Source organism: Streptomyces sp. NPDC097619 (genome assembly GCF_040302735.1).
Taxonomy (GTDB): domain Bacteria; phylum Actinomycetota; class Actinomycetes; order Streptomycetales; family Streptomycetaceae; genus Streptomyces.
In genome coordinates this window covers 1-46,072 of sequence record NZ_JBEOSD010000054.1, presented here as the reverse complement: position 1 = coordinate 46,072, position 46,072 = coordinate 1, and the positions used below count along the sequence as shown (strand labels likewise).

Below are 46,072 nucleotides of genomic sequence, written 5' to 3'. Positions count from 1 at the left end.
GGCGCCGTGCGGCTGGGGGGCGCCCTGGCGGTGGCGCTGCCGGTGCTGAACTGCGGGTGCCGCCCCGGCCTCCGGTCGTTCCGGTCCTCCAGGTCGTTCCGGGCCTCCGGTCCGACCCCGACCCCGCCCGCCCCGCTCAGTCCACGGCGGGGCGCAGCACCAGGACCGTCTCCCGTGCGGTCCGGTGGGCGGGTTCCGGTCGACGGGCCCAGTGGGCGGGCACGTACAGCACCTCTCCGGCGCGGAGCCGGTAGCGGAGGCGATCGGCCCCGGTGGGGCCCGGCCCGGTCAGGTCCCAGGTCCGGGAGCCCCGCGACTGGTAGACCAACAGGTGTCCGTGTTCGCGGACTGCGGGGCCCTCGCAGGGCGCCGCGGCGAGGCCGGTGAGCAGGGCGAGCCGGCGGGTCAGCTCCGAGGTCCCGTCGGGGCCCGGCCCGGGGGCGGGGGGCTCGTGTTCGGGCCAGAGCACTCCGGGGGCCCGGTCGTAGTGGACGGCCAGGAAGAGGGCGAGTTCGCGGACGTGGTCCGGCTCGCCCCGGTCGTCCGGGGGGCGGGCCCCCTGCCCCGCGCCCGCGGGCGGCGGCGCCTCCGCCGTGAGGTCCGTCAAAGGATCGAGTACCGGCCAGTCCATGGATCGCCCCCGTACGCAGAAGAGCCCGCCGGGCCGTGCGCGGGCACGGGCGACGGGATCGGGACGGGCGAGTTCCCGCCCCGTGATCGCAGCATCACCCACGGCGCGGGGCGGACGGAAGACACGTGAACGCGGGACCGGAAGCCCGGGACGGGCGGGCGCCCCCCACCGACGGGCGGGGGGCGTCCCCGACGCACGGGGGTCGGGGCCGTGCGGGCCCGGAGGTCAGGGCGCCGGCGGGCCGTCCTCGGCGGCGCCGGTGTCCAGCAGACCGCGGGCGGCGGCGGCCGCTCCGGCCTGGAAGCGGCTGCCCGCGCCGAGTTCCTCCATGATGTCGGCGATGTGCCGGCGGGCGGTACGGAGGGACATGCCGAGGCGGCGGGCGATGGCCTCGTCCTTCAGGCCGGCGGCGAGCAGGCGGATGATCGTCTCGTGGATCTCGCGGGCCACCTCGGCGAGGTCCTGGCCGGCGGCGCTGCTGAAGGGGGTGGCCCGGTCCCAGGTCTGCTCGAAGATGTCCACGAGGTACGCCACCGTGGAGGGTTCCCTGATCACGACGGCTCCCCAACTGCCGTCCTGGACGGGGATGAAGGCCAGTTCGCGGTCGAAGATGATGATGCGGCCGAAGAGTTCGTGGGCGGTGCGGTACTCGGCGCCCAACTCCGAGGCGGCCATGGCGTACGCCTGGCTGGGCCCGTTGAAGCGGGCGGTGTGGTGGTACAGGCAGCGCATGGATATCCCGCGGCGGAGCATGACCTCGTCCCGGCGGATGGCCTCCTGCATGGCGGCCGGGTACCGGCTGCCACCGCCGGGCTGGCTGCTGAGCACCTCGGAGGTGCAGTTCTCGGAGGCCCGGTTGAGGGCGCTGCGCACGTCCTCGATGTGCTGGAGGACTTCCAGCGCCTCGCCGGTGGAGCGGCGGCTCAGGTAGTGCGGGACGAACTTGTCGAGCTCGTCGCGGATGCGGTCGATCTCGCGGCGGTGCTCGCGGATGTGCTCTTCGAGCGGCGCCGCGCGCCGGGCCGCCGCGGTGTCGGGCGCGACGGCGAAGGCCAGGGCCGGGTCGGAGGGGCTGCGGCGCAGGAGCTGGGCCGCGAGGAGCCGCTCCACACTGTCGGCGGCCTCCTGGGGCTGGATTCCCGTACCGGCCGCTACCACGTCCGGATCGACCGTCCGGTGTTCGAGGACCCATCCGTAGACATCGACGTCCACGCCCTGAAGATCAGACACTCTTGCCCCATTTTGCACTTTTTCGCCCCGGGTCGCCTTGCTGCCAGGCACTTTGGTGAGGTGCCCGCCCCCTGGCATCAGCATACGCAGGGCGAAAGGCTGATCGAGACGCGTTCGAACGGCATGTCGCGCCTCCCCCCGGCCGCCCCCGCGGCGACCGGCCGGCCGCGACCGCCCCCTCGGAGCGCCCCGCACCCACCGACCCCTCGGAGCCCGCGATGCACGAGACCGACCTCCCCCACCTCTTCCCCGCCGCCGAGCCGGGCGCCAGCCTCACCCCCCGCGAGGAGGAGGTGCTGGCGCACCTGGCCCAGGGCGACACGTACCGGATGATCGCCCACCGGTTGGGGTTGAGCCCCCACACCGTGGACACCTACCTCCGGCGCCTCCGCAGCAAGACGGGGGCGGTGAACCGGACCCAGCTCACGCACGTGGCCTTCCGGCTGGGCTACGGACCCTCGGGATCCGAGGTGTTCGTCCCGAAGCCCCGCATCCGGCGCAGCGGGGAGCACAGCAGTACCAACGGGGCCGCGGACAGCGCCCCGGTGAGGATCCACAGGGCGCCGCGGACCCCGTACAGCTGACCCAGCGCGCCCGCGAGCAGACCGCTCAGCGGGAGCACCCCCCAGACCAGGAACCGCATGGTGGCGGTCATGCGACCCAGCAGCCGGGGCGGGCACACGCTCTGCCGGTAGGTGACCTGGCCGATGTTGTAGACGGTGACGCCGGCGGACTGCACCAGGGCGCCGAGCACGAACAGGCCGAGCCGCCAGCCCTCGCCGGCGAGCGGCAGGAGCAGCCCGAAGGGCATCGTCACCAGCAGCGCCAGCCAGGTCAGCCGGGCCTCGCCGACCACCCGGGACAGTCGCTCCGTGGCCAGGGCCCCCAACAGCGAGCCCACGGTGGCCGCGGTCAGCACCCAGCCGACGGCCGCCGGCGGCAGCCCGACCGTACGGGTCAGGAACAGCACCTCCAGGGCCCCGATGCCGCTCAGGAACAGGTTCACGGAGGCGGTGCCCAGCGCGATCACCCGCAGGACCCGGTGGCGCAGCACGAAGCGGAGCCCCTCGCGTATCTCCGCGACCAGGCGGGGCCTCGGGGCCCCGGCCCCGAGGGCGCCCTCGCCGTGCTGCCGCACCGCCGGGTCCTGCTCCCGGGTCCGGATCCGTCCCAGCAGCAGCGCCGACAGCAGCGAGGTGACGGCCTGCCCGGCGAGGGTACCGGCCGCGCCGACCAGCTGCACCAGGAAGCCGGCCACGCCGGGCCCGGCGAACTCGGCCGTGGAACGCACCGTCTCCAGACGGGAGTTGCCGGCCACCAGACCGGATCCGCCGACCAGGGACGGCAGGTAGCTCTGGTCGGCGACGTCCCCGAACAGCCGGGCGCAGCCCAGCAGCAGCGCCACCCCGTAGAGCAACGGCATCGAGTGCAGGTCGAGCAACCAGGCCACCGGCACCGCCGTCAGCAGCACCGCGCGCGCGAGGTCGGCCGCGATCATCACGGTGCGGCGGCGCATCCGGTCCACCCAGGCCCCGGCGGGCAGTCCGAGCAGCAGGAAGGCGGCCTGTTCGGCGGCCGCGAGCAGGCCCGCCTCCCAGGCGGAGGCGTGCAGGGTGAGGACCGCCATCAGGGGCAGGGCGACGTATGTGATGCTGTTGCCCAGCTCGTTGCAGACGTGGGAGGCCATGAAGAGCCTGAAGTCACGGCTGCGCCGACGCTGTCCGGCGTCGGTGCCGGTCTCCGGTGCGGTGGTGGGCACGGTGCTGTCCTTGTCTGGATTCGATCGTGGTCCGGCCCCGGATCCGGGTCACGGGTCCGGGAGCGCGGGCCGGTTGCGGGGTCGGGGCCCGGCCGGTGCGGCCCGGGCCCGGGGCGACGGTCCGGGTCAGGCGGCGCGTTCCGCCGCGGGCGCCGGGGCGGGCAGGGCGCGGGCGTCGAGCTTGCCGCCCGGGGTCCGCGGCAGCTCCGCCATGATCACCACATCGGCGGGCACCAGGTAGGACGGGATCCGGCCGAGCAGGGACCGGCGCAGTTCCGGCCCGTCCGCGGCACCGGCCCCGGGGGCGAGCACCACCCAGGCCGCCAGCCGCGGTTCGCCCGTGCCCCGGAGGGCCCGCACCACCGCGTCCGCCACGTCGGGGTGGGCGGCGACCGCCGCCTCCGCCTCCCGCAGCTCCACCCGGTGGCCCCGGATCTTGACCTGGTCGTCGGTCCGGCCGAGGAAGCCCAGGGTGCCGTCGGCCCCCCGCCGGACCCGGTCGCCGGTGCGATACATCCGCTCCCCCGGCTCCGCCGCGAAGGGGTCCGCCACGAACCGTTCGGCGGTGAGGGCGGCACGGCCGTGGTAGCCGCGGGCCAGGCAGGCCCCCGCCAGGTACAGCTCGCCGGCGGCCCCCGCCGGGACCTCCCGCAGTTCCTCGTCCAGCACGTACGCCCGGACTCCGGGCAGCGGAACGCCCAGCGGGATCAGGCCGGTCGGATCCCCCGCGCGCGCACCCGTTCCGGGGACGTCCGCCGCGAGCCCGTCCGCCCCGGCCGGGGCCGGCTCGTACGAGGTGGCCGTGATGGTGGACTCGGTGAGCCCGTAGCAGCTCACGGTCCGCGGCCCGCCGGCCGCCCGCCAGCGGTCCAGGTCGGCCGTGCGACCGGCGTCGCTGCCGATCACGGTGAGCCGCAGGTCCGCGGGCAGCGGGCGCGGGGCGCGGACCAGGTCGGCGGTCCACTGCGCCCAGTAGGGGGTGGGGAGGTTGACCACGGTGACCCCGCGGGCGGTGAGGACGGCCTCCAGTTCGGCGGGGGCCAGGACGTTGTCGGCGAGGAAGACGGCGGTGCCGCCGGCGCACCAGGTGGGGACGGCCTCCTCCAGGGCCACGTCGAAGGCGGGCGCGGCGAACTGCAACACCCGGTCGGCGGGCGTGAGCGCGTACCGACCGGCGAGCGCGCGGGCCTGCCGGGCCAGTCCGGCGTGGCCCACCGCGACCGGCTTGGGGGCCCCGGTGGATCCGGAGGTGAACAGCACGTAGGCCAGCCCCTGGGCGGGGATGCCGCCGGGCACCGTTCCCGGGGCGTCGCGGTCGCCGACCGGCGGGCCGGTGTGGGTGCCCCCGGTCCGGGCCCACAGCAGCGGGGCCCCGCACCGCTCGTGGAGCCGGGCGGCCGCCGCGTGTCCGGTGGTGACGGCGTGGCGGGCGCCGGAGGCGGCGGTCAGGGCCCGCAGTCGCTCGTCGGGGGCGTCGAGGTCCACGAGGAGCGGGGCGGCCCCGGCGTACCAGATGCCGAGCACGGCCACCGCCCAGGCGGTGTCCCGGCGGACGCCGACCAGCACCGGGTCCTCCGGGCCGGCTCCGGCCGCCCGGAGCTCCGCGGCCACCGCGCGCGCCCGCAGGTCGAGTTCCCGGTAGGTGAGGTCCCCGCCGGGGGCCCGGACGGCGATCGCGTCGGGGGTGCGGGCGGCCTGGCGGGCGATGAGCAGCGGCACGGGCTCCCCGACCGGCCACGGCGGACCCTCCGGCGCCGGCCGGGCGACGCCGGGGGCGGGCGGCGCGGGGGCCGCGGCGGGGGCGGGGGACGGTACGGGGGTCACGGAGGTGCTCCTGACGGTCGGGAGGGGCGAACGGGAGGGCGGGGGCGGGAAGGCGCGGGGCCGCACGGGCAGGGGTGGCCGGGGCGGGAAGGGGCGCGGGCCGGTGGGCGGCCCCGGTCCGGGCGGTGGGCCGGGGTCGGGGCCGCCCTCGGGCGCTCAGGCGCGGGCGCGGGTGCTCAGGCGCGGGCGCGGGGGCGCAGTGCGGGGCGGGGCGGCTCGGGCCGGTCCGCTCCCCCGGCGGCAGCGGCGGCGACGCGGGTGGCGATGCCCGCCGGGGTGGGGGTCTCGTAGAGGTCCCGCAGGGTGAGTTCGGCGCCGAGGGCCGTGCGGAGCCGGCCGACGAGGCGGGTGGCGAGCAGCGAGTGCCCGCCGAGGGTGAAGAAGTCCTCGTCCGGTCCGGCCGCGGCCAGGCCCAGCACCTCGGCGAACACGGCGCAGACCGCCGTCTCTCCGGGTCCGGCCGGGGCCCGGCCCGCGGGCGCGGCCAGGAGCGCCGGATCCGGCAGGGCCTTGCGGTCGAGCTTGCCGTTGACGGTGAGCGGCAGCGCGGGGAGGACCAGCAGCACGGAGGGGACCATGTAGCCGGGCAGGGCGCGGGCCAGCGCGGTGCGGGCCGTGTCCGCGTCCGTGTCCCCGGTGAGGTAGCCGACCAGCCGCAGGCCGCCCGCCGGGTCGGGGCGGGCCACGACCACGGCCTCGGTGACCCCGGGCACGGCGCGCAGGGCGCTCTCGACCTCGCCGGGTTCCACGCGGTTGCCGCGGACCTTGACCTGGTGGTCCTGGCGGCCGAGGAAGTCCAGTTGGCCGTCGGCGCGGAGCCGGGCGAGGTCTCCGGTGCGGTACATGCGGGAGCCGGGGGCCTCCGCGAACGGGTCGGGTACGTAGCGTTCGCTGGAGCGCCGGGGCTCGCCGAGGTAGCCGGGGCCGACGCCGGTGCCCGCGATGAAGAGTTCCCCGGGGACGCCGGGCGGGACGGGGGCCAGTCCGGGGTCGAGGAGGTAGAGCCGGTTGTTGCGGAGGGGGCGGCCGACGGGCAGGCGGCCCTGGTCGAGTTCGGCGGCGGGGTCGGGGCCGATGAAGGCGTGGGTGTTGTCGTCGGAGCACTCGGTGAGGCCGTAGGCGTTGATGATCGCGGCGTCCGGGTGGCGGTCGTACCAGCGCGCGCACAGTTCGGGCGGCAGCACCTCCCCGTTGACCACGAACCAGCGCAGCGCGGGGAGTTCGGGCGGGGTGACGCCGCTGTCCCAGAGGTCCACGGCGGCGCGGACGAAGGACGGCACGGTCTCCATGACGGTGATGCCGTGCCGGGCGACGTCCGCGAACAGGGCGGCGGGGTCGCGGGCGGTGTCCCGGGAGACCAGGTGGACGCGGCCGCCGGTGAGGAGCGGGGCGAGCATCTGCCAGACGGAGATGTCGAAGGTCAGGGGCGCGTTCATGACCACGCTGTCGGCGGGGGTCGGCCGGAGGTCGTCGAGTTTGGCGAGGAGGTGGTTGTTCATGCCGCGGCGGTGGACCATGGCGCCCTTGGGGCGGCCGGTGGAACCGGAGGTGAAGCAGACGTAGGCGAGGGCGTCGGGGCCGCCCGCGTCGGCCCGGGAGGGGCCGGCGGGCGCGGGGGTGTCGTCCAGCGGGAGGATCCGCGGGCCGGCGCCGGGTACGGCGGCGGCGATCTCCCGGGCGCGGGCGAGCCGGTCGGGGGCGGCGAGGACGCGGCCGATGCCGGCTCCGGCGAGCAGGGCGGCGGTCCGGGTCACCGGTCCGTCCGGGTCCAGCGGGACGTAGGCGGCTCCGGAGTCGAGGATGCCGAGGACGGCCGCGGGCACGACGGCGGTGGGTTCGCTGAGGACGGCGACCAGGTCGCCGGGGCGGACCCCGTCGGCGAGGAGGCGGGCGCCGATGGTGTCGGCGCGCGCGAGCAGTTCGGCGTAGTCCCACACGGTGCCGTGCTCGTCGGTGACGGCGACGGCGCCGGGGGTGCGGGCGGCCGTGCGGCGGACCCGGTCCGGGACCTCGGCGTAGTCCTCGTCGCGGGCGGTGTCGTTGAACTCCTCCAGCACCAGGCGGCGTTCGTCGGCCGAGAGGAGGTCCACGGAGCCGGCGGGGCGCAGCGGGTCCTCCGCGATGGCGTGCAGGACGCGCACCAGGCGGTCGAGGAGGGCGCGGGCCGCGTCCGCAGTGAACACGTCGGGCCGGTGGTCGATCTGGAGCCGCAGGCCCTCGCCGGGGATGGCGGTGAGGCTGAGCGGGTAGTGGGCGGCGTCGTACGGTTCGAGGCCGGTGACGCGGAGGGCGCCGGAGGAGAGGGCGGCGAGCCCTTCGGGGTCCACGGGGTAGTTCTGGTAGGTGACGCAGGAGTCGAAGAGCTCCCCCGCCCCGGCGGTGCGCTGGATCTCGGTGAGTCCGAGGTGGTGGTGGTCGATGAGGCGGGCCTGTTCCTCCTGGACCCGGCCGAGGAGGGCGGCGAGGGGTTCGGCGCGGTCGAGGCGGACCCGGACCGGCACGGTGTTGATGCACAGGCCGACGATGTCCGCGACGCCGGGCAGGTCGGTGGCGCGGCCGCTGACCACGGTGCCGAACACGACGTCCTCGGACCGGATCTGGGCGGCGATCAGCAGGGCCCAGGCGGTCTGGACGACGGTGCTCGGGGTGAGCCGGTGCTCGCGGGCCAGGGCGGTGAGGCGGTCCGCGGTGTCGGCCGGCAGGACGGTCTCCACCCGGGCCGGCAGGACCGCGCCGGGCGGCACGGAGACGGGGGCGGTGCGGCAGCCGGACTCCAGTCCGGCGAGGGCCTCGGACCAGGCGGTGCGGGCGGCCCCGGCGTCGCGGCCGGCGAGGTGGCGCAGGAAGTCGGCGTAGGGGGTGACCGGGCCGAGGAGGGCCGCCGGGTCGGCGTCCGGGCCGGCCGCGTGGAGGGCGAGGAGTTCGCGCACCAGCACCGGCCAGGACCAGCCGTCGAAGAGGATGTGGTGGTACGTCAGCAGCAGGCGGTGCCGGTCGGGGCCGGTGCGCAGCAGGGTCAGGCGCAGCAGCGGGGGCCGGGCCGGGTCGAAGCGGCGGGCCCGGTCCTCGGCGAGCAGCCGGTCCAGGGCGGGGCGCAGCGCTTCGGGGCCGAGGGCGGTGAGGTCGTGTTCCTCCCAGGGGACGGACACGGAGCGGCGGACGACCTGGGCCGGTTCTCCGGAGGCGCGGCGCAGGAATCCGGCGCGGAGGTTCGCGTGCCGGGCGAGGACGGTGTCGGCGGCGGCCCGCAGGCGGGCGGGGTCGAGGGGACCGGTGAGGTCCAGCAGCAGCTGGGCGGTGTACACGTCGGGGCCGGTGTCGTCGAACTGGGCGTGGAAGAGGACGCCCTCCTGGAGGGGCGAGAGCGGCAGGACGTCCTCGACCTGGGGTGCCGCGGGCGCGGAGTCGGGTGCGGGCTGGTTCATGCGGTGCTTCCTCGGCGGGTCGGCGGGCCCGAAGGCCGGCGGGATGGCGGCGGGGCGGTGGAGCGCGGGCGGTCGGGGCGGCGGGGTCAGGTGCGGGCGGCGCCCCGGCGGCGCCGGACGACCGGCGGGGCCGTGTCGCGGGCGCCTTCGGCGGCGGCCTCCTCGACCGCCGCGGCGAGTCCGGCGGCCGTGGGCGCGAGGAGGAAGCGGCGGGCGGGCACGGGCGTGCCGAGGGCGGCGCGCACCCCGGCGAGGACGCGGGAGGCGAGCAGGGAGTGCCCGCCGAGGTCGAAGAAGTTGTCGTGGAGTCCGACCGGGGCGGTACCGAGGACCTCTTCGAGGACGGCGCAGACGGCCCGCTCGGTGGCGGTGCGCGGGCCTTCGGCGGGGCCTCCGGCGGGGGCGGGCGCGCTCGGGTCGGGGAGCGCGGCGTGGTCCGTCTTGCCGTTGGCGGTGACGGGCATCCGGTCCAGCACGGTGACGGTGGCGGGCACGGTCCAGGGCGGCAGCAGGTCGCGCAGGTGCGCGCGGAGGTCGGGCGGCGCGCAGTCGGCGCCGTCGACGGGGACGGCGTAGGCGGCGAGCGCCGGTCCGGTCGGGCCGGTGACGAGGGTGACGGCGGCCTGGCCCACGGCGGGGTGCCGGAGCAGGGCCTCCTCGACCTCGCCGGGTTCCACGCGCATGCCGCGGAGCTTGAGCTGCCGGTCGGCGCGGCCCAGGTACTCGACCTCGCCGCCGGGGAGCCGGCGGGCCAGGTCCCCGGTGCGGTACATGCGGGTGCCGGGGGGTCCGTCGGGGCAGGGCAGGAAGCGTTCGGCGGTGGCTCCGGGGCGCCCCAGGTAGCCCTGGGCGAGGCCGCGGCCGGAGACGTACAGCTCGCCGGTGACGCCGGGCGGTACGGGGGCCAGGGCGGCGTCGAGGACGTGCAGCCCGGTGCCGTCGAGGGGGCGGCCGATCGGCACCTGGCCGGCGGGGCCGGGGGTGCCGGGGCGGAGCGGGTGGAGCGCGGCGAAGGTGGTGGTCTCGGTGGGCCCGTAGGCGTTGGTGACGGTGGTGCCGGGGCAGTGTTCGCGGACCCGGCGGACGGCGGCCGGGGAGGCGGCCTCTCCGCCGGTCATCGCCTCGTGGAGGCCGGTCAGGCGTTCGGGGTGGCGGTCGGCGAGCTCGTTGAAGAGGGTGGCGGTCAGGAAGGTGCCGGTGACGCGCTCCTCCTCGACGAACCGGGCGAGGTCGTCGAGGTCGAGGTCCCCGGGCGGAGCCACCACGACGAGTCCGCCGGTGAGCAGGGGGACCCACAGTTCGTAGGTGGAGGCGTCGAAGGCGTGCGGGGAGCGGAACAGGACGCGGCGGTGGGCGCCGCCCCGCCAGTGGCCGTCGCGCGCGAGGGCGACGACCGCGCGGTGCGGGACGGCGACGCCCTTCGGGGTGCCGGTGGAGCCGGAGGTGAACATGAGGCAGGCGAGGGAGTCGGGGTGCACGGGGGGCCGGGGGGCCGGCGCGGGGGCCGTCGCGGCCGTCGTGGTGGGGTCCTCGGGGCGGAGGGTGACCGGAATCCCGAAGTCGGCGGCCTCGGTGGCGGGGGCCTCACCGGTGGTCGCGGCTTCACCGGTGGCCGCGGGGGTGTCCGTGACGAGCACCCCGACGCTGGCCGACGCGGCGAGTCCGGCGGTACGGGACCGGGGCGCGCGGGCGTCGAGGGGCAGGTAGGCGGCGCCGGCCCGGAGGATGCCGAGGCAGGCGGCGACGAGTTCGGTGGAGCGGTCCATGAGCACGGCGACGTTCTCGCCGGGGCGGACGCCCGCGGCGGCCAGTCGGTCGGCCCAGCGGGCGGCGCGCGCGTCGAGCTGTCCGTAGGTGGTCTCCTGTCCGGCGCAGCGGACGGCGGGGCGGTGCGGGTGCGCGGCGGCGGCCTCGGCGAACAGCTCGTGGACGGTGGCCTCGTCGGAGGCGGCGGGGGCGCCCCGCCAGTCGCCGCGCAGGGCCTCCTCCTCGTCCTCGGTGAGGACGGGCAGGGCGGACAGCGGGCGGTCGGGGGCCGCGGCGGCGGCCGCGGCGAGCCGGACCAGGCGGTGCAGGAGACGGCGGGCGGTGTCCTCGTCGAAGAGGTCCAGGGCGTGTTCGAGGGTGAGCCCGATGCCGACCGGGGTGCCGTCCGGGGCGTGGTGTTCGGTGACCTCCAGGGTGAGGTCGAACTTGGCGGTGCCGGTGCGGACGGGCTCGGGGGCTCCGGTGCGCAGGCCGGCGAACGCGGCGGGCGGGCCGTCCTCGCGCTGGGCGGCCACGGCGACCTGGAACAGCGGGTGGCGGCCGGGGGCGCGCGGCGGGGCGAGGTGCCCGACGAGCACGTCGAAGGGCAGGCCGGCGTCGGCCCGGGCGTCGAGGACCGCTCCGTGGACGCGGTCGAGGAGTGCCGCGAAGCCGGGGTCGCCGGAGGTGTCGGCGCGGACGACGACGGTGTCCACGAACAGGCCGATGAGGTGCTGCAGTTCCTCCTCCTCGCGGGCGTCGACGGGGCAGCCGAGCGGGATGTCGGTGCCGGCGCCGAGCCGGGTGAGGAGGGCCGCGAAGGCGGCCTGCACCACGGTGAAGGGGGTGGTGCGGCGGTCCCGGGCCAGGCCGGCCAGCAGCGCGTGCGCGGCGGGGTCCAGGGCGGCGGACACGGTGCCGCCGCGGTGGGTGGGGGCGGCGGGGTGGGGCCGGTCGGCGGGCAGGGCGAGTTCGGCGGGGAGTCCGGTGAGGGCGGCGGCCCGCCGGGCGAGGGCGCGGGCCTGTCGCGAGTCGGGGTCGGCGGGGTCGCCGAGGAGTTCGCGCTGCCAGAGGGCGTAGTCCGGGAACTGCACGGGGAGTTCGGGCCAGTCGGGGGAGGTCCCGGTGCGGCGGGCGGCGTAGGCGGCCGCGAGGTCGCGGATCAGGAGGTCCAGGGAGGCGCCGTCGCCGGCGATGTGGTGGAGGGCGAGCAGCAGGTGGTGCCGGTCGGCGCCGTCGGTGAACAGCTCGATCCGCAGCGGGGTTTCGCGGGCCAGGTCGAAGGGGCGGGTCGCGGCCTCGCGGGCCCGGTCCCGTTGCGCGCCGGCCGCGCAGGGGGTCAGGGTGAAGGCGGCCCCGGTCTCGGGCGCCCCGGCGGGCAGCACGTGCTGGCGGGGGGTGCCCCGGTCGTCGGGGAAGAGGGTCCGCAGGGCCTCGTGGCGGTCCGTGGTGTCGGCGACGGCGCCGCGCAGGGCCTCGGTGTCGAGGGGGCCGCTCAGGGGCAGTCCGGTGGCGATGGTGTACAGGCCGTCGCCGGGGGTGCCCTCGGTCGGGGCGTCGTCGGTGACGGCGTCCCGGGAGATGAACCACAGCCGGTGCTGCGCGTGGGTCAGGGGGATCACAGGGGTGCTCCGAGCTGGGATTCGAAGAGGTCGAGGTCGGTCTGGGAGAGGCCGGTCAGGGACACGTCCGAGGGGGTGAGGCGGGCCGCGCCGGGCTGTTCGGCGTGGTGGGCGACGGCCCGGAGCATGGCGAACCACTCCTCCGCCAGGGCGCGGACGCGTGCGGCGTCGTAGGCGTTGCCGGACCAGGTCCAGGTGGCGGTGAGGGCCGGCCCCTCGGGCCCCTCGTGGGCCGCCGCGTTGACCTCCAGGGCGTGCGGCAGGGGCATGCCCGGTTCGGCGGCGTCCAGGGCGAAGGCGTGTCCGGGGGCGGCCTCCCAGTCGTCGGTGCCGCCGACGGGGAACCGGCCCAGGTAGTTGAAGCCCAGTTCGGGGATGCCGGCGCCGGTGAGGGCGGGTGCGGTGCGGGGGTTGGTGTGGCGCAGCAGTCCGTATCCGATGCCCTTGTCGGGGACGGCCCGCAGGGCCTCCTTGACGCGCCGCAGGGCGTCACCGGCGGCGGGGCCGCCGGTGCGGGCGCCGTCCGGGTCGGTGCGGCCGAGGTCGATGCGGACGGGGTGGACGGTGGTGAACCAGCCGACGGTGCGGGACAGGTCGGGGGCCTCGTCCTCGGTGCCGTCGGTGATGTCCTGGCGTCCGTGCCCCTCGACGTCGACGAGGACGGTCCCCGAGTCGGCGGGGCCGGTGTGCGGGCGCCGCCAGGCCAGGACGGCGAGGGCGAGCCCGGTGAGGAGGACGTCGTCGACGGTGCCGTTGACGGCGGCCGGGGCCCGGGTGAGGAGGGGGGCGGTGACCTCGGGGGGCAGGGTCAGGGTGAGGGTGCGTTCGGGGGCGTCGGGGTCGAGGGGGCCGTGCGGGCAGGTGCCCGCGAGGGGTTCGGGGGCGGGGCGGAGGGTGTCCCGCCAGTGGCCGGCCTCGGCGGTGCGGCGTCCGGACAGGGCCTCGGCGCGCAGCAGCGCCGCCCATTCCGCGAAGGGGGTGGGCACGGGGGCGGGGGCCGGTTCGCGGCCTTCGGCGAGCTCCTGCCAGCAGGTCCTGAGGTCCTCCTGGAGGACCCGCCAGGAGATGCCGTCCACGGACAGGTGGTGGACGACGAGGGCCAGGCGGCCCCGGAGGTCCGGGCCCCGGTCGAGGAGGACGGCCCGCAGGACGGTGCCCTCGCCGGGCGCGAGGAGCCGGGCGGCGGCGGCGATGTGTTCGCGGGTCAGGTCGGGGAGACGGTCCTCGGGGACCTCGCGGGCGTCCACGGTGTGCAGGAGCGCCGCGGCGTCCACGCTGCCCGGGGGCGGGAGTTCGGGTCGGGAGGGCCGGGCCCCGGTGCCGCCCGGCATCCGGAGCCGGAGCAGGTCGTGGTGGTCGGTCAGGGCCTGGAGGAGGCGGGCGGCCCGGTCCCGGCCCAGGCCGGGCGGGGTGAGGAGGACCAGGGACTGGTGGTAGCTGTCCGCGGGGACGCCGGGGGCGGCCGTCTCGGCCAGCCAGTCCATGATCGGGGTGGCGGGGAAGGGGCCGAGCCGGCGGACCGGCCCGGCCGGACGGGCGGACCCGCCGGCCGGGCCCGCCGTCCGGGCGCCGGCCGCCAGGGCGCGGACGGACTCGCTGCGCAGCACCTCCCGGGTGCCGAGGACGAGCCCGGCCCGGCGGGCCCGGCCGACCACTTGGATGGCCTGGATGCTGTCGCCGCCCAGCTCGGTGAAACCGGCCTCCGGGGCGACCCGGGGCAGCCCGAGCACGTCGGCGAAGAGGCCGCACAGGAGCCGCACCGGATCGGGCGCCGGGTCCGCGGCGGCGGTCCGGGGGCGGGCCGGGCGGTCAGCCACGGTCGGCCCCCGCGGCGGCGAGGGCGGCGACCAGGGAGGCGGGGCGCATGTCGGTCCAGTGGGTCTCGACGTAGTCCAGGCAGCTCTCGCGGCTGTCGGGGCCGTGGACGACGTCCCAGCCGGCCGGGACGGGGGTGGCGGCGGGCCACAGGGCGTGCTGCAGCTCCTCGTTGCGGACGACGGTGTAGGGGGCGGCGTCGTTCTCGAACGGGTTGGACATGGGAACTCCTCCTGCGGAGACGGGTGATCGGGACGGTTCGGAATCAGGTGGTGCCGGTCGTACGGGGTGGTGCGGGCGGTGCGGGGTCCGGTGCCGGCTCAGGGGCCGGTGGCGCCCGCGCCCGCCGGTACGTGGGACTCGCCGACGGTGAGGCGCAGTCGGGAGTGCGCCTCGTCGAGGGCGGCGATCACCCCTTCGGCGGTGGTGTGGCGGGCGATGACGTGGCCGAGGCGGTCGGCGGCGCTGCGGGGCGGACGGACGGGGGTGCCGGGGGCGGCGGTGACGGTGACCGACGCGATCCCGGGGACGGCGGCGGCCTCCGCCTCGCCCTCCACTCCGGCCAGCGGGCCCTCGGAGTCGGCCAGCAGGAAGCGGATGCCCGCGTGGCCGACGCGGTCGGGCTCCAGGCCGGGGGTCCGGCCGAGGGCGGCCCGGAGCTGGGCGCGGAGCAGGTCCACGCCGGTGGCCAGGCGTACCAGTTCGGGGATCATGCCGCCCGCCGGGCGGGGGTTGATCTCGACCACGGCGGGGCCGTCGGCGGTCAGCTTGACCTCGGTGTGCGCGGCGCCGTGGCCCAGGCCGACGGCGGCGAGCGCGGCCACCGCGGTGTCCGCGGCGGCACGGGACTCGGCCTCGGGCAGCGGGGCGGGGAAGACGTGCCGGTGTTCGACGAAGTACGGGGCGCCCGTGACGGACTTGGCGGTGACGCCGACCCGGTGGACGCGGCCGCCGGTCCCGAAGGTCTCGACGCTGACCTCCGGTCCGTCGAGGTACTCCTCCACCAGCACGGTGCGGGCCGCGGCCATGCCCCGGGCGTTGGTCTCCTCGGCGAGGATCAGCTCCGTCTGGGCCAGGGCGCGGGCCTCGTCGTGGCAGAGCAGGACGTGGGTGGAGCCGGAGCCGTCGGCGGGCTTGACCACGCAGGGCAGGCCGGTGACGGCCAGGGCCCCGGGCAGCTCCGAGGGGTCCCGGACCACGGCGTGGCGGGGCTGCCGGACCCCGGCGGCGGCGAGCGCGGCCCGCAGGGCGGCCTTGTCGCGGCAGGCGGCGGCCGCCTCCGGCGGGTTGCCGGGCAGGCCGAGCCAGGTGGTGAGGCGGGCGACGGCGGGGACGTAGAAGTCGCTGGTGGTGGTGAGGCCGGCGATCTCCTCGCGGCGGAACCGGCCGAGGAGGGCGGCGCGCAGCGCGGCGTCGTCGTTGGTGTCGCAGCGCAGGACCTCCGCGCCGGTGTCGGTCAGTCCCCGGTAGCGGCCGGGGTCGGAGGTGAGCAGCACCGGTTCCGCGTCGAGTTCGCGGGCCAGGTCCAGGGCGATCATGCCGGTGCCGGTGGTGTTGGACTCGACGAACACCAGGTGGCGGCGCAGGTCTTCGGGGGCCCGGTGGGCGGTCCGGGACCAGCTGTGCGCGACGGCGCCCGGCGGCAGCTCGGCGGGGGCGCCGGGGGCGGGGAGCTCGGACAGGTCGTGGGCCGCCCAGTGGGCGTCGTCGTAGACGGTGTCGGCGTAGCGGTCGCCGCGGTCGGGGAGGATGCCCACGATGCGGGTGCCGGGCGCGGCCGCGGCGGCGAGGGCGGTGACGACCCGGTAGACCGAGCCGGAGGTGTTGCCGCCGAAGACCTGCTGGTCGCGGGCGAGTTCGCGGGCGGCGGTGAAGGCCTCGCGGTCGTTGAGCCAGTGCACCTCGTCGATGAGGGTGCGGTCCAGGTTCTCGGGGAGCAGGCTGTTGCCGAGTCCGCTCTGCAGCCGTCCGGGGCGGTCGGGTTGGCCGAACAGGGCGCTGCCGACGCAGTCGACGCCGACGACGCGGAGGTCGGGCAGGGTGTCCTTGAGGGCGCGGGCGGTGCCGCACAGGGAGCCGCCGCTGCCGACGGCGCCGACGAGCACGTCGACGTGGCCGAGGTCGGCGAGGAGTTCGGCGGCCAGGCCGCGGTAGGCGCCGGGGTTGTCGGGGTTGGAGTACTGGCGGGGCCAGAAGGCCCCGGGCAGGGTCTCCATCAGGGCGGCGAGGCGTTCCAGTCGGGCGCTCTGCCAGCCCTGGGCCCCCATGGCCTCGACGATGTGCACCCGGCAGTCGAGGGCGCGGAGTTTGGCGAGGGTGACGGGGTCGATGCGGGGGTCGGTGACGATGTGGACCTCGTGGCCGAGGGAGCGGCCGACGAGGGCCACGCCGAGGGCCATCGTGCCGGAGGAGCTCTCCACGACGGGAGCGCCGGGGAGCAGGTCGCCGCGGCGGCGGGCCTCGCGGAGGATGTGGCGGGCGACCCGGTCCTTCATCGCGAAGGGGTTCTGGAGTTCGAGTTTGGCGTACGCCTCGACGCCGCGGTCCGTGCCGGTGCGCAGCCGCACCAGGGGGGTGCCGCCGATCGCGTCGGCCAGGGTGTCGTACAGCATGGTCAGTTCTCCGTGGGATGGGCGGGGAGGCGGTCCGGTGCCCCGGTGGGGGGCGGGCCGTCGCCGGGGCCGAGGCTGCGGTGGACGGACACGCCGCCGCCGAGGGCCGCGCAGCCGGCGCGGACGTGGGCGGTCTTGGTGTCGAGCTCGGGGTCGTCGGCGTCGAGGAGGATGCCGAGGACGGTGCCGCTGTGGGCGAGCACGAGGCCGTAGCCGTCGACCTCGTGGCCGAGGCGGCGCAGCAGGTCGAGGCCGGGGCGGGGGCGGCGGGCGGTGTGGAGTTCGGCGCTGCGGGTGGCGACGGCGCCGACGGCGGGCAGGTCGCCGCGGGCGACGGCTCCGGTGAGCCGGTCGAGGAGGCGGGCGTACTCGGCGCGGTCGGCGGCCGGTACGGGGCGGGCGGTCCGGTGGTGGGCGAGGGTGTCGACCTGTCCGCCGAGGTCGTGGGCGAGGACGGCGAGCGGGGGCAGGTCCCCGAGTCGGTGGCGGAGTCGTACGGCCTTGTGGTGGAAGGCGACGACGCCGTCGTGCATCACGCCGTCGGAGGGTTCCACGGCCCGCAGGAAGTCCTCGGTGCGGTCGGCCGGCAGGACGGTGCCGAGGGCGTCGCCGACGGCGCGGACGGTGGCGACGAGGTCGGCGGAGGAGCTGGCGAGGCCCTTGCCCTCGGGCAGGTCCGCGGTGATCTCCAGGACCCCGCCGTCGGGGGCGCCGGCGGCGGCGAGGACGGCTTCGGCGACGCGGCGGGCCTTGGTCTTGTGGGCGGGCACCACCCGGACGCCGGGTCCGGAGCCGGCGGGTCCGGGGCGGAAGACGGCGGTGGACCAGCGGGCGAGCGGGAAGGTGACGAGGAAGTCGCCGTCCGGTTCGGGCAGGGCGCCCTGGAGGAGTTCCCCGAAGGTCCCGAAGGCGCGTCCGGTGCCGGGTCCCGCGAGGGTGGGGGCGCCGGGGCCGGTGTCAGTGGCGGGGCTCGTGACCGGGGGCACCGGGCACCTCCTCCCGGACGGGCAGGGACAGGGCGCGGTCGGTCTCGGCGGCGCCGGCGCGCCGGGTGGCGGCGCGCCGCTCCCAGGCCGCGGCGAGCTCGGCGTACGCCTCCCGCTGGGCGGTGAGGTGCGCCGCGACGGCCTCGGGGTGGGCCGATCCGGTGGAGGAGAGCCGTTCCAGGGCCGCGGTGACGTCGAAGGCGGCGGCCAGCAGGGCGGCGGGGTCGGCGGGCTCGTGGCCGTGGTCGGCGGCCGCGCGGGTCAGGAGGGCGGGGTCGCCGGGGTGGGGCGGGATCCCGGCGCGGGCGGCGGCCACGACGTACTGCCCGGCGATGACCTGGGCGGTCCGCCAGGGCACGCCGGCGGTGAGGCTGAGGGCGTTGGCGAGGCTGAAGCCGCCGAGGTACTCGCGTTCGCAGACCTCCCGCATGCGGTCGGCCCGGAAGCCCGCGCGGGCGAGGACCTCGGTGAGCAGCCGTACGGTGCCCAGGGCGGAGCCGACGGCCTGGTGGACGTGGGTACCGGCTTCCTTGGAGACCTCGACGAGGTTGCTGAACGGGGTGTTGCGCTGGCCGAGCAGGACGTCGGCGTGGAAGGCGGTCAGGTGGGCGGTGCGGCCCCGGATGCGTTCCAGGACGGGGAAGTTCTTCTTCTGCGGCATCGCCGAGGAGATCCCGGAGAGCTCGTCCGGCAGGTCGAGGAAGCCGTGTTCGCTGCCGCCCCAGGTGAGCAGGTCGGTGACGAAACGGGCCAGGGTGCTGCCGAACAGGCTCAATTCTGCTGTGAGTTCGGCGCTCCAGCGGCGGCCCGCCACGGCCGTGAGGGCGTTCTGCTGGGGCCGGGAGAAGCCCAGCAGGCGGGCCATCCGGTCGCGGTCCCAAAGCAGTTCCTGGCCGGCCATGGCGCCGGAGCCCAGGGGGCAGGCGTCGACGCCGTCGTAGGTGTGCAGGAGCCGGCCGAGGGTGTGCAGCACGTGCTCGGACAGGGCGGCGAGGTGGAAGCCGGGGGTGATGACCTGGGCGGCCTGGAAGTGGGTGTAGCCGGGCATCGGGAGGGTGCGGGTGGCGTCGGCGGCGCGGACGGCCGTCTCCCCGAGGGCCAGGAGGGCCCCGGCGAGTTCGGCGAGCCGTTCCCGCCCGTACATCACCTGGGCGGTGGCCTGGAGGTCGTTGCGGCTGCGGTCCACGTGCCAGTGCGGCAGGGGCCGTTCCAGTCCGGCCTCGACGTGCCGTTCGATGGCGAAGGCGAGGTCGGAGAGGTTGGCGTCGGGGCGGGCGGTGAGGGTGTCGGGGCCGATCCCGTGGAGCAGGGCGGCCACGGCGCCGGCCTCGGCCTCCGTGAGCAGGCCCATCCGGGCGTACTCGGCGGCGAGGACCTTCTCGGCGGCCGTGTAGTGGTGCAACAGGTGCCGGGACTCGAACGCGAACTGCGGGGCGAGGACCTCCTCGTGCAGCAGGCGTGCCGGGCCGTCCTGGATCCGGCCGGTGAGACCGGCGGCCGGGCGGTGGGTGTCGCTTGTCACGGGTGCGGATTTCCGTTTCTGGTGGGAGGGCCGGGCCGTCGTCCCGGATCGGGACGACGGGCGGACGGCGGGCGGCGTGGTGCCGGAGAGGAGTCGGGGACGGGTCGGAGGGGGCCGGGGGCCCGGGGGTGGGCCGGGGCGGGCTCGCGGGCCCCGACCCCGGCCTCCTCAGGCGCCGGGTCCGGCGGGGCGGACCGGGTCGGCGGCGGCGAGGTCCGCGTCGAGGCGGGCCGCGACGGTGTCCACGTGCGGACTGCGCACCAACGCGTAGTGGTCGGCGTCCAGTTCGTGGCGGACCAGCCCGTCGGAGGCGTACTCCGCCCAGCTCCGGGCCGTCCCGTACGCCGCGCCGGTGGTGCTCTGGTGGTAGTGGACGGGACCGGTCACGGGCTCCGGTCGGTGACCGGCGGCGGCGCGCACCGCCTCGGCGAACACCGCGTAGTGGCCCGCCAGTTCCGCCTCCCCGGGCAGGACGCCGGGGTGGTGCCGGGCCGTGTGGGCGGCCAGCGCCCGCAGTCCGGCGGTCGCGGCCTCCGGGCCGGAGGGTCCGTCCGAGGTCCCCGCCGTGGCGGCCCGCAGCGCCGCCCTCAGTTCCGTGAGCCGCGCCGCGCCGGGGTCGGTGCCGGCGGTGCGGGCGAGGTCCTCGTGGAACCACTCCAGCAGCCCGGCCTCGTCGGCCGGTACCGCCTCCGGGTCGGGGTGGGCGGTGTCGAGCAGGGTGAGGGAGGCGGCGGGGCGGCCCCGGGCGGCGAGCACGGCGGCCATCCGGTGGGCGAGGAGCCCGCCGAAGGACCAGCCCGCCAGGTGGAACGGGCCGGTGGGCAGGGCGCGTTCGAGGGTGTCCAGGTGCGCCTCGGCCAGTTCGGCCACCGTGCGGGGGCGACCGTCCGCCCGTGGCGCGGGGGCGGCGAGGCCGAGCACGGGCCGTCCCGGCGCCAGGGCGGCGGCGAGGGCCCGGTAGCACAGCACCTGCCCGCCGACGGGGTGGACGAGGACCAGTGGGGGCAGCTCCCCCTCCGGCCGGATGCGCACCGGTGCGGGCTCCGCCCGTCCCGGCCGCGCGGGGGCGTCCTCGCGCAGCAGCTCGGCCAGCCGGGCCACCGTGGGCCGCTCCAGGAGGGTGCCGACGGACAGTCCGGCGCCGAAGGCTGCGTTGACGCGCCCGGTCAGGCGCAGGGCGTCGATGGAGTGCCCGCCGAGTTCGAAGAAGTCCTCGTGGACGCCGACCGGTCCGCCGCCCAGCAGCTCCGCCCAGATCCCGGCGAGCCGTTCCTCGGTGGCGTCGCGGGGCGGGACGAGAGCGGCGCGGCCGGTGCGGGCGGTGCCACCGGCCGGGGGCGCGGGCAGGGCGGCCCGGTCGAGCTTGCCGTTCGCGGTCACCGGCAGCGCGTCGAGGGTGACCCAGGCCGCCGGGACCATGTGCTCGGGGAGCCGCTCCCGGAGGTGGGCGGCCAGCTCCGGAAGGCGTTCCTGCGGGAGGGCCGGGGTCACGTAGCCGGTGAGCCGGTCCTCGCGGAGCAGGACCGCGCAGGAGCGGACCTCGGGGTGCGCGGTGAGGACGGCCTCGATCTCGCCGGGTTCGACGCGGAACCCGCGCACCTTCATCTGGTGGTCGGTGCGACCGGCGTACTCCAGGGCCCCGTCGGGGCGGCGGCGGGCCAGGTCCCCGGTGCGGTAGAGGCGCCGGGCGGCGCCGTCGGGGCCGGTGGTGACGGGGAACCGTTCGGCGGTGAGCTCGGGGCGCCCGTGGTAGCCCTCGGCGAGGCCGACTCCCTCCAGGTACAGCTCTCCGGTGACGCCGGTGGGGACCTCGGCGAGCCGGCCGTCGAGCACGTGCGTCCTGAGGTTGGCGATGGGCCGCCCGATGGGCACGGTGTCACCCTCGCCGGGCAGGCACTGCCAGTGGGTGACGTCCACGGCCGCCTCGGTGGGTCCGTACAGGTTGTGCAGGGCCACGCCGGGGAGCCGGTCGAAGAAGGTGTCCCGCAGGTCGGCGGGGAGGGCCTCGCCGCTGCACACGAGCCGGGTGAGGCCGCGGGCACCGTCGACGGCACGCGGGTCGTCGAGGAAGGCGTCCAGCATCGAGGGCACGAAGTGGGCGGTGCTCACCTCCTCGGACCGCATCAGTTCCCCGAGGCGCAGCGGGTCTCGGTGGGCTCCCGGCGGGGCGATCACGAGGGTGGCGCCGGTGACGAGGGGCCAGAACAGCTCCCACACCGAGACGTCGAAGGTGTACGGGGTCTTGTGCAGGACCGGTTCGCCGGGGGTGAGCCGGTAGGCGTCCTGCATCCACAGCAGGCGGTTGGCGATGGCCCGGTGGGAGACGACGACGCCCTTGGGGCGGCCGGTGGAGCCGGAGGTGAAGATCAGGTAGGCGGGGTCCTCGGGCCGGACCTCCCGGGCCGGCCCCGGGGCGACCGCGGACCGTCCGGTCTCCTGGGGGCCGCCGTCCTCACCGGGCACCAGGACGGTCCGCCCGGCGGCGCGCGGCGCCGCCGCGTGGCGGGCGTCGGCGAGGATCATGCGGGCCCCGCACTCGTCGAGCAGGGCCGCGGTGCGGGCCGCCGGGTGCTCGGGGTCGAGGGGGACGTACGCGGCGCCCGCGCGCAGCACGGCCAGGAGGGCGACGGGCAGCTCGGCGGAACGTTCCATCAGCAGGGCGACGAAGCTCCCGGGTCCCACGCCGTGCCGGCGCAGCCGCTCCGCCAGCCGGTCGGCGGCCGCGTCGAGCGCGGCGTAGTCGGTGCCGGCGCCGTCGTGGCGAACGGCGGTTCCCCCGGGGGTGCGGAGGACCTGTTCGGCGAAGAGCGCGGTGAGGGTGTGCGGGCGGTCGTAGGCGCGGGTGGTGTCGTTGCTCCGGGCGATGCGGGCGCGTTCGGCCTCCGACAGCAGGTCGGCCTCGTGGACGGGGCGGGTCGGGTCGGCGGCGAGGGCGGTGAGGGCGGCTTCGTAGGCGGCGTGCACCTCGGCCGTGCGGTCCTCCGTGAACCGGGCGGCGTCGTAGCGCAGCCCCAGTTCCAGGCGCCGTCCGTCGGGGGTGCGGGAGAACTCGGCGCCGAAGGGGAAGTCGGTGACGGCCTCGCCGGTCTCCTCCCGCACGGTGAAGGCGTCCGGACCGGTCAGGGCCCGTTCCACGTGGAAGTGGGTGTAGTTGAAGAAGGTCTCGAAGACGGGGGCGCCGCCGTTGCCGCGCAGCATCTCCGCGAGGGGGAAGCGGCGGTGCTCGTGGGCGGCCAGCTCCAGGTCGGTGATCCGCCCGGCGAGGTCCCGCCAGTCCCCGGCGGCGAGGTCCAGGCGCAGCGGGACGGTGTTGAGGAAGGGGCCGATGACGAGGTCGCCGTCGGGCTCCTCCACCCGGCAGCCCGCGACCACTCCGGTGGTGACCTCGTCGGTGCCGCCGAACAGGGCCATCACGCGCAGGTGCGCGGCGAGCAGCAGGGTCCGCAGGGGGGTGCCGAGCTCGGCGGCCACCGCGGTGAGGCGGCCGTGCAGCGCCTCGGGGAGGGGGCGTTGGTACCAGGCGTGCCGGAGCGCGCCGCCGGCGGGCACGCTGCGGGGCAGTCGGGTGACGGGGGCGCCGTCGGTGAGCGCGGTCCAGAAGGCGCGGGCCTCGGGATCGGCGAGGGTGGCCCGCTCCAGGGCCACGTAGTGGGCGTACCGGGACTTCGGGGCCGGCGCGGCGGGGGCGGGGGCGCTCCCGGTACCGGTCCCGGAGCCGGCGCGGACGTGCCGGGTGTAGGTGAGGGCCAGCTCGGTGAGGAGGGAGCGCTCGCTCCAGCCGTCCATGGTGGCGTGGTGTTCGGAGAGGTGGAGCCGGAAGGAGGTGTCCGTGAGGCGCTGGACGTGGAGGCGGACGAGCGGGGCCCGGTCCCAGCGGAAGGGCGTCTCCCGCTCCCGCCGGTGCCGGTCGGTCACGGCGGCCTCGCGGTCCCGCGGATCGAGGGCGCGCAGGTCCTCGAAGGTGAGCGCGGGGCGGGCGTCCCGGTGCACGAGCTGGAGGGGTTCGGTGTAGCGGTGCGGGTCGAAGGAGGTGCGCAGCATCTCGTGGCGGGCCGCGAGTTCGGCGACGGTGGCCCGCCAGGCGGACTCGTCCCAGTCGGCTTCGACCAGGTAGGAGGCGACGTTGTGGTAGACGCGTCCGCCGTCGGCGGTGGGCAGGTCGCTGTGGAAGAGCATGCCCGCCTGGAGGCGGGTCATCGGGTAGGCGTCGTCGAGGCCGGGCGGGAGGGCGGCCCGGTCGCGCGGGTCGAGGAGCGCGAAGGGTGCGGGGGCGGACTCCGGTCCGGCGGGGGTCGTCGGGGCGTCGGGGTCGCTGGTGAGGGTGGCGCCGGCCGCGAGGGCGCGGAGGGTGCGGCGGCGGGTGAGGTCGGCGAGGGACAGGGTGATCCCGCGGTCGCGGGCCCGCGCGAGGACCTGGAGCGAGCGGATGGAGTCGCCGCCGAGCGCGAACCAGTTGTCGAGGGCGCCGACGCGCGGCTGTCCGAGGACCTGCTCCCAGATCTCGGCGAGCGCGGTCTCGACCGGTCCGCGGGGCGGCTCGTGGGCGGCGCCGGCGGGCAGGCCGGTGCCGGGGGTGCCGGCGGCCGGCAGGGCCCGCCGGTCCGTCTTGCCGTTCGCGGTGAGCGGGAAGGACGGCAGGGCGACGAACGCGCCGGGGACCATGTACGGGGGCAGCAGCCGGTCCAGGTGGGCGCGGAGCTCCGCCACGGTGGGGGTGGCCGCCGTGTCCGCGTCGCGGTCCGGTACGGCGATCCAGGCGGTCAGGACGGGGGTGCCGGAGGCGTCCGGGGCGAGCCGGACGTGGGCGGCGGCGATCCGGGGGTGGGCGGTCAGGGCGGCCTCGACCTCGCCGGGTTCGATGCGGAACCCGCGCAGTTTGATCTGGTCGTCGGCGCGTCCCGCGTACTCCAGTTCTCCGTCGGACCGCAGCCGGGCGAGGTCGCCGGTGCGGTAGAGGCGGGCGCCGGGGGTGGCGCCGGGGGTGCCGTCGGCGGGGAACCGTTCGGCCGTCAGGCCGGGGCGGTGCAGGTAGCCGCGGGCCAGTCCGGCGCCGCTGACGTGGAGTTCGCCGGTGACGCCGCGGGGGACGGGGCGGCCGTGGCCGTCGAGCAGGTGGAGGGCCAGGTCGGGGATGGGCGGGCCGATGACGCTGCCCCGGTCCTCGTGGGCGTCGCGGGCCGTCAGCGGGCGGTACGTGACGTGCACCGTCGTCTCGGTGATGCCGTACATGTTGACCAGCCGGGGCGCGCTGTCCCCGTGGCGGTCGAACCATCCGCGCAGGGCTCCGGTGTCGAGGGCCTCGCCGCCGAAGACCACGTACCGCAGGGAGAGGGCGGCGGCTTCGCTGCCGGCTTCCCCCTCGGTGCGGTCCAGTGCGAGGAAGGCGGACGGGGTCTGGTTGAGGACGGTGACCCGTTCCCGGCGGAGCAGTCGCAGGAACTCCTCCGGGGAGCGGCTGGTGCCGTGGTCGACGACGACCAGTCGGCCGCCGTACAGCAGGGCTCCCCACAACTCCCAGACGGAGAAGTCGAAGGCGATGGAGTGGAAGAGGGTCCAGGTGTCCTCCGGGCCGAAGCCGAACCAGTGGTCGGTGGCGGAGAACAGTCGGGTGATGTTGCGGTGCGGTACGAGGGTGCCCTTGGGGCGGCCCGTGGAGCCCGAGGTGTAGATGGTGTAGGCGAGGTCGTCCGGGGTGACCCCGGAGTCGGGGGCGGTCTCGGGGAGGGAGTCCAGGATCGCGGCGTCCGCGTCGAGGTCCACGGTGCTCAGGCCGGGTCCGTCCCACAGCTCACGGGTGTCGGCGCTGCCGACGAAGTGGGCGAGGCCGGCGTCCTCGATGATGCCGCGGATCCGCTCCGGCGGGTTCGTGGGGTCGAGCGGGAGGTAGGCGGCGCCCGCCTTGAGGATGCCCAGGAGGGCGGCGGCGAGGTCGGCGCGGCGGGGTACGCACAGGCCGACCAGGGTGCCGGGGCCCGCGCCGAGGGCCCTCAGGCGGTGGGCGACGCGGTTGGCCCGGCGGTCGAGGGCCGCGTAGCTGACGTGCCGGTCGCCGTCGGTGAGGGCCACGGCCCCGGGGGTGCGGCGGGCGTGCTCGGCGAAGATCTCGTGGGCGCAGCGCTCGGTGTCGGGGGCGGCGGCGCGGGGCGCGGCGGGGTGCGGGGAGGTGAGGGGCCGCTCCTCGGCGGGGTCGAGCATGGGCAGTTCGGTGAGGCGGCCCTCCGGTCGGGCGGTGGCCGCGTCCAGCAGGGTGGTGAAGTGGCGGCCGAAGCGCTCCATCGTGGCGGGTTCGAAGAGGTCGGCGCGGTACTCCAGCCGGCAGTGCACCGCCCCGCCGGAGCGGACCACGTCGAAGGTGAGGTCGAACTTGGCCGTCAGGGCCGGGGGTTCCACGATCCGCACCCGGTGCGCGGCGGGGCCGGCGGTCAACTCGTCCTCGTCGTGGAAGCCGACGAGGACGGAGAAGAGGGGGGCCTCCGCGTCGCCGTCGCCGGGGCGCAGGTGCCCGACGATCCGCTCGAGCGGCAGCTCCTGGTGGTCCTGGGCGTCGAGGAGGACGTCGCGGGTGCGGATCAGGTGGTCCCGGAAGACGGGGTCGCCGGTCAGGTCCGCGCGGACCGCGACGGTGTTGACGAACAGTCCGACGGTGTCCTCGAACTCCTTGCGGTCGCGGTTCGCGACGGGGGTGCCGACGAGGACGTCCTCGGCACCCGTGTAGCGGGCGAGGGCCACCTGGAGGACGGCGAGGCAGGTGGTGAAGAGGGTGCTGGAGGTGTCCCGGCCGAGTTCCGCGACGCGCCGTACGAGTTCCTCGGGCAGGGTGAAGCCGTGCAGTCCGGCCGCGCGGTGGTCGGGGCCCGGGAGCGGGGCGGGGCGCCGGTCGTGGGGCAGCCGGGTGTCCGGCAGGGCGCCGGCCAGGTGTCGGGCCCAGTGCTCCAGGCTCCGTGCGGCGGCCGGTCCGGCGAGCACCTCCTCCTGCCAGGCGGCGTAGTCCCCGTACTGGAAGTCCGGTTCGGGCAGTCCGGAACCGGTGTGGCCGGTGCCCTCGGTGAGGAGTTCGCGGATCAGGACGCGCACGGACCAGCCGTCCCCGGCGATGTGGTGCAGGGCCAGCACGAGGAGGGCGCCCTCGGGGGTGTGCAGCAGGGCCGCCCGGAACAGGGGTCCGGTGTGCAGGTCGAAGGGGCGCCGGTACTGGGCCTCCTGCCAGGCGGCGATCTCCTCGGCGCTGCCGGCCTTGTCCTCGGACCAGTCCAACCGGGCCGTGTCGGCGACCACTTGGAGGAGTTCGCCGTCCGCGAGGCGGAAGCGGGTCCGCAGCGCCTCGTGGCGGTCCAGCAGCTCCTGGGCGCGGTCGCGCAGCGAGCTCGCGTCCACCGGTCCGTCGAAGGCCAGGAACACCGGCATGTGGTAGGTGGGGCGCCCTTCCTCCGTCTCCTGGAGGAAGTACATGCGCCGCTGTGCGGCTGTGGCCGGGAACTCGTTCCCGTCGGCACGGTCGTGACTACTGGCCAAGACAACTCCCTCGGCGGGCGCGCCATCCCTGGCGCGCGCCGCCCCGACGTCCATCGCTGTGTGATCACGCTAGGAGCACCGGGGGTGTCCGGATAAGTCACCCGTGTCCGCTCCCGGACTCACGTGACACGCGTTCCGGGGACCGGTTCCGGGGGACGCGGGCGGGGCGCGCGAGGCGGGACGGAGCGGGGGTCCGCTCGCGCCGGGCCTCGGAGGTGGGCGGCGCGGGACGGGCGGTCGGGCGGAATCGTGCCGCCCGACCGGTGCCGACGCCTCGTCAGGAGCCGTCCGTGGCGGGCGGGGAGGCGAACACCTCCAGGGCGCCCGCCAGGAAGCGCCGGACGGCCTCCCGTCCCGCCCCGTCGAGACCGTCGAGCGCCGTCAGCGTGCCGTCGATCAGCGGCCCGAAGAACTCCCAGCCGAGCCGGACCGCCCGCTCCTCCACACGCACCAGCACCCGTCGCCGGTCCTGCGGATCACGGGTCCGGGAGACCAGCCCGAGTCCTTCGAGCCGGTCGATGACACCGGTGGTCCCCGCCGAGTTGAGGCCGAGCCGGGCCCCGAGCAGGCCGGCGGTGGCCGGCTCGCCGGCCCGTCCGGCGTCCAGCAGGCAGACCAGGGCCCGCAGGTCCGTCGGGTGGATGCCGTGGAGCTGCGCGAACTCCGCCTGCCGGAGCCCGAATTCGACGGTCACGGCGCGCAGCAGATGAACGGTTTCGAGCCCGGCGGGATCCCTGACCGTCGCCGGACCGGGAAGCCCCGGAAGGTCGTCGAGTCCTGCCGGATCGCTGTTATCGGCCATGCGGGCGCCCCTTATCCTCGGACCAGATTCTCTCGCTGAGCGAGATTATCGCTGAACGAGACTCCGGAGGAGGACCCGTGCGCACCGAAGCAGCCCAGGAGTTCACCGCGGCCTACCGGGCCGTGCTCGCCCGATGGCCGGCGGGCACCACCACCGGCACCGTCGACACCCCTTACGGCAGCACGCACGTGACCAGCTGCGGCCCCGAAGGCGCGCCCCCGCTCCTGCTGTTCCCCGGCGGGGGCGCGAGCGCGATGGACTGGCTCGGTTGCGCCCCGGCCCTGGCCCGCACCCACCGCGTGCACGCACCGGACCTCGTGGGCGAGCCGGGACTGAGCCTCCCGGCCGCGAACCGCCCGGTGCGCTCCGTCACCGACCTCGCCACCTGGTGGGAGGCCGTCCGCACGGGCCTCGGCATCGGACCCGAGGAGCCGGTGGACCTGGCCGGCCACTCGTACGGGGCCTGGATCGCCCTCTCCTGCGCCCTGCGCGCCCCGGGACGGGTGCGGCGACTCGCCCTGCTCGACCCGACCGGCTGCTTCGGCCGCTTCCGGGCCCGCTACCTGCTGCGGGCCCTGCCGGTCCTGCTCGCTCCGTCCCCGGCGCGCACCCGCCGCTTCCGCGCCTGGGAGTCCGGCGGCGCAGCGGCCGACCCGGACTGGCTGCGCCTCCAGGAACGGGCCGCCGACTTCCCCACCGTCCGCCCCGTCACCGGCCCGCGCCCGGACCGGGCGGCCCTCGCCGCGCTGCGCGTCCCCGTCCTGGCCCTCTTCGCGGAGCGCTCCGGCTGCCACGACGCCCGCCGCACCGCCGCCGCCGCGACCGCCGCCCTCCCGCACGCCCGCGTGCGCCTCCTCCCCGGCGCCACCCACCACGGCCTCCCGTTCACGGCCCCCACCCCCACCACCACCCACCTCACCGACTTCTTCACCGCCTGATCCCTGAACCCGGTCCCCGCGCCCGATTCCTGGCCCGTGCGGGTCCGGTGGACCGAGCCACCGCCGACAGGTGTGCGTGGAGAGCGGGTTGAGCACGGCAGGGGTGCGGAGTGAGTAGGCGTACTCAGGGAACGCGGGGCGGAGACGGCGAGAGTGGGGTGCAGCGAGCGAGACCGACGAGTGACTGGAGAGCATCATGCGCGTGTTCCGCGCCCCGGGCCGATCCGCCGTCCGATCCGCCGGGAGCCGGGCCGGTCTGGCCCTGCTCCTGAGCGCGGCGACCGTACTCACCCTGACCTCCTGCGCGGGCTTCGAGTACCGGGAGGACATCTGCGGCGGCGGGCACTACCCCGTCCTGGCCGTGGGCAACACCGGCTCCGACTGCGTGCCCGACGACCGGGAACCCCCGGAGGGCTTCGTGCGGTACCCGGCGGGCAAGGTGCCGCAGCAGGTGGACGACCAGTGGGACGTGTACTGGCGCACCCGCACCATCGACCGCGACGGGAACGTGGTCCCCGCCCCGACGACCGGCTGACCCGCCTCGCCCTCTCCCCCGACGCGGCCCCGGCGCCGCACCGCCCGCACGGGACTCCGCGAGGGCGCCGTCGGACCCTTCCGGACGCCGGACGGGTCCGACGGCGCCCTCGGGGCATCCGGGGGGTATGGAGACTTCCACTCGACACCAACGCCCCGAGCGGGTGCGGCCGTCCGGACGAAGACTGACCCGGCGGCTGCTGACCGCCGTCGCCCTCCTCGTGGTGCTCGCGGCGGCCCTCGTCCTCGCCGGGCGGTTCAGCCTGCTGCCCGGCCTCGGCGGGCTCTTCGGCGAGGACACCCGGGACCGGTCCGGACCGGCCGTCCTCAAGTCCATTCAGGACATGCACCGTTACGAGGGTGCCGTGGGCAACTTCCAGGTGGTCGTGGACCTGGAGAAGGACGCCCGGCTGCTCCCCGACGCCATCCGCGGCACCCGCACCCTCTACGTCGGGGCCGGCACCGTCGGCGCGTACGTCGATTTCGGCCGGATGCGAGAACGGGACATCACCGTGAACGAGGACCGGACGGAAGCCGTGCTGCGGCTCCCGCACGCCGCCCTCGGGTCACCGGCGCTCGACCCGAGCCGTTCGTACGCCGTTTCGAAACAGCGCGGACTCCTCGACCGATTGGGTGACTTCTTCTCGGACAACCCCGCCGGGGAACAGGCCGTCCAGAAGCTCGCCGTCCGGCACATCGCCGACGCGGCCCGGGACAGCGGGCTCACCGCGCGCGCCGAGGAGAACACCACCGCCATGCTGGAGGGCCTGCTGCGTTCGCTCGGTTACCGGCAGGTCACCGTGGACTACGGCTGAGCCGTTCCGGGGCCGTCCCGCGGGGCCGTCCGGCCCCGCGGGGGCGCTCCGGGCCTGGCCTGAACCGTACTCCGTGCGCCCCCCGCGCTCCTGTTGGCACGTTCCCGGACCGGTACCCGTGGGCACCCGCTTGCCGTCGGGTCCGAAGTTCCGGAAGGAAGCCAATGACGAGCGTGCTCGTGCTGCACAGCGTGAACCTGGTCAGGTCCGCCCTGACCGCCCTGCTGAGGGCCGAGACGTCCTTCGACGTGTCCGCGGCCGGTTGGCGTACCGCGAGACGCCACGCGGAAACCTTACGCCCCGACGTCTGCGTGGTGGACGTGGACTGTCCGGAGGCCGCGGCGGCCCTGGCGGCCGGGCAGGACGGGCCCGGCCGCCACATGCCGGGCCGCCCGGCCCTCCTGGTCCTGGCCACGGCGAGCTCCCCGGGTCCGCTGCGCAAGGCGTACGAGGCCAAGGCCCGCGGCTACGTGGACAAGGACGGATCGCCCGGGCGCCTGGCCCGGGCCATACAGCGGGTGGCCGACGGGGAACGCTTCCTGGACGCGAGCCTGGCCTCCGCCCTCATGGAGAGCGACCGGATGCCCCTCAGCCCGCGCGAACTCACCGTGCTGGCCCGCGCCGCGGAGGGCGACTCCATCGCCGAGATAGCCCGCTCCCTGCACCTGGCCAGCGGCACCGTCCGCAACTACCTGGCGTCCGCCACCCGCAAGACCGGGGCCCGCAACCGCGTGGACGCCATCCGGATCTCCCTGCGCTCGGGCTGGGTGTGAGCCCTCACCGGGGCCTTCCCCGACACCGGAACCGCGCCTGACTCCGCGACCGCTCCGGAGCCGACGCCGGCCGCGGCTCCGGCACCCGTCGGCCCGGTCGGCACTCGCCGGCTGTGAGGGCCCGTCAGGGCTCGTCAGGCCCGTCAGCGCCCGTGCGGGTGTCCCAGAGCCCGACCAGCTCCCGGTAGAGCGGCGAACGGGCGGGCAGCTCCTCGTGGGTGCCGCAGACCGCGGTGGTCCCGTCCAGCACGAGCACGCGGTCCGCCCGGGCGGCCGAGGAGATGCGGTGCGCCACCACCACCAGCGTTCCGGGGCGGGCGGCGAGCGCCCGCTCGGCCCGGGCCTCCGTGTCCGGGTCCAGGTGGCAGGTGGCCTCGTCCAGGAGCAGCAGGGGGGCCGGGGAGAGGTGGGCGGCGGTGAGGGCCAGGAGCTGCCGTTCGCCCTGGGAGAGCCGGGCGGGCTCCAGCGGCGCGTCCGGCCCCCCGAGGCGGGCGACCAGTCCCCCGGCTCCCAGGGCCTCGACGCTCCGCTCCACCTCGGCGTCACCGGCCTCCGGGTGGAAGTGGAGCAGGTTCTCCCGCACGGTCCCGGTGAAGACGTACGCCTGCTGCGGGAGCAGGGTGCGGCGGGGGTCCGGTCCGTACCCCGTCCCGCCCGGTCCGCCGCGTCCCGGTCGGCGGGCCGGGGTACCGGCGACGAGGACCGAGCCCGCGCCGGGTGCGAGCACGCCGGCGAGGAGGGCCGCGAGCGTGGACTTGCCCGCGCCGCTGGGCCCGACGACGGCCAGGTGCTCACCGGACCTGATCCCGAGGTCCAGTCCTTCCAGGACGGGGCGCGCGCGGGGCCCGTAGGCGAAGCGGACCGCGCGGAGTTCGGCGGCGGGGACCTCGACCGCGGCGCGCCCGGTCGTGGCGGTCACGGCGGCGGGCTGCCCGGTGGTGGGGTGCCCGACGACGGGGTGCCCGGCGGTCGGCCCGGTGGTCGGGACGGGCTCCGGCGTCGCCCCTCCCGGAAGGGCCGGCCCGGGTGCGCAGAACCGTTCCAGGACCACGAGCAGACGGGTGCCCGCCGCACCCAACGCGGTCATCAGTTGGTGGAGGGCGGGGAGCAGGGACTGCATGAGGTAGGTCAGCGCGCCCACGAGCGTGCCCGCCGTGAGCCCGCTGTCCAACAGCCAGGGGGTGGCGGCCAGCAGGGCGGCCACGGGCGACCGGCCCGCGAGGCCGAGGGCGAGGGTGCGGACGGAGGCCCAGCGCGCCAGGGTCCGGGAGTGCCGCTCCGCGGCGGCGACCGCGGCCAGGACGTCGGCTCCCGCCCGTTCCCGGCCCCCGCAGGCCGCGATGTCGCGGAGGCCGGCGGCGACGGTCGCCGTCCCCGCGGACAGCTCCTCGTCGGCGTCGAGGAAGGCGCGCTGGACGCGTGCCATGGGAGCCAGGGTGGCCATGAACAGGCCGAGGCCGAGGAGGAGCGGCGGCAGGACGACGGCGAGGAGGAGCGGGGCGAGGGCGGCGAGGCCGAGCAGGGCGCCCGCGGCCGTGAAGAGGAAGGACCGGGCCGTCAGGACGAGTCCCGCGAAGGAGTCACGTGCCATTTCACACTGCTGTGTCACGCGTGAGACTGCGCGCGCATCCACACGGGCCGGGTCCGCCACGGCCGCGTCGAGGGCCCGGTTCACCGCCCGCCGCACCAGCCCGTCGCGCAGCGGTTCCACCAGGTCCGCCAGCGCCCCGAACACCCCGCGGAGGGCGGCGCCGCCCAGCAGGGCGGCGGCCGCGGCCAAGCCCAGCCACAAGAGCCCGGTCCCGGTCCGTCCGGCGAGGAAGCCGTCGTCGAGGGCGCGGGCCACTCCGTAGCCGCCCAGGAAGGCTTGGGCGGACTCCAGGAGGGACCAGCCGCCGAGCCGTGCGAGCGTGCGCCCGCGACCGCGCAGGAACCGGCGTGCCTCGGGTGCCACCGCGCGCAGCGCCCCCGTCTCCCCCACCCGTCCGGCCGGCTTTGCCCGGCCCGCCGGGCCGAGCCGGTCACGGAGTCGACGCGGGGGCTCGGCCCCCGACGCACCGTCCGCGGGGTCCGCCACGGCCGTCCCGGTCCGGCTCATCGGACCGCCCCCGCTTCCGTGCCCGCTTCTCTCCCCGTTGCCGTCCCCGTCCCCGTCGCTGTCGTTGTCGTTGTCGTTGTCACCGTGGACGCCGCCACTTCCGTCGTCGCCCTCGTCGGGGCCTCCGCCCCCGGCCCGTGGGGCGTCTCCGTGAACACCGCCCGGTAGGCGGGGTCCCGCCACAGCGCGCGGTGCGTGCCGGTGGCCCGTACCCGGCCGTCGTCGAGCCAGACCACCAGGTCGGCACCGGCCGCGGCGGAGACCCGGTGCGTGATCACCAGCCGGGTGCCGGCGCGGACCTCCCGGGCGAGGGCCCGCTCCACCCGGTGGGCGGTGACGGTGTCGAGGCCGGAGAGGGCGTCGTCGAGGATGAGGAGCCTGCCGGCCCGGTGGAACGCCCTTGCCAGGCCGAGTCGTTGGTACTCGCCACCGGAGAGCGGGGCGTCCGTCGGCGGGGTGTCGTAGCCGTGCGGGAGGCGGCGGACGAACCCGTCGGCGTCGGCGGCCCGAGCCGCCGCCACGATGGCGGCGGGGTCGGGGGTGGGTCCGGTCCCGAAGGCGAGGGCCTCGGTCACGGTCCGCCCGAAGAGGGCGGGCCGTTCGAAGGCGTAGCCGATCTCCGCGCGCAGCTGGGCGGGGTCGGCGGCGTCCAGGGGGAGGCCGTCGAGGAGCACGGTGCCCGCGTCGGGCGGGGTGAGGCGTCCGGCGACGGCGGCGAGGAGGGACTTGCCCGAGCCGGAGCGGCCCACCACGGCGGCGGTGCTGCCGCCGGGGACGAGCAGGTCCACCTCGTGGAGCAGGGTGCGGCCTTCCCGGACGACGCTGACGCCGCGCAGTTCGAGGGTGCCCGGCCCGTCCGGCAGCGGGGCGGTGCCGTGGGCCGGCCGGGGCAGGGCGAGGAGTTCGTGGGTGCGGCGGGCCGCGGCGCGGCCCCGGACCAGTGCGGCCAGTTGTCCGGTGACCGCGCCCGCGCCGGCGGCGAGGGCCGCGTAGCGGGAGGCGGCGAGGAGTTCGCCGACGCCGAGGTGACCGGAGGCGAGGCGGATGCCGGCCACGGCGAGCACCACCGCGAGGAGGAGCGGCATCAGGGCGGTGCTGCGGGCGACCGTCGCCCCGTAGACCCGCCACATCCGGCGGCCTTCCGTACCCAGCAGGGCGAGTCCGGACAGGACGCGGCGGCGTTCGCGGTCGACGGTGCCCGCCGCGGCGATGGTCCGGGCTCCGCCGAGGGCTTCCACGAGCCTTTCGGAGATGCCCAGTTGGGCCTGCTGGTAGGCGGAGACGCTGGCCGACGCGTCGCGGGCGAAGGCGCGCAGGAGGAGCAGCAGCAGGGGCAGGCCGGCGAGGAAGGCCAGCGCGGTCCACAGGTCGATGACGAAGAGGGCGATCAGCCCTCCGAGCGGGGGCAGCAGGGCGGCGAGGCCGGTGGCGGCCGTGGCGGGCACGGTGCCGGCGTCGGTGGCCTGCGCGGTGAAGCGGGTGGCGAGGTCCCCGGCGGGGAAGCGGGTCGCGTGGTGCGGGGAGGTTCCCAGCAGCCGGGTGAGGGCGCCGCGGCGCAGCCAGGCGGTGGAGCGGGCTCCGATGGTGCCGGTCAGGGCGGCGGTGCCGGCGTCGAGGAGGACCTCGGCCGTCACGAGCAGGGTGCACAGGAGGACCCAGGTGCCGGCTCGGGGCCGGTCGGCGAGGAGGAGTTCGAGGGTGTGGCCGAGGACGGCCGGTTCGGCGAGGGCGACGACGGCGGCGGCCACCGAGCACAGGAACGCGGCCGTGACGCGGCCCGCGCTGTGCCGACCGGCGGCGGCCAGGGTGCGGTCGGGGGTCGTCGTCATCCCGGTGCGTCCTCCGGAGGGTGTGGTGCGGACCCGGGCGGCGAGGCCGCCCGGGTCCGTCATGCCGGGGATACTCCCGGTCAGTTACACGTGGTGAGGCTCAGGCTGCTGTCACCGCAGAGGAGCAGGCTGGCACGGCTGCCGCCGCCACCGCCACCCATGACCTCGGTGGCCTCTTCGGTGGGGGTCTCCAGCGACTGCAGGTCGAGAAGCGACATGTCCGTCTCCTTTTCCGTGGCAGGCACCGTGCCGGTCGGCGCGGTGGCGTGGTGCGATGGAACAAGGTGGTGCGGGTGGTGCGGTTGGATCGCGGTCCCGTCGGGGACCGGTCTCACGGCCCCGTCAGGGACCGGCTCTGGGGCCGCCCGGGGGGCGGCAGGAAGGGCAGGTGCACGCGTCCTCCGGAGGCCGCCGCACCGAGCGCGAGCAGAACGCCCGCCGAGCCCGTGGACAGGTCCGTGGAGAGCCGCATCATCTGCTCGCCGGGGAAGGCCAGGTGGCCCTGGTACGGCACGGCGTGCCGGGCGAGGGCGTCGATCTGGCGCCGGATGTCGGCGGGTCCGGTGCCGGGACCGTCCGCCGTGGTGCGGGACAGGTACAGGACCATCCCGGCCGCACCCCGGAAGAGTCCGGGCTGCGCGTAGAAGGTGGCCTGGGCGGCCCGTACGATCTCGCGGCGGGCCCGTTCGAACTCCGGTTCCGCGGCGTGCGCGAGGTAGTCGTCGAGCACCATGCCGATGCCCACGCTGCCCGCGCCGAGGTACGGCATCGTGCGCCACCCCTCGTTGACCTGGAGGGTACCGAAGGCGCTGGTCACGCAGTGTGACAGGTCACGTTGCAATGACGTGGCGGCCAGTTCCAGCAGCCGGGGTTCGCCGGTGCGCTCGTACAGCCTGAGGAAGAGCAGGGCGGGGCCGGAGGAGCCGTACAGCAGTCCGGCCCGGGTGAGGCGCGGGGCGGTGAGCGCGACGCGTTCGGCGCAGCGCAGTGCCGCCTTGTGCAGGCTTTCGTCCCCGGTGGCGGTCGCGAGTGCGTCGAGGGCGAGGCCCACGCCGGAGAGGCCGCCGTGCAGGTCGGGTCCGGTCTCCTCCCAGGGCTGGCGCAGCAGGAGTCCGGCGAGTTCCAGGGCGCGTTCGCGGTGTCCGAGCCGTTCCAGGGTCCAGGCGAGCCCGGCGAGTCCGTCGTAGAAGCCGACGGGTGTGCCGGACTCCGGGTCCGCCACCCTCCTCAGCAGCCAGTCCTCGGCCTCCGGCCAGGGTTCGACACCGGTCTCCGCCAGGGCGAAGAGGACTCCGGCGGCGCCCACCCCGAAGCAGAGCCCGCCCGCCGGTCCGGCGAACTGGGCGGCGTCGCCGGGGAAGAGCCGGTCCTCCCGTTCCGGGGTGGCGCTCGCCCGCAGGGCCTCGGTCAGCGAGTCCCGGCTCTCCGGCCAGTCCCCGGGGGCGGCCGGGAGGTAGGGGCCGGCGGGCCGGGGCACGCCGCCCTGCGGGGAGGCCGGGTCGGGTCCGGCCAGGATCTCCGCGACGGCCTCGTCCAAGTACCCCTCGGGCAGCGGGAACTGTTCGGCGGCCACCTCCGCCAGGTGGACGGCCTTGGCGCGGTCCAGGACCAGCAGGCTGGTCAGCGGGAGGAAGAGGGCGAGTCGGAGGCAGGCCAGGGCGTAGCGGTCGACGGCGAAGCCCTTGCGGTCGGCGGGGGCGACGAAGGCCGGGTTGGCCACGGTCTGGCGCAGCCCCTCGTCGACGTGCGCGGCGGCTTCGAAGTCCAGGAGGGAGACGGTGGGTTCGCCGTCCTCGTCCTCCTTCACCATGATGTTGAACAGGTGCAGGTCGTTGAAGACGACGCCGCGGGCGTGCACGGCGGCGACCGCCTCGGTGACCCGTTCGTGGATCTTCACGGCCCAGTCGGTGTAGGCGCGCAGCGCCTCCGGTTCGGGGTCCGCCTCGATCAGCGGATGTCTGTGGGCGAAGTAGGCGTTGAGGGGTTTGCCGTCCAGGTGCTCCAGGGCCAGGAAGCGGTGGCCGCCGACGGTGAACGCGCCGCGCACGGCGGGCACGCAGTCCAGTCCGGCGAGCAGTTCCAGGGCCTTCTGTTCCCGTACGAGCCGGGTGACGGCGTCGGCGCCGTCGGCGGCGAGTCCGGCGTGCGGGCGGCCCTCCTTGAGGACGACGCGTTCGCCGGTCGCCGCGTCCCGGGCCAGGTAGACGCCGCCGCCGTTGGAGAAGTGCAGGGCGCTCTCCACGGTGTACGGCAGGTCGGTGAGGGTGAGGGCGGCCCTCGCTTCGAGGTGCGGGGCGAGGAACGCGGGCATCGGCACCCAGTCGGGGACCTTGAAGGCCGGTCCGCGCAGGTCCGGTACGAGCCGGCCCTCGGGGTCCGCGACGGCGGGGCGGAGCTCGCCGTCGGCGTCGTAGCAGTGCCGGAGGGTGAAGCTGCCCCAGCGCAGGTACACCGGGCCGTTGCCCCAGCGCAGGTCGCTGAGGATGTAGGGGCCGTCCTCGCCGTCGAGCAGCCGGTCCAGGTCCTCCGCGATGCGGCGGCACTGCTCCTCGTCGGCGGGGTAGACGGTGAGGAACTTGCCGCTGCCGGCCCGGTCGGCGTACTTGGCGTTGCGGGTGTGGAGCAGGTAGCGGCTCGGGACGAACTTGAAGGCGATGCGGCGTTCCACGCAGTAGGCGTACACCCGGTCGAGCACGGACTCGGCGTTCCCGAGGCCGGCCGAGACGTGGATCTTCCATCCCTGGGAGGGGAGTTCGTGGTCCACGGGCCGCAGCGCGAGCCAGTCCCCGCTGCGGTGCGAGCGCCAACCCTCCGGCACGGGCCGGAGGCCCGCCGCGTACCGCCCGCCCTCGGCGCGCCGGTACGGCGCGTCGTAGAACCAGCGGTCCGCGTCGCAGAAGGCTGCGTATCCCTTGTTCACCCCGGCTCCCTCGATCGGCGACGGACATGACGGTGTCACGCGGCTCCGGGGGGCCGACAGTCCCGGGTGTCACGGGTGTCCTGTGCGATACGCACAGGTCACTTGTGTTCGGATCCGGGGGGCCGCCGGCGCGTCCGGGGCGCTCCGACGGGATCGGGAGGGATCGGGCGCGACGGGTCACGGGGGCCACCTCTGCCTGACGGGTCGTCACTTCCGCTTCTCATTGAGCCTGTTCGCCATCGTGCTCGGCGTCCTCCCGAGCCGCCGCGACCGCGTCGCCGTGGGTGAAGGCCCAGGCCCCGAGGGCGTCGATGGGCTCCAGGAGGGTCCGCCCGAGGGGAGTGAGGCCGTAGGAGATCCGGGTGGGGGCTGCCGGGTCGACCCGCCGTTCCACCAGCCCCCCGGAGGCCAGGCGGCGGAGGGTCTCGGTGAGGACCTTGGAGCTGATCCCGCCGATCCGGCCACGGAGTTCGACGGGGCGGCGCGGGCCCTCGCGGAGGGCCCAGATCACCACGGGGTTCCAGGTGTTGGAGAGCAGGTCGAAGGCGAGGCGGGCCCGGCAGTCGGCGAGGAAGGGGTCGGTGGTCACGTACCGAATGGTGCCCGAACGCCCTTCTAGCGTCGGTGGTGTCGGGTCCGTGCGGGCCCGCGGAGATGGGGTCGTGGGATGAGGATCGGCGTACTGGGCACGGGCGGCATGGCCGGGGCGCTCGCGGGGCACTGGGCGCGGGCCGGTCACGAGGTGACCGTCGGGGGCCGCGACGCGGGCCGGGCGGCGCGCCTCGCGGGACGGCTCGGTGCCGGCGCGCGCTCCGCGGGCCTGCGGGACGCGGCCGGGTCGGGCGACGTGGTGTTGGCGGCGCTGCCGTTCGGGGCGGGGGCCGAGGTGGTCGGGGAGCTGCGGTCCGAGCTCGCGGGCCGGGTGCTGCTGGACTGCTCCAATCCGGTCGGGCCGGGATTCCGGCTGCTGACGGACGGCGGCCCTTCGGCGGCGGCCCGGCTGGCCGCGGCGGCGCCCGGGGCCCGCGTGGTCAAGGCGTTCAACCTGTGCCACGAGGACGTGTGGGGCATGCGGCCGCCCGTCTTCGACGGGCGCCCGTTGGCCGTGCCGGTCTGCGGGGACGACGCGGAGGCACTGGAGCGGGTGCGGCGGCTGGTCCGGGACGCGGGCTGCGAGCCGGTGGCCGCGGGCGGACTGGACCGGGCCGGGTTGTTGGAGGCCACCGCCGCGCTGTTCATCGGGCTGTGGGTGGGCGAGGGGGCGGACGTGCGGGCCCTCGCCCCTCCTCTGACCCACGCCGCCGGCCCCGGCGGGGCCGTGGTTCCGGCGGACACCCGCGGCGGGGGCCGCGACGGGGCGCGGGGAGGCGCCTCGGGCGGCTGAGGGTTCAGGCGGCGGGCCCGCCGGTGAGACCGAACGTCCCGGCGGCGGCGAAGATCCGGGCGCAGCGCTCGGTCATGGCCCGGGGCGACTGGTCGGGGTGCGCGATCCACCAGCGGACGAGCGCCGTGCACAGGCCCCGCCAGGCGTGGGCGAGGGCGTCGGCGTCCAGGCTGTCGGGGTCCCCGGCGCCGGTGCCCGAGGCGTCGGCGGTGTCGGAGCCGCTGCCCGGCGCCTCGGAGCGGAGCCCCGGGGGGCTCGCGTCCGAGGGTCGGGCGGCGGCCGTGTCGAGCAGGTCGGCGGCGCCGGCGGCGGCGAGCGCGTCGATGGCCCGCCGGTATCCGGTCGCGCGGTGCGCCGCCTCGCTGCCGGGCGGGAGGGTGGGGTCGTACAGGACGAACCAGGCCCGGCGTTGTCCGTCCAGGGCCTCGAAGATCGCGGACAGCACCCGCAGCGAGGCCGGGGGCGCGGACCCGGCGGCCGGGGTGCTGCCGGAGCCGCGGCCGGTCGCGGGATCCGTCCCGTGCGCGGGCTCCGCCATGGCCGCGCGGACGGACCCGAGGAGCCGTTCGCCGATCGGCTCCAGGCAGGCCAGGTACAGGTCCTGCTTGCCGCCGAAGTACTGGTGGAGCAGGGGTTTCGTGACGCCGACCCGGGCGGCGATCGCGGCCATGGTGGTGGCCTCGTAGCCCTGCCGTCCGAACTCCTCGGTGGCGGCGGCGAGCACCTGCCGCTCGCGCTCGGCGCGCGGAACTCCCTTGGTGCCGGCCTTGGTTCCGGTGCGGGCGGGGGCGCCTTCGCCGGACGGGGGTGTTGTCATGCCCTTGATCTTACCCTACGGTAATTTACCTCAGGGTAAGTTCCTTCGACACCATTGGGGTGACCGCGCGTGCCCGCCTCCGCGACCGGACCGGATCCCTCCCCCCGCCGTACCGACGGCCCTCCCCGCACCCGCTCCTGGTGGGGTTGGGGCCATGCGGACGCCCACCCGAGCGACGCCGAGTGCGTCGCCCTCGGCGCCCTGCTGCCGGGCACCCTGGCCCGCCCGCTCCCGGTGCCGCGCGTCACGGACCTCCGACTGCCGCGCCCCGCCCTCGCTCCCCCGGCCTCGCTGGCGCACCTGGTCCGCGAGGATCCGGCGGACCGCGCCGGGCACGCCCTGGGCCGCGCCTACCGCGACATCGCGCGGGCCCTGCGCGGCGAACTCGGACGGGTGCCCGACCTCGTGGCCCGACCGACGGACGCGGCCGACGTGACCCGCCTCCTCGACTGGGCGGGCGGGCACGGCGTGGCCGTGATCCCCTTCGGCGGCGGCACCTCGGTGGTCGGCGGAGTGGAGTACCGGGGCGACACCCACCGCGCCGTGCTCTCCCTGGACATGACCGCGATGGGCCGGGTCCTGGAGGTCGATCCGGTGAGCCGTTCGGCACGGATCCAGGCCGGCGCCCTGGGGCCCGACCTGGAGCGGCAGCTGCGCCCGCACGGGCTGACCCTGCGCCACTTCCCGCAGAGCTTCGAGTTCTCCACGCTCGGCGGCTGGCTGGCCACCCGTGCCGGCGGCCACTACGCCACCGTGCACACCCACATCGACGACTTCGTCCAGTCCCTCGGCGTGGTCACCCCCACCGGCACCAGCACCTCCTGGCGCCTTCCCGCCTCCGGCGCGGGCCCCTCCCCCGACCGGCTCTTCCTCGGCTCCGAGGGCACCCTCGGCGTGATCACGGAGGCGTGGATGCGGCTCCAGGACCGCCCCCGGCACCGCGCCTCGACCTCCGTGTCCTTCGGCGAGTTCCCCCGCGCCCTCGAAGCCGTCCGGGCCCTCGCCCAGTCCGGCCTGAACCCCGCCAACTGCCGCCTCCTCGACCCCGGCGAGGCCCTTCTCTCCGGCGCCTCGCGGGACGGCTCCGCCGTGCTCGTCCTCGGCTTCGAATCCTCCGCCGGACCGGTGGACGACCTCCTGGCGAGCGCCCTCGACCTGGCACGCGCCCACGGCGGCAGGACCGCCGACCCGACGGCGGGGGACGCGGCGCGCGGATCCGGGACGGACGAGGCGGTGGGCGCCTGGCGGGCCGCCTTCCTGCGCATGCCCTACCTCCGGGACGGGCTGGCCCGGATGGGCGCCGTGGTCGACACCTTCGAGACGGCCGCCACCTGGGACCGGATCCCGGAGCTCATCGACGCGGTCCGCACCGAGGTGGCCGCCGCGGCCCGCGAGGCCACGGGGCACGAGGCCACGATCAACTGCCGGCTCACCCACGTGTACCCGGACGGCGCCGCACCCTACTTCACGGTGGCCGTGGCAGGACGGCCCGGCGCCGAGACGGCCGTCTGGGACGAGATCAAGGCGGCCGCCGGAGAGGTCCTGCACCGGCACGGCGCGACCGTCACCCACCACCACGCCGTCGGCCGCGACCACCGCCCCGGCTACGACCGGCAGCGCCCCGAGCCCTTCGCCCGCGCCCTGCGGGCCGTCAAGGACACCCTGGACCCGCACGGGATCCTCAACCCGGGCGTCCTGCTGGACTGAGCCCGACCGGACCGCCCCGCGCGACGGACGGGAACGCGACCGGACGGGACACGACCGGCCCCGAAGCGACCGACCCGCCCCGTCCCGGCCGTCCCGCACGACCCCGAACGGCCCACGCCGCGGCGCCGGGCGGACCCGGGAGGTCCCTTCGGGAGACGCCGTCAGGAGGCCACGTCAGAAAGCCATGTCAGGAGGCCGCGCAGCCGGCCAGCATCTCGGTCAGGGTGGTCTTCTCGGGGGCGGTGACGGCCAGGCCGTAGTGGGACTTCACGTTGGTCCAGGCCGTGGCGTAGGTGCACCAGTAGGACCGGGCCGGCGGCTTCCACTCGTCCGGGCCCTGGTCACCCTTGGCCCGGTTGGTGGACGCCGTGACCGCCAGCAACTGCGGGCGGGCCAGGTCGTTGGCGAACTCCTTCCGCCGGGCGTCGGTCCAGGTGTCGGCCCCGGAGCGCCAGGCGTTGGCCAGCGGCACCATGTGGTCGATGTCCAGGCGGGCCGCGTCGGTGACGGTCTGCCCGTCGTAGACCGAGACCCAGTTCCCGGAGACGGCGCGGCAGTCCTCGTCCCGCTTCACCTCGGTGCCCTCGCGCTGGAGCACGATCTCCCGGGTGTCGCAGGACTCGCCCTGACCCGCCCAGTGCTTGAACCGGGCCCTGCTGTAGCCCGCCATCGAATGCCGTTCCGCCACCGGCAGGGCGGCCAGCTGGGTCCGGGCCTCGGCCGGCGCCGACAGGCCCGGCAGGGTGCGGGCGCCCGGAGCGCCGGGCGCCGCGGAGGGGGCGGTCGATGACGGGCCGTCGGACGGGTCCGGAACCGACGAGGCGGTGCCCCCGCCCGCCGGGGGCGCGGAGGCCGGGGCGGAGGGGCGGGCGTCGCCCACGGTGTCGCTGGAGCGCTGCGGACCGCAGCCCGCGGCCCCCGCCGCCGCCAGAAGGACCGTCACCAGCACTGCCGACACACGCGTCCCACGCATCACGGACCCACCCCATTTCTCCCGGTACACACCCCAGGCGACCCTACCCATCACCCCGGTGGGCCCAACCGGCGCCCCGCCGGTACCCGGTGGCGGATCGTACGCCGGGCGCGGTCCGGGCGGGCGCCTCCCTCCCTGCGGGCCCCTTCCGGCCCCGGTCCGCCGGTCCCCGGGCGGGTGGTGCGGGCGGCGCGGCCCGGTACACGGCGCCGGGACGGGCGTACGCTCGGTGCATGGCCAAGTACTTCGACGTGCATCCGGCGAACCCCCAGCCCCGGACCATCGCCTCGGTGGCGGCGGACCTGCGGGCCGGGTCCCTGGTGGCGTACCCGACCGACTCCTGCTTCGCGCTCGGCTGCCTGCTGGGCAACCGCGAGGGCCTGCAACGCATCCGGGCGATCCGCGACCTCGACGAGCGGCACCACTTCACCCTGGTCTGTCAGGACTTCGCGCAACTGGGCCGGTTCGCCCACGTGGAGAACACGGCCTTCCGCGCCATCAAGGCGGCGACCCCGGGCCCGTACACCTTCATCCTGCGGGCCACCTCTGAGGTGCCGAGGCAGCTGCCGCACCCGCGCCGCAAGACGGTGGGCGTGCGGATCCCCGAGCACCCGGTCGCCCTGGCGCTGCTGGAGGAGCTGGGCGAGCCCCTGGTGTCGAGCACGCTGCTGCTGCCCGGCGAGGAGGAGCCCCTCACCCAGGGCTGGGAGATCAAGGAGCGGCTGGACCACCTGGTGGACGCCGTCATCGACTCCGGGGACTGCGGGACCCGTCCCACCACCGTCGTGGACTACTCCAGCGGCGAGCCCGAGATCATCCGCAAGGGGGCGGGCGACCCGGACCGCTTCCTGTAGGGCTCCCGGCGCGGCCGGCCGGCCCCGACGCTCCCCCCGCGCCCCCGCCCCGCACCCGGCGCCGTCCCCGTCGGGCCCGACAGGCCCTAGGCTCACCCCCGTGAGCAGCGAGGAAGCCGGGGGCGGGGCGTGCTACCGCCGGGAGGAACTGGCCCGCGCGGCGGGCGTGAAGGCGCGGAACCTGCGCTACTACCAGGAGCGGGGGCTGCTGCCCCCGCCGCGCCGCGAGGGCCGGATCGCCTGGTACTCCGAGGAGCACCTGGTGCGGCTGCGGCTGATCGACGAGCTGCTGGGCCGCGGGTACACGGTGAACGGGATCGCGGAGCTACTGGCCGCCTGGGAGCAGGGCGGAGGTCTGGCGCAGCTGCTGGGCCTGGAGCGGGAGATGACCCGGGACTGGGTGCGGGAAGAGGCCGTCACCATGACCCTGGACGAGCTGCGGGAGCTGTTCGGCCCGGCGGCCCGCGCTGAGCACACCCGGCGGGCCGCGGAGCTCGGGTACGTGCGCCTGGAGGGCGAGGCGGTGACCTTCCCCAGCCGGCGGCTGCTGGAGGCCACGCTGGCACTGGTCCGGGAGGGCGTGCCGCTGGAGGAGATCCTCGACGCGGGCGAGTTCGCGCAGCGTCAGGCCGCGGTGGTGGCGGACCGGTTCGTGTCCCTGTTCCGGCGTCACGTGATCGGCCCGGACGGCCTGGAGGGGCTTTCGGCCAGCCGCATGGAGGACATCACGGCGGCGGTGGCGGCACTGCGTCCGGTGGCCGGCGAGGTGATGGCGGCGGAGTTCGCGCGGGCGATGGCCCGGCGCGCCGAGGAGGAGGCCGCGGCGCTGCTGCGGACGGATTCCTGAGGTCGGGGGGCTGATCGCGGCGCTACCGCACGGCCCGCGGGGACGGCGGCCGAGGAACGGGGACGGGCCCGACCGGCGGGACCGGGGCGGTTCGCGCCGTGGTGCGCGGCGGAGGGTCCGGGCCGCGGACGGTGAGGTTCCACCAGGTTTTCCGCATCGTGGAGTTGGCCCGAATCGGGCTCTCGCACAACCTTGCCAATGGCCATTGGCGCTCTTACATTCTTCCGCACACCATACCGGCCAGTAGCGATCAAATGAGGACATCATGGATCATGAATTAGCCGAAGGAAGAGTGCGGTGGCGGCGCTTCGCGGTGCTCACCGTCCCGGCCGTGGGCGTCACGGCCGCGCTGGGCATCGCCCTCGCCCAGGGCGCGCTCGCCGCCTCCTTCGCCGTCTCCGGCCAGCAGTTCAAGGTCTCCGCCGACAGCCTCACCGGAGAGGGCTTCGCCCAGTACGGCAGCGTGGACGTCAACGCCCGGGAGGAACTGATCCCGGTGGCGGTCACCGCGATCCGCGAGGCCAAGCTGCACAACCTCTGCCAGTCCGTGGTGACCACCCTGCCGGTGATCGGCGACATCTCCCTGAACCTCACCGCGGGCCGCAAGAGCCCGGTGGAGGCCACCGACCTCTTCGTGGACGCCACCCAGCTCGGGGGCAACGCCTCCTTCACCAACATCGAGATCGGCCGCGACGCCTCCACCCTGGACAAGGGCCCCACCGAGGCGCAGGGCATGCAGGACCTCTTCGCCGAGCAGGCCGACACCGTGACCATCACGGACCTCCAGCAGACCGCCTGGGCCACCAACGCCGGCACCTTCAAGCTCTCCGGCCTCAACATGAAGATCAGCAAGGGCAAGAAGGAATGCTTCTGACATGCCCTCGGACCTGCGCCCCCGGGCACGGTTCCGGCGCTGGCGGCGCGGCCGGCCCTTCTGGGGCGGATTCGCCGCCGTCCTCGCCGGGGCCTGGATCTGCTCCCTCCCGCTGGCCCCGCTGAAGGTGATGCTGACCCAGGGCGTGGCGGGCATCCCCTCCGTCCTGATGGGCCTGGTCATGATCGTGCTCGGCCTGTCGGTGTGGTTCGCCCCGCACTACCGCTCCCTCGCGGGAGTGGTCACCACCCTGATCTCCGTGGCCGCGCTGGTGCTCTCCAACCTGGGCGGCTTCCTGATCGGCACCCTGCTCGGGATCCTCGGCGGCGGGCTGATGTTCGCCTGGCAGCCGGGGCCCGCCGCACCCGCACCCGCTCCGTCCCCCACTCCGCAACACCCCTCTCCCCAAGGAGCACAGCCATGAGCCGTACGCGCACCGCCGTCCTGCTCGGCCTCGCCGCCGCGGGCACCCTCACCCTCGGGTCCGCGACCGCCACCGCCGTCCCCGCCTCCTTACCGGCCGCCGCGGCCGGGTCCACCACCGTCACCCCGGCCGGGCACGGCTTCAAGGCCACCCTCAGCGGGCGGGCCACCCTCAAGGCCGGCTCGGTCACGGTCACCTGCTCGGTGTCGGTGGCCACCGGCAGCGTCCCGGCCGCGCCCGGCAACACCAACCCGGCCGGCCCGGTGTCCTCGCCGATCTCCCCGCCCACCTACTCCTCCTGTACGTCGAGCATGCCGGGGGTCACCCCGACCGTCACCACCAGTGGGGCCTGGAAGGTGACCATGCAGAACGGCTCGCCGAGCACGGCGGTCCTGACCGTCCCCGTGGCCGGGCTGAAGGTGCAGACCTCCGGTCTCGCCGTGTGCACCGTGATCGCCGCGCCCAGCGCCCCCGCGGGCGCCCCGGGCACCTGGACCAACGGGGCCCCGCCCAAGCTGACCTTCACCAACGCCACCGTCCCGGTGACCGTGACCGGCGGCTTCGGCTGCCCGACCAGCGCGACCACCTCCACCTTCAACGCCGTCTACACGGTCGCGAACACCACGGCCCCGGCGCAGCAGATCACCGTCGGCCCCTGACCCCACGGCACCACCCCCGCACCACCTCGGCACCGCCTCCGGGACCTCCCGGTACACGTGCCGCAGCACGGGCGCGGCGCAGGCGATGCCCAGCCGGCCCGCCCCGTCCACGAGGACGGAGAGCCCGGCGGCGTCGGGGC

The 46,072-nt window shown here is 76.2% G+C and carries 31 protein-coding genes and 1 pseudogene; 12 read left to right on the top strand and 20 right to left on the bottom strand.

Annotation, left to right across the window (positions count from 1 at the left end):
• Positions 1 to 136: 136 nt before the first annotated feature.
• Both ABTZ17_RS17100 and ABTZ17_RS17095 read right to left on the bottom strand, forming a co-directional pair.
• Complete coding sequence (locus ABTZ17_RS17100; RefSeq protein WP_352196434.1) at positions 137 to 631, bottom strand: hypothetical protein; 495 nt, start codon at positions 629 to 631, stop codon at positions 137 to 139.
• Positions 632 to 856: 225 nt separating this feature from the next.
• On the bottom strand, positions 857 to 1,861 hold the full coding sequence (locus ABTZ17_RS17095; protein ID WP_352196433.1) for a LuxR C-terminal-related transcriptional regulator: 1,005 nt from the start codon (positions 1,859 to 1,861) through the stop codon (positions 857 to 859).
• A 218-nt stretch (positions 1,862 to 2,079) separates the two neighbouring features.
• On the opposite strand from ABTZ17_RS17095, the pseudogene ABTZ17_RS36930 reads away from it, so the two are divergent.
• Positions 2,080 to 2,286: pseudogene (locus ABTZ17_RS36930) on the top strand (response regulator transcription factor); the annotation flags it as partial.
• Between the two features lie 23 nt (positions 2,287 to 2,309).
• Here the strand turns inward: ABTZ17_RS36930 and ABTZ17_RS17085 are convergent.
• From ABTZ17_RS17085 to ABTZ17_RS17035, 11 genes are all read right to left on the bottom strand, one after another.
• Positions 2,310 to 3,620 carry an MFS transporter gene (locus ABTZ17_RS17085; protein WP_502994712.1) on the bottom strand — a complete coding sequence of 437 codons (1,311 nt, stop codon included), beginning with the start codon at positions 3,618 to 3,620 and terminating at the stop codon, positions 2,310 to 2,312.
• Positions 3,621 to 3,746: 126 nt separating this feature from the next.
• Positions 3,747 to 5,444 (bottom strand): amino acid adenylation domain-containing protein, encoded by a 1,698-nt coding sequence (locus ABTZ17_RS17080; protein WP_352196431.1) that lies wholly within the window; start codon positions 5,442 to 5,444, stop codon positions 3,747 to 3,749.
• Positions 5,445 to 5,620: 176 nt separating this feature from the next.
• A complete protein-coding gene (locus ABTZ17_RS17075; RefSeq protein WP_352196430.1) occupies positions 5,621 to 8,869 on the bottom strand; it encodes a non-ribosomal peptide synthetase in 3,249 nt (1,082 codons plus the stop codon).
• Positions 8,870 to 8,955: 86 nt separating this feature from the next.
• Positions 8,956 to 12,237: a non-ribosomal peptide synthetase gene (locus ABTZ17_RS17070; RefSeq protein WP_352196429.1), complete on the bottom strand. Its 3,282-nt coding sequence runs from the start codon at positions 12,235 to 12,237 to the stop codon at positions 8,956 to 8,958.
• On the bottom strand, positions 12,234 to 14,054 hold the full coding sequence (locus ABTZ17_RS17065) for a condensation domain-containing protein (RefSeq protein WP_352196428.1): 1,821 nt from the start codon (positions 14,052 to 14,054) through the stop codon (positions 12,234 to 12,236). Before ABTZ17_RS17065 ends, ABTZ17_RS17070 begins: the two co-directional genes overlap by 4 nt.
• Positions 14,047 to 14,274 (bottom strand): MbtH family protein, encoded by a 228-nt coding sequence (locus ABTZ17_RS17060; protein ID WP_352196427.1) that lies wholly within the window; start codon positions 14,272 to 14,274, stop codon positions 14,047 to 14,049. Before ABTZ17_RS17060 ends, ABTZ17_RS17065 begins: the two co-directional genes overlap by 8 nt.
• A 98-nt stretch (positions 14,275 to 14,372) precedes the next feature.
• On the bottom strand, positions 14,373 to 16,664 hold the full coding sequence (locus tag ABTZ17_RS17055; protein ID WP_352196426.1) for a pyridoxal-phosphate dependent enzyme: 2,292 nt from the start codon (positions 16,662 to 16,664) through the stop codon (positions 14,373 to 14,375).
• Positions 16,665 to 16,666: 2 nt separating this feature from the next.
• Positions 16,667 to 17,650: a GHMP family kinase ATP-binding protein gene (locus tag ABTZ17_RS17050; RefSeq protein ID WP_352196425.1), complete on the bottom strand. Its 984-nt coding sequence runs from the start codon at positions 17,648 to 17,650 to the stop codon at positions 16,667 to 16,669.
• The gene (locus ABTZ17_RS17045) at positions 17,622 to 19,172 is read right to left on the bottom strand and encodes an argininosuccinate lyase (RefSeq protein WP_352196424.1); all 1,551 of its coding nucleotides are present in this window, start codon (positions 19,170 to 19,172) and stop codon (positions 17,622 to 17,624) included. The genes ABTZ17_RS17050 and ABTZ17_RS17045 overlap by 29 nt, the downstream gene beginning before the upstream one ends.
• 168 nt (positions 19,173 to 19,340) lie before the next feature.
• Positions 19,341 to 26,684, bottom strand: coding sequence for a non-ribosomal peptide synthetase (locus ABTZ17_RS17040; protein ID WP_352196423.1), 7,344 nt, complete (start codon positions 26,682 to 26,684; stop codon positions 19,341 to 19,343).
• Between the two features lie 277 nt (positions 26,685 to 26,961).
• On the bottom strand, positions 26,962 to 27,486 hold the full coding sequence (locus ABTZ17_RS17035; RefSeq protein WP_352196422.1) for a MarR family winged helix-turn-helix transcriptional regulator: 525 nt from the start codon (positions 27,484 to 27,486) through the stop codon (positions 26,962 to 26,964).
• Positions 27,487 to 27,563: 77 nt separating this feature from the next.
• On the opposite strand from ABTZ17_RS17035, the gene ABTZ17_RS17030 reads away from it, so the two are divergent.
• From ABTZ17_RS17030 to ABTZ17_RS17015, 4 genes are all read left to right on the top strand, one after another.
• Entirely contained in the window at positions 27,564 to 28,424 is an 861-nt protein-coding gene (locus ABTZ17_RS17030; protein WP_352196421.1) for an alpha/beta fold hydrolase, read from the top strand.
• A gap of 196 nt (positions 28,425 to 28,620) precedes the next feature.
• Positions 28,621 to 28,959, top strand: a complete 339-nt coding sequence (locus ABTZ17_RS17025; protein WP_352196420.1) for an SCO0607 family lipoprotein — start codon at positions 28,621 to 28,623, stop codon at positions 28,957 to 28,959.
• A 127-nt stretch (positions 28,960 to 29,086) separates the two neighbouring features.
• Positions 29,087 to 29,773 carry a DUF4230 domain-containing protein gene (locus ABTZ17_RS17020; protein WP_352196419.1) on the top strand — a complete coding sequence of 229 codons (687 nt, stop codon included), beginning with the start codon at positions 29,087 to 29,089 and terminating at the stop codon, positions 29,771 to 29,773.
• Positions 29,774 to 29,937: 164 nt separating this feature from the next.
• Positions 29,938 to 30,546: a response regulator transcription factor gene (locus ABTZ17_RS17015; RefSeq protein WP_352196418.1), complete on the top strand. Its 609-nt coding sequence runs from the start codon at positions 29,938 to 29,940 to the stop codon at positions 30,544 to 30,546.
• 124 nt (positions 30,547 to 30,670) lie between these two features.
• Here the strand turns inward: ABTZ17_RS17015 and ABTZ17_RS17010 are convergent, their stop codons facing one another.
• The 5 genes from ABTZ17_RS17010 to ABTZ17_RS16990 all read right to left on the bottom strand — a co-directional run bounded on the left by ABTZ17_RS17010 (position 30,671) and on the right by ABTZ17_RS16990 (position 37,982).
• Complete coding sequence (locus ABTZ17_RS17010) at positions 30,671 to 32,500, bottom strand: ATP-binding cassette domain-containing protein (protein ID WP_352196417.1); 1,830 nt, start codon at positions 32,498 to 32,500, stop codon at positions 30,671 to 30,673.
• 140 nt (positions 32,501 to 32,640) lie between these two features.
• The gene (locus ABTZ17_RS17005) at positions 32,641 to 34,536 is read right to left on the bottom strand and encodes an ABC transporter transmembrane domain-containing protein (protein WP_352196416.1); all 1,896 of its coding nucleotides are present in this window, start codon (positions 34,534 to 34,536) and stop codon (positions 32,641 to 32,643) included.
• A 17-nt stretch (positions 34,537 to 34,553) separates the two neighbouring features.
• Positions 34,554 to 34,691 carry a SapB/AmfS family lanthipeptide gene (locus ABTZ17_RS17000; protein ID WP_352196415.1) on the bottom strand — a complete coding sequence of 46 codons (138 nt, stop codon included), beginning with the start codon at positions 34,689 to 34,691 and terminating at the stop codon, positions 34,554 to 34,556.
• A 113-nt stretch (positions 34,692 to 34,804) separates the two neighbouring features.
• The gene (gene lanKC / locus ABTZ17_RS16995) at positions 34,805 to 37,393 is read right to left on the bottom strand and encodes a class III lanthionine synthetase LanKC (RefSeq protein ID WP_352196414.1); all 2,589 of its coding nucleotides are present in this window, start codon (positions 37,391 to 37,393) and stop codon (positions 34,805 to 34,807) included.
• Positions 37,394 to 37,613: 220 nt separating this feature from the next.
• The gene (locus tag ABTZ17_RS16990) at positions 37,614 to 37,982 is read right to left on the bottom strand and encodes a winged helix-turn-helix transcriptional regulator (RefSeq protein ID WP_352196413.1); all 369 of its coding nucleotides are present in this window, start codon (positions 37,980 to 37,982) and stop codon (positions 37,614 to 37,616) included.
• Between the two features lie 78 nt (positions 37,983 to 38,060).
• On the opposite strand from ABTZ17_RS16990, the gene ABTZ17_RS16985 reads away from it, so the two are divergent.
• Complete coding sequence (locus tag ABTZ17_RS16985; RefSeq protein ID WP_352196412.1) at positions 38,061 to 38,777, top strand: NADPH-dependent F420 reductase; 717 nt, start codon at positions 38,061 to 38,063, stop codon at positions 38,775 to 38,777.
• A gap of 4 nt (positions 38,778 to 38,781) precedes the next feature.
• Here ABTZ17_RS16985 and ABTZ17_RS16980 read toward each other — a convergent pair whose 3' ends face one another.
• The gene (locus tag ABTZ17_RS16980) at positions 38,782 to 39,594 is read right to left on the bottom strand and encodes a TetR/AcrR family transcriptional regulator (protein ID WP_352196411.1); all 813 of its coding nucleotides are present in this window, start codon (positions 39,592 to 39,594) and stop codon (positions 38,782 to 38,784) included.
• Positions 39,595 to 39,663: 69 nt separating this feature from the next.
• Here ABTZ17_RS16980 and ABTZ17_RS16975 point away from each other — a divergent pair, with 69 nt between their 5' ends.
• Positions 39,664 to 41,301: an FAD-binding oxidoreductase gene (locus ABTZ17_RS16975; protein WP_352196410.1), complete on the top strand. Its 1,638-nt coding sequence runs from the start codon at positions 39,664 to 39,666 to the stop codon at positions 41,299 to 41,301.
• A gap of 187 nt (positions 41,302 to 41,488) precedes the next feature.
• Here the strand turns inward: ABTZ17_RS16975 and ABTZ17_RS16970 are convergent, their stop codons facing one another.
• The gene (locus ABTZ17_RS16970) at positions 41,489 to 42,274 is read right to left on the bottom strand and encodes an HNH endonuclease family protein (protein WP_352196409.1); all 786 of its coding nucleotides are present in this window, start codon (positions 42,272 to 42,274) and stop codon (positions 41,489 to 41,491) included.
• Positions 42,275 to 42,507: 233 nt separating this feature from the next.
• Here ABTZ17_RS16970 and ABTZ17_RS16965 point away from each other — a divergent pair, with 233 nt between their 5' ends.
• The 5 genes from ABTZ17_RS16965 to ABTZ17_RS16945 all read left to right on the top strand — a co-directional run bounded on the left by ABTZ17_RS16965 (position 42,508) and on the right by ABTZ17_RS16945 (position 45,932).
• A complete protein-coding gene (locus ABTZ17_RS16965; protein WP_352196408.1) occupies positions 42,508 to 43,128 on the top strand; it encodes an L-threonylcarbamoyladenylate synthase in 621 nt (206 codons plus the stop codon).
• 100 nt (positions 43,129 to 43,228) lie between these two features.
• The gene (locus ABTZ17_RS16960) at positions 43,229 to 43,975 is read left to right on the top strand and encodes a MerR family transcriptional regulator (RefSeq protein ID WP_352196407.1); all 747 of its coding nucleotides are present in this window, start codon (positions 43,229 to 43,231) and stop codon (positions 43,973 to 43,975) included.
• Positions 43,976 to 44,240: 265 nt separating this feature from the next.
• Entirely contained in the window at positions 44,241 to 44,849 is a 609-nt protein-coding gene (locus ABTZ17_RS16955; RefSeq protein ID WP_352196406.1) for a DUF6230 family protein, read from the top strand.
• A 1-nt stretch (position 44,850) separates the two neighbouring features.
• Entirely contained in the window at positions 44,851 to 45,273 is a 423-nt protein-coding gene (locus ABTZ17_RS16950) for a DUF6114 domain-containing protein (protein WP_352196405.1), read from the top strand.
• Positions 45,270 to 45,932 carry a hypothetical protein gene (locus tag ABTZ17_RS16945; protein ID WP_352196404.1) on the top strand — a complete coding sequence of 221 codons (663 nt, stop codon included), beginning with the start codon at positions 45,270 to 45,272 and terminating at the stop codon, positions 45,930 to 45,932. Before ABTZ17_RS16950 ends, ABTZ17_RS16945 begins: the two co-directional genes overlap by 4 nt.
• The last annotated feature ends 140 nt before the right edge of the window (positions 45,933 to 46,072 follow it).

What these genes read in the sequence shown, in the direction of transcription:
- ABTZ17_RS16950 (WP_352196405.1), top strand. Translation starts at nt 44,851, where the DNA reads ATGCCCTCGGACCTGCGCCCCCGGGCACGGTTCCGGCGCTGGCGGCGC.
- ABTZ17_RS17035 (WP_352196422.1), bottom strand. Translation starts at nt 27,486, where the DNA reads ATGGCCGATAACAGCGATCCGGCAGGACTCGACGACCTTCCGGGGCTT.
- ABTZ17_RS16945 (WP_352196404.1), top strand. Translation starts at nt 45,270, where the DNA reads ATGAGCCGTACGCGCACCGCCGTCCTGCTCGGCCTCGCCGCCGCGGGC.
- ABTZ17_RS17075 (WP_352196430.1), bottom strand. Translation starts at nt 8,869, where the DNA reads ATGAACCAGCCCGCACCCGACTCCGCGCCCGCGGCACCCCAGGTCGAG.
- ABTZ17_RS17020 (WP_352196419.1), top strand. Translation starts at nt 29,087, where the DNA reads ATGGAGACTTCCACTCGACACCAACGCCCCGAGCGGGTGCGGCCGTCC.
- ABTZ17_RS17015 (WP_352196418.1), top strand. Translation starts at nt 29,938, where the DNA reads ATGACGAGCGTGCTCGTGCTGCACAGCGTGAACCTGGTCAGGTCCGCC.
- ABTZ17_RS17100 (WP_352196434.1), bottom strand. Translation starts at nt 631, where the DNA reads ATGGACTGGCCGGTACTCGATCCTTTGACGGACCTCACGGCGGAGGCG.
- ABTZ17_RS16985 (WP_352196412.1), top strand. Translation starts at nt 38,061, where the DNA reads ATGAGGATCGGCGTACTGGGCACGGGCGGCATGGCCGGGGCGCTCGCG.
- ABTZ17_RS17055 (WP_352196426.1), bottom strand. Translation starts at nt 16,664, where the DNA reads ATGCTGTACGACACCCTGGCCGACGCGATCGGCGGCACCCCCCTGGTG.
- ABTZ17_RS16965 (WP_352196408.1), top strand. Translation starts at nt 42,508, where the DNA reads ATGGCCAAGTACTTCGACGTGCATCCGGCGAACCCCCAGCCCCGGACC.
- ABTZ17_RS16970 (WP_352196409.1), bottom strand. Translation starts at nt 42,274, where the DNA reads ATGCGTGGGACGCGTGTGTCGGCAGTGCTGGTGACGGTCCTTCTGGCG.
- ABTZ17_RS17000 (WP_352196415.1), bottom strand. Translation starts at nt 34,691, where the DNA reads ATGTCGCTTCTCGACCTGCAGTCGCTGGAGACCCCCACCGAAGAGGCC.
- ABTZ17_RS17005 (WP_352196416.1), bottom strand. Translation starts at nt 34,536, where the DNA reads ATGACGGACCCGGGCGGCCTCGCCGCCCGGGTCCGCACCACACCCTCC.
- ABTZ17_RS17060 (WP_352196427.1), bottom strand. Translation starts at nt 14,274, where the DNA reads ATGTCCAACCCGTTCGAGAACGACGCCGCCCCCTACACCGTCGTCCGC.
- ABTZ17_RS17025 (WP_352196420.1), top strand. Translation starts at nt 28,621, where the DNA reads ATGCGCGTGTTCCGCGCCCCGGGCCGATCCGCCGTCCGATCCGCCGGG.
- ABTZ17_RS16955 (WP_352196406.1), top strand. Translation starts at nt 44,241, where the DNA reads ATGGATCATGAATTAGCCGAAGGAAGAGTGCGGTGGCGGCGCTTCGCG.
- ABTZ17_RS16980 (WP_352196411.1), bottom strand. Translation starts at nt 39,594, where the DNA reads ATGACAACACCCCCGTCCGGCGAAGGCGCCCCCGCCCGCACCGGAACC.